Annotated in this window: 50 protein-coding genes and 1 pseudogene (1 of these 51 running past the window's edge); 25 read left to right on the forward strand and 26 right to left on the reverse strand. The window is 42.8% G+C overall.

Going from position 1 to position 57,671, the window contains the following annotated elements; genetic code table 11:
* Nucleotides 1–104: 104 nt before the first annotated feature.
* The 3 genes from WR49_RS11080 to WR49_RS11090 all read right to left on the reverse strand — a co-directional run bounded on the left by WR49_RS11080 (nt 105) and on the right by WR49_RS11090 (nt 3,191).
* Nucleotides 105–554: a tellurite resistance TerB family protein gene (locus tag WR49_RS11080; RefSeq protein WP_046224037.1), complete on the reverse strand. Its 450-nt coding sequence runs from the start codon at nt 552–554 to the stop codon at nt 105–107.
* A gap of 133 nt (nt 555–687) precedes the next feature.
* On the reverse strand, nt 688–2,694 hold the full coding sequence (locus WR49_RS11085; RefSeq protein WP_046224038.1) for a hypothetical protein: 2,007 nt from the start codon (nt 2,692–2,694) through the stop codon (nt 688–690).
* Between the two features lie 8 nt (nt 2,695–2,702).
* Nucleotides 2,703–3,191 carry a hypothetical protein gene (locus tag WR49_RS11090; RefSeq protein WP_046224039.1) on the reverse strand — a complete coding sequence of 163 codons (489 nt, stop codon included), beginning with the start codon at nt 3,189–3,191 and terminating at the stop codon, nt 2,703–2,705.
* A gap of 135 nt (nt 3,192–3,326) precedes the next feature.
* Here WR49_RS11090 and WR49_RS11095 point away from each other — a divergent pair, with 135 nt between their 5' ends.
* The 3 genes from WR49_RS11095 to WR49_RS11105 all read left to right on the forward strand — a co-directional run bounded on the left by WR49_RS11095 (nt 3,327) and on the right by WR49_RS11105 (nt 9,519).
* Nucleotides 3,327–4,643 carry a MipA/OmpV family protein gene (locus WR49_RS11095; protein WP_046224040.1) on the forward strand — a complete coding sequence of 439 codons (1,317 nt, stop codon included), beginning with the start codon at nt 3,327–3,329 and terminating at the stop codon, nt 4,641–4,643.
* 167 nt (nt 4,644–4,810) lie between these two features.
* Nucleotides 4,811–8,881 carry an ATP-dependent RNA helicase HrpA gene (hrpA, locus tag WR49_RS11100; protein WP_046224041.1) on the forward strand — a complete coding sequence of 1,357 codons (4,071 nt, stop codon included), beginning with the start codon at nt 4,811–4,813 and terminating at the stop codon, nt 8,879–8,881.
* A 143-nt stretch (nt 8,882–9,024) separates the two neighbouring features.
* On the forward strand, nt 9,025–9,519 hold the full coding sequence (locus WR49_RS11105) for an outer membrane beta-barrel protein (protein ID WP_017057506.1): 495 nt from the start codon (nt 9,025–9,027) through the stop codon (nt 9,517–9,519).
* A 193-nt stretch (nt 9,520–9,712) separates the two neighbouring features.
* On the opposite strand, the gene WR49_RS11110 is transcribed toward WR49_RS11105, so the two are convergent.
* Complete coding sequence (locus WR49_RS11110; protein WP_046224042.1) at nt 9,713–10,489, reverse strand: hypothetical protein; 777 nt, start codon at nt 10,487–10,489, stop codon at nt 9,713–9,715.
* Nucleotides 10,410–11,192, reverse strand: a complete 783-nt coding sequence (locus WR49_RS11115; RefSeq protein ID WP_046224043.1) for a hypothetical protein — start codon at nt 11,190–11,192, stop codon at nt 10,410–10,412. The genes WR49_RS11110 and WR49_RS11115 overlap by 80 nt, the downstream gene beginning before the upstream one ends.
* Before the next feature lie 544 nt (nt 11,193–11,736).
* On the opposite strand from WR49_RS11115, the gene WR49_RS11120 reads away from it, so the two are divergent.
* The 9 genes from WR49_RS11120 to WR49_RS11160 all read left to right on the forward strand — a co-directional run bounded on the left by WR49_RS11120 (nt 11,737) and on the right by WR49_RS11160 (nt 26,066).
* On the forward strand, nt 11,737–12,522 hold the full coding sequence (locus WR49_RS11120) for a TetR/AcrR family transcriptional regulator (RefSeq protein ID WP_017057503.1): 786 nt from the start codon (nt 11,737–11,739) through the stop codon (nt 12,520–12,522).
* Nucleotides 12,523–12,692: 170 nt separating this feature from the next.
* Nucleotides 12,693–15,176 carry an efflux RND transporter permease subunit gene (locus WR49_RS11125; RefSeq protein ID WP_082082762.1) on the forward strand — a complete coding sequence of 828 codons (2,484 nt, stop codon included), beginning with the start codon at nt 12,693–12,695 and terminating at the stop codon, nt 15,174–15,176.
* Between the two features lie 101 nt (nt 15,177–15,277).
* Nucleotides 15,278–16,027, forward strand: coding sequence for an outer membrane lipoprotein-sorting protein (locus tag WR49_RS11130; protein WP_443083161.1), 750 nt, complete (start codon nt 15,278–15,280; stop codon nt 16,025–16,027).
* 9 nt (nt 16,028–16,036) lie between these two features.
* Nucleotides 16,037–17,269 (forward strand): hypothetical protein, encoded by a 1,233-nt coding sequence (locus WR49_RS11135; protein WP_046224046.1) that lies wholly within the window; start codon nt 16,037–16,039, stop codon nt 17,267–17,269.
* 160 nt (nt 17,270–17,429) lie between these two features.
* Nucleotides 17,430–18,581 carry a GGDEF domain-containing protein gene (locus WR49_RS11140; RefSeq protein WP_443083158.1) on the forward strand — a complete coding sequence of 384 codons (1,152 nt, stop codon included), beginning with the start codon at nt 17,430–17,432 and terminating at the stop codon, nt 18,579–18,581.
* A gap of 218 nt (nt 18,582–18,799) precedes the next feature.
* The gene (gene pheS, locus WR49_RS11145) at nt 18,800–19,783 is read left to right on the forward strand and encodes a phenylalanine--tRNA ligase subunit alpha (protein ID WP_046224047.1); all 984 of its coding nucleotides are present in this window, start codon (nt 18,800–18,802) and stop codon (nt 19,781–19,783) included.
* A gap of 18 nt (nt 19,784–19,801) precedes the next feature.
* Nucleotides 19,802–22,225: a phenylalanine--tRNA ligase subunit beta gene (gene pheT / locus WR49_RS11150; RefSeq protein WP_046224048.1), complete on the forward strand. Its 2,424-nt coding sequence runs from the start codon at nt 19,802–19,804 to the stop codon at nt 22,223–22,225.
* Between the two features lie 291 nt (nt 22,226–22,516).
* A complete protein-coding gene (locus tag WR49_RS11155; RefSeq protein WP_046224049.1) occupies nt 22,517–24,754 on the forward strand; it encodes a retron Eco8 family effector endonuclease in 2,238 nt (745 codons plus the stop codon).
* Nucleotides 24,755–24,890: 136 nt separating this feature from the next.
* Entirely contained in the window at nt 24,891–26,066 is a 1,176-nt protein-coding gene (locus tag WR49_RS11160; RefSeq protein ID WP_046224050.1) for a reverse transcriptase family protein, read from the forward strand.
* Between the two features lie 590 nt (nt 26,067–26,656).
* On the opposite strand, the gene WR49_RS11165 is transcribed toward WR49_RS11160, so the two are convergent.
* Nucleotides 26,657–28,165: a DUF3360 domain-containing protein gene (locus WR49_RS11165; protein WP_046224051.1), complete on the reverse strand. Its 1,509-nt coding sequence runs from the start codon at nt 28,163–28,165 to the stop codon at nt 26,657–26,659.
* 316 nt (nt 28,166–28,481) lie between these two features.
* Here WR49_RS11165 and WR49_RS11170 point away from each other — a divergent pair, with 316 nt between their 5' ends.
* Nucleotides 28,482–28,820, forward strand: coding sequence for a hypothetical protein (locus WR49_RS11170; protein ID WP_046224052.1), 339 nt, complete (start codon nt 28,482–28,484; stop codon nt 28,818–28,820).
* A gap of 252 nt (nt 28,821–29,072) precedes the next feature.
* Here the strand turns inward: WR49_RS11170 and WR49_RS11175 are convergent, their stop codons facing one another.
* The 3 genes from WR49_RS11175 to WR49_RS11185 all read right to left on the reverse strand — a co-directional run bounded on the left by WR49_RS11175 (nt 29,073) and on the right by WR49_RS11185 (nt 31,134).
* Nucleotides 29,073–29,711, reverse strand: coding sequence for a LysE family translocator (locus tag WR49_RS11175; RefSeq protein ID WP_017057487.1), 639 nt, complete (start codon nt 29,709–29,711; stop codon nt 29,073–29,075).
* Nucleotides 29,712–29,759: 48 nt separating this feature from the next.
* On the reverse strand, nt 29,760–30,599 hold the full coding sequence (locus WR49_RS11180) for a helix-turn-helix domain-containing protein (protein ID WP_046224053.1): 840 nt from the start codon (nt 30,597–30,599) through the stop codon (nt 29,760–29,762).
* A gap of 79 nt (nt 30,600–30,678) precedes the next feature.
* Nucleotides 30,679–31,134 (reverse strand): Lrp/AsnC family transcriptional regulator, encoded by a 456-nt coding sequence (locus tag WR49_RS11185; RefSeq protein WP_012604166.1) that lies wholly within the window; start codon nt 31,132–31,134, stop codon nt 30,679–30,681.
* A gap of 142 nt (nt 31,135–31,276) precedes the next feature.
* Here WR49_RS11185 and WR49_RS11190 point away from each other — a divergent pair, with 142 nt between their 5' ends.
* Nucleotides 31,277–33,088, forward strand: a complete 1,812-nt coding sequence (locus tag WR49_RS11190) for a PLP-dependent transferase (RefSeq protein ID WP_046224054.1) — start codon at nt 31,277–31,279, stop codon at nt 33,086–33,088.
* 138 nt (nt 33,089–33,226) lie between these two features.
* Here WR49_RS11190 and WR49_RS11195 read toward each other — a convergent pair whose 3' ends face one another.
* Nucleotides 33,227–33,469 carry a hypothetical protein gene (locus WR49_RS11195; protein ID WP_046224055.1) on the reverse strand — a complete coding sequence of 81 codons (243 nt, stop codon included), beginning with the start codon at nt 33,467–33,469 and terminating at the stop codon, nt 33,227–33,229.
* 234 nt (nt 33,470–33,703) lie between these two features.
* Nucleotides 33,704–34,570 carry an acetyl-CoA carboxylase, carboxyltransferase subunit beta gene (gene accD / locus WR49_RS11200; RefSeq protein WP_046224056.1) on the reverse strand — a complete coding sequence of 289 codons (867 nt, stop codon included), beginning with the start codon at nt 34,568–34,570 and terminating at the stop codon, nt 33,704–33,706.
* Nucleotides 34,571–34,705: 135 nt separating this feature from the next.
* Between accD and WR49_RS11205 the strand changes: the two genes are divergently transcribed.
* On the forward strand, nt 34,706–35,614 hold the full coding sequence (locus WR49_RS11205) for a LysR family transcriptional regulator (RefSeq protein ID WP_137032811.1): 909 nt from the start codon (nt 34,706–34,708) through the stop codon (nt 35,612–35,614).
* A gap of 50 nt (nt 35,615–35,664) precedes the next feature.
* Here WR49_RS11205 and WR49_RS11210 read toward each other — a convergent pair whose 3' ends face one another.
* Complete coding sequence (locus tag WR49_RS11210) at nt 35,665–36,153, reverse strand: YcxB family protein (protein ID WP_046224057.1); 489 nt, start codon at nt 36,151–36,153, stop codon at nt 35,665–35,667.
* 272 nt (nt 36,154–36,425) lie between these two features.
* On the opposite strand from WR49_RS11210, the gene WR49_RS11215 reads away from it, so the two are divergent.
* Both WR49_RS11215 and nqrM read left to right on the forward strand, forming a co-directional pair.
* Nucleotides 36,426–36,872: a NifB/NifX family molybdenum-iron cluster-binding protein gene (locus tag WR49_RS11215; protein ID WP_046224058.1), complete on the forward strand. Its 447-nt coding sequence runs from the start codon at nt 36,426–36,428 to the stop codon at nt 36,870–36,872.
* Nucleotides 36,869–37,078, forward strand: a complete 210-nt coding sequence (nqrM, locus tag WR49_RS11220; RefSeq protein ID WP_046224059.1) for a (Na+)-NQR maturation NqrM — start codon at nt 36,869–36,871, stop codon at nt 37,076–37,078. The genes WR49_RS11215 and nqrM overlap by 4 nt, the downstream gene beginning before the upstream one ends.
* Nucleotides 37,079–37,130: 52 nt before the next feature.
* Here the strand turns inward: nqrM and WR49_RS11225 are convergent, their stop codons facing one another.
* A complete protein-coding gene (locus WR49_RS11225; RefSeq protein WP_046224060.1) occupies nt 37,131–37,409 on the reverse strand; it encodes a DUF134 domain-containing protein in 279 nt (92 codons plus the stop codon).
* Between the two features lie 44 nt (nt 37,410–37,453).
* Between WR49_RS11225 and WR49_RS11230 the strand changes: the two are divergent.
* A pseudogene (locus tag WR49_RS11230) lies at nt 37,454–37,929 on the forward strand (PaaI family thioesterase).
* Nucleotides 37,930–38,135: 206 nt separating this feature from the next.
* On the opposite strand, the gene WR49_RS11235 reads toward WR49_RS11230, so the two are convergent.
* Nucleotides 38,136–38,339 carry a hypothetical protein gene (locus WR49_RS11235; protein WP_017057474.1) on the reverse strand — a complete coding sequence of 68 codons (204 nt, stop codon included), beginning with the start codon at nt 38,337–38,339 and terminating at the stop codon, nt 38,136–38,138.
* Nucleotides 38,340–39,066: 727 nt separating this feature from the next.
* Between WR49_RS11235 and WR49_RS11240 the strand changes: the two genes are divergently transcribed.
* Nucleotides 39,067–40,617 (forward strand): methyl-accepting chemotaxis protein, encoded by a 1,551-nt coding sequence (locus tag WR49_RS11240; protein WP_017057473.1) that lies wholly within the window; start codon nt 39,067–39,069, stop codon nt 40,615–40,617.
* Nucleotides 40,618–40,703: 86 nt separating this feature from the next.
* Here WR49_RS11240 and WR49_RS21470 read toward each other — a convergent pair whose 3' ends face one another.
* The 6 genes from WR49_RS21470 to WR49_RS11265 all read right to left on the reverse strand — a co-directional run bounded on the left by WR49_RS21470 (nt 40,704) and on the right by WR49_RS11265 (nt 45,258).
* Nucleotides 40,704–40,850, reverse strand: a complete 147-nt coding sequence (locus tag WR49_RS21470) for a hypothetical protein (protein WP_017057472.1) — start codon at nt 40,848–40,850, stop codon at nt 40,704–40,706.
* Between the two features lie 27 nt (nt 40,851–40,877).
* Nucleotides 40,878–41,153, reverse strand: a complete 276-nt coding sequence (locus WR49_RS11245) for an HU family DNA-binding protein (RefSeq protein WP_017057471.1) — start codon at nt 41,151–41,153, stop codon at nt 40,878–40,880.
* A gap of 337 nt (nt 41,154–41,490) precedes the next feature.
* On the reverse strand, nt 41,491–42,186 hold the full coding sequence (locus WR49_RS11250; protein ID WP_017057470.1) for a VC0807 family protein: 696 nt from the start codon (nt 42,184–42,186) through the stop codon (nt 41,491–41,493).
* Between the two features lie 128 nt (nt 42,187–42,314).
* On the reverse strand, nt 42,315–43,019 hold the full coding sequence (locus WR49_RS11255) for a glutathione S-transferase N-terminal domain-containing protein (RefSeq protein ID WP_046224061.1): 705 nt from the start codon (nt 43,017–43,019) through the stop codon (nt 42,315–42,317).
* Between the two features lie 33 nt (nt 43,020–43,052).
* The gene (locus WR49_RS11260; RefSeq protein ID WP_046224062.1) at nt 43,053–44,243 is read right to left on the reverse strand and encodes a YbfB/YjiJ family MFS transporter; all 1,191 of its coding nucleotides are present in this window, start codon (nt 44,241–44,243) and stop codon (nt 43,053–43,055) included.
* Between the two features lie 283 nt (nt 44,244–44,526).
* The gene (locus tag WR49_RS11265; protein ID WP_017057467.1) at nt 44,527–45,258 is read right to left on the reverse strand and encodes a type 1 glutamine amidotransferase; all 732 of its coding nucleotides are present in this window, start codon (nt 45,256–45,258) and stop codon (nt 44,527–44,529) included.
* A gap of 99 nt (nt 45,259–45,357) precedes the next feature.
* Between WR49_RS11265 and WR49_RS11270 the strand changes: the two genes are divergently transcribed.
* Nucleotides 45,358–46,176 carry a helix-turn-helix transcriptional regulator gene (locus tag WR49_RS11270; RefSeq protein WP_046224063.1) on the forward strand — a complete coding sequence of 273 codons (819 nt, stop codon included), beginning with the start codon at nt 45,358–45,360 and terminating at the stop codon, nt 46,174–46,176.
* A gap of 55 nt (nt 46,177–46,231) precedes the next feature.
* Here WR49_RS11270 and WR49_RS11275 read toward each other — a convergent pair whose 3' ends face one another.
* Nucleotides 46,232–46,804: a YceI family protein gene (locus WR49_RS11275; RefSeq protein ID WP_046224064.1), complete on the reverse strand. Its 573-nt coding sequence runs from the start codon at nt 46,802–46,804 to the stop codon at nt 46,232–46,234.
* A 287-nt stretch (nt 46,805–47,091) separates the two neighbouring features.
* Between WR49_RS11275 and WR49_RS11280 the strand changes: the two genes are divergently transcribed.
* The gene (locus tag WR49_RS11280; protein ID WP_046224065.1) at nt 47,092–47,808 is read left to right on the forward strand and encodes a DUF1826 domain-containing protein; all 717 of its coding nucleotides are present in this window, start codon (nt 47,092–47,094) and stop codon (nt 47,806–47,808) included.
* Nucleotides 47,809–47,857: 49 nt separating this feature from the next.
* Here WR49_RS11280 and WR49_RS11285 read toward each other — a convergent pair whose 3' ends face one another.
* Together WR49_RS11285 and WR49_RS11290 are read right to left on the reverse strand one after the other, a co-directional pair.
* A complete protein-coding gene (locus tag WR49_RS11285) occupies nt 47,858–48,217 on the reverse strand; it encodes a VOC family protein (RefSeq protein ID WP_017057463.1) in 360 nt (119 codons plus the stop codon).
* A gap of 84 nt (nt 48,218–48,301) precedes the next feature.
* Nucleotides 48,302–49,003 carry a helix-turn-helix transcriptional regulator gene (locus WR49_RS11290; protein WP_046224066.1) on the reverse strand — a complete coding sequence of 234 codons (702 nt, stop codon included), beginning with the start codon at nt 49,001–49,003 and terminating at the stop codon, nt 48,302–48,304.
* Nucleotides 49,004–49,310: 307 nt separating this feature from the next.
* Between WR49_RS11290 and WR49_RS11295 the strand changes: the two genes are divergently transcribed.
* Nucleotides 49,311–50,180, forward strand: a complete 870-nt coding sequence (locus tag WR49_RS11295) for a DMT family transporter (RefSeq protein ID WP_046224067.1) — start codon at nt 49,311–49,313, stop codon at nt 50,178–50,180.
* Between the two features lie 349 nt (nt 50,181–50,529).
* A complete protein-coding gene (locus tag WR49_RS11300) occupies nt 50,530–52,416 on the forward strand; it encodes a methyl-accepting chemotaxis protein (RefSeq protein ID WP_046224068.1) in 1,887 nt (628 codons plus the stop codon).
* A 109-nt stretch (nt 52,417–52,525) separates the two neighbouring features.
* On the opposite strand, the gene WR49_RS11305 is transcribed toward WR49_RS11300, so the two are convergent.
* Nucleotides 52,526–52,921, reverse strand: a complete 396-nt coding sequence (locus tag WR49_RS11305) for an ACT domain-containing protein (RefSeq protein WP_046224069.1) — start codon at nt 52,919–52,921, stop codon at nt 52,526–52,528.
* A gap of 145 nt (nt 52,922–53,066) precedes the next feature.
* The gene (locus tag WR49_RS11310; RefSeq protein WP_046224070.1) at nt 53,067–53,960 is read right to left on the reverse strand and encodes a LysR family transcriptional regulator; all 894 of its coding nucleotides are present in this window, start codon (nt 53,958–53,960) and stop codon (nt 53,067–53,069) included.
* A gap of 163 nt (nt 53,961–54,123) precedes the next feature.
* Here WR49_RS11310 and WR49_RS11315 point away from each other — a divergent pair, with 163 nt between their 5' ends.
* Both WR49_RS11315 and WR49_RS11320 read left to right on the forward strand, forming a co-directional pair.
* A complete protein-coding gene (locus WR49_RS11315; RefSeq protein ID WP_046224071.1) occupies nt 54,124–55,008 on the forward strand; it encodes a Vmh family MBL fold metallo-hydrolase in 885 nt (294 codons plus the stop codon).
* 425 nt (nt 55,009–55,433) lie between these two features.
* Nucleotides 55,434–57,482, forward strand: coding sequence for a hybrid sensor histidine kinase/response regulator (locus tag WR49_RS11320; protein WP_046224072.1), 2,049 nt, complete (start codon nt 55,434–55,436; stop codon nt 57,480–57,482).
* Nucleotides 57,483–57,625: 143 nt separating this feature from the next.
* Here the strand turns inward: WR49_RS11320 and cqsA are convergent, their stop codons facing one another.
* Nucleotides 57,626–57,671, reverse strand: partial view of an alpha-hydroxyketone-type quorum-sensing autoinducer synthase gene (cqsA, locus tag WR49_RS11325; RefSeq protein WP_046224073.1) — the 3' portion only. The gene runs 1,136 nt beyond the window's last position; 46 of the gene's 1,182 nt are visible here — the last part of the coding sequence; the start codon falls outside the window, past its right edge — the gene reads right to left on this strand; it ends in the stop codon at nt 57,626–57,628.

Below are 57,671 nucleotides of genomic sequence, written 5' to 3' on the forward strand. Positions count from 1 at the left end.
ACCTTTCGCAAGTCCTTGCAGGGCAAGGGGCTTCGTAATCTTGCCCTAGTTTCTTAACCCGTCGCTTCTTATTTATTTCAGTTTCCAATTCATTATTTCAGGCACTAATTTTCGCCTAAAACACTTAACTTACTCTTGATAAAGTCACTGTGGTCAACGTAGAGCAGCTCTGCTGTTTTACGGATCACAGAGTCTTCAATTGGGTCTATTTCACCATCTGCATGCGCTACTTCCCACATCGCTTTTATTAAGTCGATTCTTACTTGCTGAGACAATTCTCTTAGTTGAGATGTGTAATCATACAGCGATACCGATTGCTCTACTTTTGGCTCGGCTTGTTCCAGTAACGCCTTTGCTTGCTTCTCATCTAAGTCTAGCAAGCGCTGAATAAGCTGAAGCTTAGCCACTCTTTCCGATTCATCGATCTGGTGGTCGGCACCCGCAACTTCACATAATAAACTCGCGATGGCGAGATTGGGTGATGCGACTTGGTTTTTGCTTAGGTCTTGGCCTTCTATTAATTGTTTGAAGATTGATGTAAGAGAATTAAACATAACGAGCTCCAGTGAATGTTTATATCGAGTTTGCAACGCTGATAGATATAACTATTGGGTTTACAGAGCGTGATCGCAAGCGTCTTTACTCAAAGCTGACATTACGGATAAGCGAGGGATAAGGAACACTTGTTTAATCCGGTTCAGGGAAGCGTGTGACTTTACCATCACTGCCTAATGTCGTGATTGACTGTGGTTTACCGTCACTGTCTAACTTTAACTCACCAATAGCACTGCGATTTGAAAGGCGATAAAAGGTCTGATTATCTGGACTTCGTTTCTCAATTTTTAAGCGTTTACGCTTGGTGAAATAGTTAAGAATCGAACGTGGGCTGTATAACAACCGGTCCCAAGCATCACAGAATTTAAGCAGTGAACCAGGAAAATGATTTTTGATCCCGCTGCACGTTATTTGGTAAATGTTCGGACTGTTTCTGCGATATCTTAGCTTTATATCGTAAGCAAAAGAGTAATGAACATCGCCAGAAAGAACGACAAAGTTGGTTGGCGTTTTAGTATGCGTAAAAATACTGATCAGCGTGTTGGCACTACCAGGGTGAGCCATCCAGTTTTCAGCATCAATTACCAGTGGCTTGCCTAGCGTGGTCATCATCTTTTGCAGCGTTTCAATGAACTTCACGCCAAACATCGGTGCCGCAGAAACGATCACCACTTTATCTTGATTCATTAACTGATGTTGAAACTCAATTAACGCCTCCCAGTCCATTAAACCGGAAGGTTTATTCATTCTAGATTCAGAGCGCCAACGACGCGTTCGAGTATCCAACACAATGACTTTGGGTGAGGTATCTATTGTATAATGCCACTCTTCAAAGCGACTCAGCATCTCAATAAAGGCTTGATGTTTTTCTGGCTCAATGTTGCTAACAGAGTGAGTAGTCACAGCATTGCCGGCTTCATTATGAGTTTGTTTAGTAATGAGCGGTTGATCGACAAAAAGCTGTTTTGCTTGCTCGATAAACGTTTCGTCGAAGCTTTCCGGTTTGTTACCCCAACCCTGACACATCCAGTAAGCCGCAAGGCCGTTACCAATGACTTGAGTCGCGAACTGGTTTTGGTCGACGGCATGTTCCCAACCCACGGTAAGGTTCCAATCATCAGTCACATCGTGATCGTCAAAGATCATGTACGTTGGAATATGCGCGAACAGACGCTGCACTTGCGGTAAGCCAGCAATGAAATCATCGATGATGACGCTTTCATCATGCCATTTTTGTTGCTCTGCAGGCGTTAATTTATTGCCGCCTTGTGTGAAATCGTTTTCTATTAATCGCTCACGGTTGATGTATTCCCATAGCGTGGGGGACCAAACCAGTAAGTACATAGCAATGAATTCAGACAAGGTGACCAAGTGGTTTTCACAATCAGTCGAACTGAAGATTGGAACTCCGCGACTTGGAAATATCTTATCGAGTAGAGAATTAGAACTTTTGTGGTGCGGTAAAAGGTGATGGCGTCGGTACAAGTGATATTCACTCATAAACAACATTTCGCTATTTTTTATATCGCTAGCTTGCGAATCGGTTGGCAAATTCTCACTAGCAAGTCCAAGTAATTGAATCACCTGTTGTATAGCATCAAGCGTTGGGCCTGCGACGTGATCGGCATAGATCTGATCTCCGCTCATCATCAATATATCTGGTCGCTCAAGCACCGTTTGTTGTGCGACTTTGTTATCAGCCGCAACGAGACTATCTTTACTTGGGTGATGAGGGTTTCGACAAGAGCCATGCAAGATGTAGTCAGCCGTTGTCGATATCTTAAATTCGATCCGAGAGCTGTCATTGTTGGTTCGCCTGTCTGTGTAAACCAAATGAGGTGCAAGGTCGGTTAACGAACCTTGCTCAGTCTTTATTTGGTATTCCAACGGAACGTTGGTTGGAAACTCACCTTGTAAATGAATCAAGGTTACCCAAGCATGTGTACCCACTTGAATCGATTCTTGTTCATCGAGTTGCGACGTATAAAAAGGCGCCTCTTGTCCTGCATTGAATAGTTCGGTTGTGCCAGTAAGCGGTGAGCTAGTCACTATCCAGAGTACGACTTCAGTTGCCGTAGTTTTTCTTAAAATCGGGCCAGCAAGTAAAAATGGAAGAGATGATGTCGTCGAGCGTTTCAAAACGGTTCCTAAATCGTTGGAGGTGTGTCGTTGAGTTTTTTTGTTTCAAGCGCAGAGGTGCCGAGTTCTGGTGTTTCAGGTTCGTTAGCTTCGAGAGTCGATATTTCTAATTCTGAAATTTCAGACTCTATTACCTCTTGCTCTGCTACCTCAGACTCTGCCATCTCAAGGACTTCGATAACTTCTGAGCTAGAAAGTTCATGGCCCATGAGAAATATCGCCAATAGGGCATCGGCTTTAGTCTGGGTATCGGAAGGGTCGTCTAAGACTTGCTCAAGCTTCTCTCGAATCATCGAAATTTCGTGCTCAACAAAACCACGGCCTTCGTCGTCCCCTTGGTTTTCTTCGGGGGCATTATCGAATTCCAGAAACAGCAATTCACCGTCTAACTTTGTGTTGACCAATCGCTCTGGTAACCACTCCTCACCCATAACGATATCTGGGTCGGAATCACTGGGTAAGTGGTTTATAATGTTTTGTAATTCTGAAACTTTCACAATACTTTCATTTGACCGAGAATATCCTTCATTGTAACGGTCATTGCTGTTCAAACCTAAAATTAGTTAGCCGGAATAATTAAGAAATGTCTATTCAGTAACACAATGTTTATTACAAAGAGTAATTACACAAGAATGAAGCACAAATTTTCACCGAAGCTCATCTCGTATGGGGCGGTTTTATTAAGTACCGCTTTTTTAGGTAACAGCGTGGCGTGGGCTGCGGAAGAGCAAGAATGGGGCATTGCTGCAATGTTCCGAACCGCGAGCATTCCTTACGACACTTCTGGTGGCGACCAGTCGGTTAACTCATTTGTCCCGATGTTATTCTTCAAGAACGATTACGTGTTTATTGACGGAACAGAAATGGGTGCATACCTGTACCAAACCGAAGATGAAAAGTGGTCATTTAACGCTATTTCTCGTATGCGTTTTATTGATATTCCAGCTTCAGAGCAAAACGCCATTGAGGGCGATACCGCTGATTTCGGTGCTCAATTCACTTACCAACTTGATGAGCAATGGGCTGTCGAGACGGAAATTATGAGTGACAGTGAGTACAACTTCCACGGTAATCTGCGTGTGAAAGCCAAGTATGAAACGGGCGATTGGGAATTCTCTCCAAGCGCGACGCTGCGTTATAAAAGTGCCGACTTCAATAGCGAATACTACTCAGCATCTAATGAAGCCATTGGTGCAGCTGTTGACCTCAATGTCGGCGTAGAAGCGCGTTATCATGTATTTTCAAACCTTTATCTATTGGGTTCGACCAGCGTGACTCGATTGGACGATAATGCTTACGATTCTTCGATTGTGAAAGACCGTTATCAAGGTGAACTCTACCTTGGCTTTGGTTTCTTCAATGATAAAGAGACGGCTCCAAAACCTAAGCTAAGTAATGCACCTTATCTGCGTGTTGCTCACGGCTGGGCAACGCCATCGAACATTGGTGAAATCATCACTTTCAACGGTGAGAAAGATGAATACAACAATCAGCTTACATCCTTCTTCTATGGTCACCCTTTAACTGACGAAGTGTTTGGTTTCCCGTTGGACATCTACCTAACGCCGGGTATTGCACACCACTGGAGTTCAGATGTGCAATCTAGGAGTACGGAATACATCATTGCGATCAAAGCCTACTACACGTTTGATTGGCCGACACAGTGGCGATTTGGTGTCGCAGAAGGTATGTCCTACATCGATTCGATTACCTACATTGAAGGCTCTGAAATGGACCGTAAAGGTTACACCGCAAGTCACTTGTTGAACTACCTAGACTTCTCATTCGATGTGAATGTGGGTGATTTAATTGGTAACAACGATTTGAACAACTTGTGGTTCGGTTATTCATTACACCATCGCTCGGCGATCTTTGAAAACGCCTCTCAGTTTGGTCGAATCAAAGGTGGCAGTAACTACAACACCGTTTATTTCCAATATGAGTTTTAACGATTGATTTAGGTGCTGATTGGACCTGAGATAAGAGCCTGACAGCCGCTGTGGAATCGCTGAGTTTTTAAACGTTAGCGCAGTTTTCACATAGCCCTCAGGCTTTTTTATTGAATACTTGTGGTACAATCGCGCGAGTTTATATAAGAGAAAGAATAGGACACGCTGTGACTTCGTCTCCGGAAAAAGCAGACAAAAACAACCATACTGCGAATCAGAGCCATGCCGCGAATTCAAACGCGACACCTGATTCCTCTGCAAATCAAGTTAAGCAAAACCCAAAACAAAACCAACAACCAAAGCAGCAAGCACCTAAAGCTAGCGCATCTCAAAATACCCCAGCCTCGCTTCGTAAGGCATTGAATGAGTGCATGATGCGCGATCGCTTCCGTTTAAGTAAGCGTATCTCTGGTGCAAGCCGTATTAAGAACGAACAATCTAAGCATGCTGTTTTCGATGAAATTGCATTAGATATTGCTAAGTCGATGATGACGGCAACCCAGCGTGCTGCACAAAAACCAACGATTGAATATCCAGAGATTCTCCCCGTCAGCCAAAAGCGCGAAGACATCGCGAAAGCCATTGCTGAAAACCAAGTGGTTATCGTGGCGGGTGAAACAGGCTCGGGCAAAACCACTCAGTTACCAAAAATCTGTTCTGAACTTGGCCGTGGCCGCTTTGGCCTAATTGGTCACACTCAGCCTCGTCGTCTTGCGGCGCGTTCGGTTGCCAACCGTATTGCTGAAGAGATGGAAACACAACTGGGTGAGTTTGTTGGTTATAAGGTTCGATTCAACGACCAGATTTCTGATAACACCCAAATCAAATTGATGACCGACGGTATTCTACTGGCGGAGATTCAACACGACCGTTTCTTAAATCAGTACGACACCATCATCATCGATGAAGCGCACGAACGTAGCCTGAACATCGATTTCATCATGGGTTACCTGAAAGAGTTGCTACCGAAGCGTCCCGATCTCAAAGTGATCATCACGTCGGCAACCATTGACCCTGAGCGTTTCTCTAAGCACTTCAACAATGCACCAATCATCGAAGTGTCTGGCCGTACTTACCCAGTAGACACGCGTTACCGCCCATTAGGTGGCGATGAAAGTGATTCAGACCGTGACCAAATCGAAGGCATCTTTGAAGCGGTTGATGAGCTGTGTGATGAAGGCCTTGGCGATATCTTAATCTTCATGAACGGTGAGCGAGAGATTCGTGATACCGCGGATGCACTAAGCAAACGTAACCTACGTGATACTGAGATCGTTCCGCTATACGCTCGTCTTTCGGCGGGTGAGCAAAACCGAATCTTCCAGTCTCATACTGGCCGACGCATCGTGCTAGCGACCAACGTAGCAGAAACCTCGTTAACCGTTCCGGGCATCAAGTATGTCATCGACCCGGGTACGGCACGTATCAGCCGTTACAGCTACCGCACCAAAGTACAACGCCTACCGATTGAGCCTGTGTCTCAAGCGAGTGCAAACCAGCGTAAAGGTCGTTGTGGTCGTGTTGCGGAAGGTATCTGTATTCGTCTGTACTCTGAGGAAGATTTCGAGTCACGCCCAGAGTTTACTGATCCAGAAATTCTTCGTACTAACCTAGCGTCTGTAATTCTTCAGATGACAGCGCTTGGCTTAGGCGATATTCAAGCCTTCCCATTTGTTGAAGCGCCAGATAAGCGCAACATTCAAGACGGTGTAAGGCTGCTTGAAGAGCTTGGTGCAATTGCGACAACTGAGCCTGCTGCGAACAAAAACAAGAATCAAGGCGACGATAAGAAGAAGCTAACGGCGATTGGTCGTAAGCTAGCGAAGCTACCTATCGATCCACGTTTAGCACGTATGGTGATTGAAGCGCCAAGCAACCGTTGCCTGCACGAAGTGATGGTTATTGCGTCTGCATTGTCGATTCAAGATCCGCGTGAGCGTCCATCAGACAAGCAGCAATCGTCTGACGATAAGCACAAGCGCTTCTTCGATAAAGAGTCGGACTTCATCACGTTTGTGAACCTATGGGATTACATTAAGCAGCAGCAAAAAGCGCTGTCGAGTAACCAGTTCCGCAAACAGTGTAAACAAGATTATCTGAACTATTTACGTATTCGTGAATGGCAAGATGTATATTTCCAAATTCACCAAGCAATGCGTGAATTGGATACCAAGTTGAACGACGAACCGGGCAGCTACGATGGTATTCACATGTCGCTACTATCAGGTTTGCTTTCGCACATTGGTATGAAAGACCAAGAGAAGAATGAATATCAAGGTGCTCGTAATGCGCGCTTCCATATCTTCCCTGCGTCTGGCCTATTTAAGAAACAACCTAAATGGATCATGTCTGCTGAGCTGGTGGAAACCTCAAAACTTTGGGGTCGTGTTATCGCCAAAATTCAACCGGAATGGATTGAACCTTTGGCGAAACATCTGATCAAGCGCAGCTACAGCGAACCACACTGGTCGAAGAAGCAAGTGGCAGTAATGGCTCACGAGAAAGTGATGCTCTACGGAATCCCAATCATTCCGAAACGTTTGGTGAACTACGGAGCGATTGACGCCACCGTCAGCCGTGAGTTGTTTGTGCGTAGTGCATTAGTAGAAGGTGAGTGGGAAACCAAACACGCCTTCTTCAAGCAGAACCGTAAGCTTCTACAAGAAGTCGAAGAGCTAGAGCATAAATCACGTCGTCGTGACATCTTGATCGACGATGATGAACTGTTCGATTTCTATGACCAGCGTGTAGGTGAAGAGGCGGTTTCAGGCCGTCACTTTGATACATGGTGGAAGAAGACTAGCCAGAAAACACCTGAGCTGCTTAACTTTGAAAAGTCGATGCTGTTCCGAGGCGATGCAAGCCACGTTACTGATTTGGATTACCCGAACTTCTGGCACCAAAACGGTATTAAGTTGAAACTGAGCTACCAATTTGAGCCGGGCGACGACAATGATGGTGTAACGGTACACATTCCGCTGCCTATCTTGAACCAAATTGACCCAAACGGTTTTGATTGGCAGATCCCAGGCTTACGCCAGGAATTGGTGATTAGTTTAATCAAGTCACTGCCTAAAACGCTACGCCGTAACTTTGTGCCTGCGCCAAACTACGCTGATGCGTTCTTAGCTCGTGTTACACCACTTGAAGCGCCACTGTTGGACTCTCTTGAGAAAGAACTGCGCCGCATGACAGGTGTTGAAGTAGTTCGTGAAGACTGGAAGTTAGACCAGATACCAGAGCACTTAAAGGTAACATTCCGTGCTTTGGATCATCGCAAGCGTAAGCTGAAAGAACAGAAAGACCTGCATGAGCTGAAAGAGAGCTTGAAAGACAAGGTTCAAGAAACGCTTTCTAAAGTGGCAGACGATGATATCGAACAACAGAACCTGCATACGTGGAGCTTTGGTGAGTTACCAAAAGTCTACCAACAGAAGCGTGGTGGCTACGATGTGAAAGCTTTCCCTGCGCTGGTGGATACTAAAGACAGCGTAGAGATTAAACTGTTCGAAACCGAGCAAGAGCAGATCTCAGCAATGAAGTCGGGTCAGCGTCGTTTAATCCTGTTGAACGTGCCATCACCGATCAAATACTTGCACTCGAACCTGCCGAACAAATCGAAACTTGGCCTGTACTTTAACCCATACGGACAGGTGCTCGATCTTATCGATGACTGTATCGCTTGTGGTATTGATAAGCTGATTGAAGAGAAGGGCGGTTTGGTTTGGGAACCAGAGCAGTTTGAAGCACTGAAAGAACACGTACGTGCAGAGCTGGGTGATACGGTTGTTGAGATTGCTCAACAGGTTGAAACCATCTTAACCACGGCATTCAGCATCAGTAAAAAGCTGAAAGGTCGTGTTGATCTTTCTATGGCATTCGCACTTTCTGACATAAAAGCTCAAGTAGAAGGTTTGATTTTTAAGGGGTTTGCCACAGAATGTGGATGGAAACGCTTGCCAGATATTCTACGCTATATGAAGGCGATAGAACGCCGCATGGAGAAGCTGCCGATTGACCCGAACAAAGATCGCTTACACATGATCAAAGTTGAGTCAGTAATGAACGATTACAAAGAGCTGTTGAATAAGATTCCAAAGGGGATCGCGGTTCCAGAAAACGTGAAAGAGGTGCGTTGGATGATAGAAGAGCTTCGTGTAAGCTTCTTCGCTCAGCAGCTTGGTACGCCTTACCCAGTGTCAGATAAGCGTGTTAAAAACGCGATTGATGCTTGCTAAAAGAATAAAGCTAGACGCAATGGCAAGGTTTGGGTATAAATCTTGCTTTATTGCATTACTAATTGAATAGTTAATACATACAGGGCGACTTGGTGGCAATTTATTACCACTTAAGGTCGGCCATTAGGACGAAAAGGTCGAATATGAAAAAAACGTTATTGGCACTAGCACTGCTAGGTGCATCTTCAACAGCAATGGCTGATTCATGGGTATATGGTGGTGTAATGGGTGGTCAAAACTCATTAGGCAATGAAGAAGAAACTGCGATGGGTATCCACGTGGGTACTGGTATTCTGCCATTAATCGGTGTTGAAGCGGGTTACTGGGATCTAGGTTCTTTCGATAGCGTAAAATATGGCAACACGGTTCGTAGTAACCTAGATGCAAGCACGGCATACCTAGCGATCAAACCAAGTATCGATTTCGGTCCTCTTCACGTATACGCGAAAGGTGGTCTTCATTCATACGAGCTGAAAGCTGACGGCTTCAAACAAGACGATGTAGATATCATGTACGGTGTAGGCGCTGAGTACTTTATTTTTGGCCCACTATCTGTAGGCGCTAGCTACCAAAACTTCAAAATGAAAGATGACGACTCAGGCGTTTTCTCTCTAAACGCAACTATCCACCTGCTGTAATTACTTGCAGTCAGTGACGGACTTACCGTTGGTCACGGATATTTGTTAAAGAGTTCGTAAGAATTCATAAAAAATGCCAGCTTGATAGTTGGCATTTTTGTATCTGTTAACCGTGTAATAGCTACTGCACTTTTTACGATAGACTGTATTTTCTTACAATCAACGGCACTCTAAATCGATAACGGAAGGGCGGTTACTTTTTACTGTTCAGAATCTTCTGAATTCTTGGGTTAATTGCTTTACCGTGTTTGCTTTCGTACTCTTCGCGTTTTAAATCGTTCAGGTTCTTTACGGAGTTAGCGGTAAGAAGGTAATCTGGTAACTCGGTGTCAAGCATACCTTTTTCATCTAAACGTTTCGCTTCTAAGTAGTATTTTTTGAACAGGCCATCGAGCTTGTTTTCAGCTGTACGTTTTAAATCGTACAGCTTGTTTTGGATTAACCACTTCTCAATCTTGTTCACACCACCGCGCGATAACACTCGAATACGGCTATCCAATAATTCCTCTTCAGTCAAAGAGTCTTTTAGGATCCAAAGCTCACCCATTTGCGGCGGCCAGCTGTTGCCAAGTTGAATACGTTCATGGCAGTGCATTAGCACACGGTTTAGGCCGTCTGAATCGACAGAGTTAGCAAATTCAATAAATTTACCGCTCGGCTCACTGCCGTATTGATATTCCCATTGTGTTTCGTATACGCTCAAAAAAGAGCCGAACACGTGGATACACCAATCTGTTAACTCCAACTCTGCAGGATCTTGATCAACAACAGGCACTTGCTGAGACGCACCTGAGTCTGCAGTTTGTCCCGCCGCTACTTTCACTTTGGTACTTTGATTTTCAATTACTTCAGGTACGACTGGAGCTTCACGTTGAACTTTCGGAGCTGGCTCAGAAGGTTGGCTTTTTGCCTTTTTGGATGAGCTGCTGCCTGAAGCGTTCAGATGGGCTAAGCTTTTGTCGATACCCATTTCCTTGAGCTTGTCCTGCATTTCCTGAATATTGAGAGGTTTTCTGGTTCTGTCTTTCATTTTGCTTCTCGTTAACTAGCCAGTACTGCAGCTTGGATTCAATCCGAGATAATGGCATTAATTCATTGGCTTTGGCTTTATACCAGAGGACAAATTTCTTCCATACTAAACTATGGTCACCGGACAAGCCGGAGAACTTAAATGCACGTTCTGCCCATGATGGTATCTCTTCTTCGTTGAGATCATGAGTCGAAACAGTATTGCTGTTCATTGAGCCTCGGCCTTGTGGGCGAGGGGCTTGCTGCATATTTTGCATTGGCGCCGGCGCAGGTTGAAACTTAGGTGCTGGTGCTGGTGCTGGTGCTGGTGCAGTAGAATACACTGGTATGCTATTGGGCGGTTGCGCTTCAACATCAACCTGAGCTTGTTCTTGTGCTTCCTCAATGAGCATTTTGAAAACGTGAATCTCTTTTTTGTCTCGATAATCTACTTTTATTTTATCGAGAAAGCCTTGGTCGACCAAGCATTTCAGGCAGTCGGCCAAACCAAAGGTAGAGAGAGCACAAAGCTGACCTGCTGATTGTAAGCACACATTGGTGTAGCCGCATTCATCAGCACCGTCTGCAAGCATCAATAAAACAAGCTTTTCTGCTGGGCTAGAAGTATTCACTTGCCAAGCTAAATAAGAATATTTGGCGCTCAAGATAGTGTTCTCAATAAAGGTAAATCGTTGCCACCATTGTAAGTCACCCCTAACTGAATTTATAGCAACTTAACAGAAAACGGCATTAGTAAGCCAAATATTAACCATAAGGAGAGGTCTGCCCCAAAAAGTAAGCCTACACTAATTCATTCTAGGTAAAAAGATGGCTAAAGATGAGGTTTTCGGCCGTATTTTTTGGGGCTGATTCTGCACCAAGGCTTAAAGTAACGTTGTCTATTAGCATTTTAGAATGCACTTCTAAATTTTGTATTATCCCCTCATGAACGTGCCTATCTTCCCTCTATACTGATTATTGATTGTTTTCTTCTCTATTTATCCATCTATTCATTAATTGTATCTAATTGACAAAATATCTTGATATGGTCGATATTTGCGCTATTATGACGATAAGTCAGTAATGACGAAGCGTCACAAAATGGTTGGCTACATGAATTTATCATTCGTGTTAATATATTGGATAGGAGCGTTTTAAATACTGGCGAAGCTTAGATAACGGCTAAGCTCATATATGGACTGAGAAATTATGTTTGGCTTTGGTTGTAAAGGCGATAAACAAGGTATCTTTGGTTGCAAAGGCGTGTTGTCTAAAAAGCAGCAGTCTATCGCAGACCGAGAAGTAGAATTGATGTTGTTAGCAAAAGATCTGGTTCGAGAACAAGGGTTCGGAAACCTCACGATGGATAAGCTAACGGCTGCGAGCTGTTATTCTAAAGGTACGATATACAATCACTTTTGCAGCAAAGAAGACGTGGTTTTAGCCTTGTGTATTCATTCTTTAAAGGCCGAGGCATTGATGTTTGCTCGCTCTGGAGAGTTTGAAGGCAACACACGCGAAAAGATCGTCGCATTACACGTTGCTTACCGAATCTATGCTCGCATGGAACCGGTACTATCAACTTGTGCGATCATGGCGAAAAGCCCGTGGGTACTAGAGAAAGCGTCTAGTGCACGCGTTACCGAGATGAACGAACTGGAAGAGCTGGTGATTGAACAAGCCGACTCTATGGTTAACCAAGCAGTAGAAGCGGGTGACCTAAAGTTCTCTTCTGGTGTGGGTTCAGATGCCATCGTGTTTGCAAACTGGTCAATCGCATTCGGTTCAAATGCCTTGTCACAGAACGCATCAAACAGTCGTTGTATCAAGCGGTTACAAGACCCGTATTCAGTATTACATAACGCAAATATGCTTCTAGATGGCCTAAACTGGCAACCCCTTTCTAGCGATTGGGATTACCGAAAAACCTGGCGTCGTGTAGAGCATGAATTGTTCAGTGAAGAAATTGCTTACTTAGAATCAGTAGGACGATAACCTTCCATTAAGCCCACTCATGTGGGTTTATTAATAACCATTTTTGACGATTCGTCATAACGTAAAATTGACCAAGTGTAGTTTTGGTTTTCTTGAACGTATGACTAAGAATTGTGTCTGTGTCAGCTTTGGCTGATTTTTTATGACACAAATATGACGAATCGTCACAAATGGAGACTGTGATGGAACATGACAGCCAGAAGCCCGCTTTAGAAACCCCTAATCTAAGCCGTAGCCGCTCAGATAGCAGTAACTTAGATAACGTGAATCTAAATAACTGTTGGTACTCAATACCGACCAAGCGTTCGTTTATCGTTCTGCTGGTGGTTCTTTCAATCATTGTGCTCTCTGCATTAGGGGCAAAGAACCTCTACTTCAGAGGAGACTACAACATCTTCTTCGAAGGCACCAACAAACAGTTGATGGCGTTCGAAGAAATCCAAACCACCTTTGCGAAAACCGACAACCTAGCGATTATTGTCGCGCCTGAAAATGGCAATGTATTCACCCCGGAAATCCTCACCTTAATTCAAAACCTTACGGTCGATGCGTGGCAGACTCCGTACTCAAGCCGTGTCGATTCACTTGCCAATTATCAGCACACCGAAGCCATTGAAGACGACCTCTTGGTGGAAGATCTGTTGTATGAAGGGTACGAGCATACACCAGAGCGAATCGCCAAAGTTAAACAGATTGCCCTAAACGAGCCACTACTCAAGAATGCGTTGGTATCAGCGTCTGGTGACGTGACTATTGTTAACGTGACCGTGCAATTACCTGAAGTGGATGAAACCGCGGAAGTGCAAGAAGTGATCGCGGCCATCAACACCATGATTGCCAAGTACCAAGCCGATTATCCGAATGTCGAGTTCCACAAGGCGGGCATCATTGCCATGAATGACGCCTTTATGATGTCGGCTCAGGAAGACAGCGCAACGCTCGTTCCATTAATGCTGTTGGTGGTGTTGGTGTTCCTGACCTTTATGCTGCGCTCATTCTTTAGTGTGGTTGCAACCTTACTTGTGATTATCTCGTCGATTGTGGCGACCATGGGGCTATCTGGCTGGGCAGGGATGTTCCTTAGCACGGCAACGGTCAACGTTCCAACGTTAGTATTAACCCTGGCCGTTGCCGACTGTGTTCACGTGATTGTGACCATGAGACAAGCCATGCAACGCGGGATGGAGAAAACACAAGCCATTCAATACAGCATCAAGCTGAATGCGATGCCTATTTTGATAACGTCTGTCACTACCGCGATTGGCTTCTTGATGATGAACATGTCGGATTCCCCGGTGTTGCGTGACTTCGGTAACTTATCGGCATTGGGTGTGATCATCGCATGTTTCCTATCTGTGACTATGCTACCTGCGCTGTTAAAACTATTGCCAGTTAAGGCTTTGCCTGCCAATGAAGCAGCGGAAAGCAAAGTCACCTTCATGGATAAGCTCGGTGATTTTGTGGTTGCTAACCGTAAAACGCTACTGCCTGTTTCAACTCTTGTGATTGTCGGCGCTGCGGCGTTAATTCCTTTGAACAAAGTGAATGATGAATCGGTGAAGTATTTCGATACCTCAAGTGAATTTAGACAAGCGGCCGACTTCATGGAGCAGACTGTAAGCGGCATGACGACCATCAGTATTGCAGTGAAAACCAACGAGTCTCAAGCGATAGCTGATCCTGTGTTTTTGCAAGCGATTGGTGACTTTACCGACTGGCTGCGTGTACAACCTGAAACCGACCATGTGGCAACGCTTTCCGATGTTTACATGCGTTTGAATAAGAACATGCATGGCGATGACGATAGCTACTACCAATTACCACTTAACCGGGAATTAGCTGCGCAATACCTGCTGCTTTATGAGATGTCTCTTCCTTATGGCTTGGACTTGAACAACCAGATCAACGTCGATAAGTCATCGATAAAAATGGTACTCACGGTCGATAACTTAGGCAGCGTAGAACTGGTTGAACTCGAAGAACGCATCTACTCATGGTTTGCAGCCAACGCGCCGCAATATGAAGTGGTCGCATCCAGTCCATCTCTGATGTTTGCTCACATCGGTGAAACCAATATGGCGAGCATGCTATCAACTTTGCCTATCACCTTAGTGCTTATCTCTGGTTTGATGATCTTTGCATTGCGCTCGGTTCGCTTAGGCATGATCAGTCTCGTGCCAAACATTGCCCCTGCAATTATTGGCTTTGGTATGTGGGCGCTTATCTCTGGTGAGATCAACCTTGGATTGTCGGTCGTAGTCACCCTTACTTTGGGTATCGTGGTTGATGATGCAGTGCACTTCTTAAGTAAATACCAACGCGCACGATTGGAAGGGAAATCCGCGGAGGAAGCGGTTCGTTATGCCTTCCACACTGTTGGCCGTGCATTGTGGATCACCACTGTTGTGCTCGTCGCTGGTTTCTCTGTACTGGCGATGTCGAGCTTCAGACTCAATTCCGACATGGGCTTACTCAGCGCGATTGTGATTTTTATTGCGCTGGTGGTCGACTTCATCTTGCTACCAAGCTTGCTGATGATCTTCGACAAACAAACTCACTATTCAGATAAACCTCAGCACGAATCAAAGCTATCTAAAGTCGATCAATCTAGCCCGTCTAAACCAGTTGGCGAACTGTCTACGTCGACCAAATAAGGAATCGTCAGCCTGCTGCGGTGGGCTGACTCAAGGAGAAATTTATGAAAAGCATTAAACACTTTATTACAAAGAAAACATTAATAACGTCATTGATAACAATGAGCGCGTTTGCAGCTTTCTCTGCGTTAGCAGACCCAGCGAAAGGCCTAGAAATTGCCGAGCAACGTAAAGCTGTCGATATGGGATGGGGGGATTCTGTCACGACTATGGAGATGCTACTTCGCAACAAACAGGGCGAAAGCAGTACGCGCATAATGCGATTGAAGTCGTTAGAGGTTGATGACGATGGCGACAAAGGGCTGACCATTTTTGATGAGCCACGTGACGTCAAAGGCACGGCTTTCTTGAACCATTCACACATCTCTAAATCGGATGACCAATGGCTATATTTGCCTGCGTTGAAGCGTGTAAAACGCATCTCTTCACGTAACAAATCGGGCCCGTTCATGGGCAGTGAGTTTGCTTATGAAGACTTAAGTTCGTTTGAGCTAGAAAAGTACACCTTCAACTACATTGAAGACGCCAAAATCGAAGGTGTCGATACCTTTGTTTTAGAGCAAGTGCCGACCGACAAAAATTCAGGCTACACCAAGCAGAAAGTATGGCTCGATCAACAATATTACCGCCCCGTTCAGGTTGAGTTTTACGACCGTAAAGGCGCACTGCTCAAAACCCTCTCGTTCCAAGACTACCAACAATATCTAAACCAATACTGGCGCGCTCACACCATGTCGATGCAAAACCACCAAACAGGTAAAAGTACGGTATTAACCACGACAGATTTAGCGTTCCAGACCGGTCTTAAGGACAAGGATTTTCAAAAAAACACACTTAAACGTGCAAAGTAAGGCAAGAATATGAAAAGGATTGTGTTAACAGGAACGCAGTTATCTTTAACCTTGGCAGCGACAGTCGGGCTTATGCAGGTGTCGTTGCCATGTGTGGCGGCTGGATTTAGCTCTGAGTTCGTAGAACAGATTAGCCCACAGTTTGCAGGGCAGGTTAACCTTGAACACAGGCAGTTCATTAGCGACGGCTTACAAGGGCAAGATAAAGGGCAAAGCTCACTGGTGTTACAACCAGAGTTTTATTGGGAGCAAGAAGAGGGTAATGGCAGCTTTACCTTCACGCCCTTTTACCGCCTAGACAGTGAAGACGACGAGCGAAACCATGGTGACATTCGTGAAGCCCTGTACCTAACGTATTGGGATGACTACGAACTGCGAGCGGGTGTCGGCAAGGTGTTTTGGGGCGTGACCGAATCGGCGCACTTAGTGGACGTAGTAAACCAAACCGATGCTATTGAATCGGTCGATGGTGAATCGAAATTGGGTCAGCCTATGGTGCACTTCACATCGATAAAAGAGTGGGGAACCATCGATGCTATGTTACTGCCGTATTTTCGTGAGCGTACCTTTGCAGGGGAAGACGGACGGTTAAGATCAACCGTACCTGTATCAAACGATGCGCTTTACGAATCTTCGAGAGAAGAAAAGCATGTTGATGTGGCATTGCGTTATAGCCAAATGTACGGCGACTGGGATGTCGGTTTAAGTTATTTAGGCGGCACAAATCGCGACCCTTATTACCGTGTGGAAGGCAGCAATCTCAAGCCATACTACGCACAAATGCAGAATTTCGGGCTTGATGTACAAGGCATTATTGGCGATTGGTTGTGGAAGCTAGAAAGCATTTATCGCGACAGCTACGACAACCACACTGGCGTGGCGACAGGCTTTGAATACACGTGGGTTGGGGCGCTAGAGTCGTATTGGGACATCGGCTTCATTGCTGAATACTTGTATGACAGTCGAGGCAATAACGCCCAAACCATCGGCCAAAACGATGTGTTTCTTGGTGCGCGTTTTGCCTTGAACGATGAAGACGGCACCGAAGTGCTTACAGGCATAACTCAAGACTTAGATAACAGCGATGTCTACAGCGCGAAGCTCGAAGCATCAAGCCGAATCAACAACAATCTCAAGTGGCGATTAAACGCTTGGTTGTTTGAGAACGAAACCCCAGAAGACTTGTTGTTCTTTGCTCGTAAGGATGATTTTGTTGAGGTAGCGTTGGAATATTATTTCTAGTGTTAGTTTGGTGGGGCGTTCTTGTTAAAGGGCGCGTCTCAGATTTAAGACGTGCTGTATTTATAATGTTAAACGTCTTCTTTTTATAAAATAGAGCAAATAATCGAATAGTCCTATAGGTAAGATGGTTATATTTTTTGAGTATCTATAACCTCCGAATATGCATGTGAATCGTGCTGGTGGTATCGGCCCTAAGGGATCTATGAGTTTATTTAATTGGGATCAAAACTTTGAAACAGGCATTGGTGTTGTCGATGAACAACATCAATACCTTGTTGGTTTTATCAACCACTACGGAAATCTTTTGTCAGAGAATACAATCTCTATAGACGACATTAACATCGCTTTACTCGATCTCACACGCTATGCCGAATTTCACTTTAAAGAAGAAGAATCTTTGATGAGAGATTGCGGTGTGTATGAGCGACACATTGAAGAGCATATCAAAGTGCATCGTGTATTTATGCAAGATATCTACAGTATGCAAGCTTTCATCATGGAAGAAGATCAGCCGTCAGCACGGCAGCTATTAGACTTCCTCATCCACTGGCTTGCTTACCACATCCTCGGTATCGACCAAAACATGGCGCGACAAATGACCGCCATAGAAGAGGGCGCAACACCTCTACAAGCCTTTGAAGCAGAAGAAAAGCAGCAAGATTCTGCGACTGTCCCGCTGTTGGCTGCGCTTAACGGCCTGTTTGAACAAGTATCTGAACGAAACAAACAGTTGTTACGCTTCAATCAGTTACTCGAAGACAAAGTCGAGGAACGGACGGCAGAATTGAAACGAGCGAGTAAGAAACTTGAAGAACTGTCGTTAACAGACTCACTCACTCATTTGCCTAACCGCCGCAGTGCCTTTAAGCAGTTAGCGCTACATTGGCAAGACTCCAAAGAACTGGGTATGCCTTTAGTGTGCATTATGATTGATGCCGACAACTTCAAGCGCATTAATGACACCAGTGGCCATGATGCAGGTGACTTGGTGCTACAAACCCTCGCGAACGAACTGAAAAACAGGTTTCGCAACGATGATATTGTGTGTCGATTAGGGGGCGATGAGTTCTTGGTGATTTGCCCGGATACTGACCTTAATGGGGGCATGCACATCGCAGAAACGACTCGACAGAAAGTGTCTGAATTAGAGATCGAAACTGGCAACCAAGCTTGGATTGGCAGCATTAGTGTCGGTGTGGCTGAAATGAGCCAAGAGTTTGAAACAATGAATGAATTGATTAAAGCGGCTGATGAGTCTGTTTATTTAGCGAAAAACGCGGGGAAGAACAGCGTTTGTTCGATTCAGATCTAGCCTTCAGGTCATTTCCAAATTAAGAAGTGGAACCAGTAATTGTTCCACTTCTTCCTACTCCTCATTAATGTCCTGTTAAATTTGCCGTGTTTTTAGTCAATAACTTGTTCTTTTAGCGATTCAATTTGGCATTAGTTGCGTGTTTGATTACTATGTGTAGCTATCTAAAAAACTAATCATCCGATACGGACACTACCCAACTGGTAGATGAGGAAATGATGCAACATCTAGAAGAGATCATTGCTAATGCAACGACTGCTATTGATACAGCAGATTCGTTAGTCGCACTTGATGAAGTGCGAGTTCAGTATTTAGGTAAGAAGGGTGAACTCACTCTTCAACTACAAAGCCTAGGTAAACTTCCACCTGAAGAGCGTCGCACTGCTGGTCAAGAGATCAACAAAGCGAAAGGTGCTGTTCAACAAGCGATCGCAGCTCGCAAAGACGCACTTCAACGTGCAGAGCTTGAAGCGAAACTAGCTGAAGAAACTATCGATGTGAGCCTACCAGGTCGTCGCATTGAGAACGGTGGTCTTCACCCAGTTACTCGCACAGTTGAGCGTATCGAACAGTTCTTTGGTGAGCTTGGCTTTAGCACTGAGTCTGGCCCTGAGATCGAAGATGCATTCCACAACTTTGATGCACTAAACATCGCAGACGATCACCCAGCTCGTACTGATCACGATACTTTCTTCTTCAACCCTGATCTAATGCTACGTACGCACACTTCTGGTGTTCAAATCCGTACGATGGAAAACGGCCAACCGCCATTCCGCTTCATTGCTCCGGGTCGTGTTTACCGTAACGACTACGATCAAACTCACACGCCAATGTTCCACCAAGTGGAAGGTATGTTAGTTGATGAGAACGTAAACTTCGCACAACTTAAAGGCATTCTTAACGATTTCCTTTGTAACTTCTTTGAAGAAGAAGTTGAAGTGCGTTTCCGTCCTTCATTCTTCCCGTTCACAGAGCCTTCAGCTGAAGTTGACGTGAAACGTAAAGATGGCAAATGGCTAGAAGTTCTAGGCTGTGGCATGGTTCACCCTAACGTACTTCGCTCTGTTGGCATCGACCCTGAGAAATACTCTGGTTTTGCATTCGGTATGGGTGTAGAGCGTCTAACGATGCTTCGTTACGGCGTAAATGACCTTCGTGCGTTCTTCGAGAACGACCTTCGTTTCCTTAAACAATTCAAGTAATCCGGGGCAGTCAAAACTATGAAATTCAGTGAATCTTGGCTACGCGAGTGGGTTAAACCTGCAATTAACAGCGAAGAGCTAGCTCACCAAATCACTATGGCTGGTTTGGAAGTTGACGATGTAGAACCTGTTGCTGGTGAATTCACCGGCGTTAAAGTAGGTAAAGTGGTTGAGTGCGGTCAGCACCCAGACGCAGACAAACTACAAGTAACTAAAATTGATATCGGCGAAGCCGATCTTGATGGAAATAAACAGCTTTTAGACATCGTATGTGGTGCATCTAACTGTCGTCTTGGCCTAACTGTAGCAGTAGCAACAGTTGGCGCAGTACTTCCTGGTGACTTCAAAATCAAGAAAGCAAAACTACGTGGCGTTCCATCGCACGGCATGCTTTGTTCTTTCTCTGAGCTAGGTATCGACGTAGAATCTGATGGCATCCTTGAGCTGCCTGAAGGCACAACGCTAGGTATGGACGTACGTGAGCTTCTTGAGCTTAACGACGTAACTATCGACGTAGACCTAACAGCAAACCGCGCAGACTGCTTCAGCATCCGTGGCCTTGCTCGTGAAGTTGGCGTACTAAACCGCGCAGACGTTACAGAGCCAACAGTTGAAACTGTTGCAACAAGCATTGAAGACACAGTATCTGTTGAAATCAAAGCAGCTGATGCTTGTCCACGTTACCTTGGCCGTGTGGTTAAGAACGTAAACGTGAAAGCGGACACTCCAATCTGGATGCAAGAAAAACTGCGCCGTTGTGGTATCCGTTCAATCGACCCAGTTGTAGACATCACAAACTACGTGATGCTAGAGCAAGGCCAACCAATGCACGCATTTGATCTAGCTAAGATCGAAGGCGGTATCGTGGTTCGTCTAGCAGAGCAGGGCGAAAAGCTAACACTTCTCGATGGCAACGAAGCTGAACTAAACAGCAATACGCTTGTTATCGCTGACCACAACAAAGCACTAGCAATCGCTGGTATCTTTGGCGGTCAAGATTCAGGTGTTACAACTGAAACAACAGACGTACTTCTTGAAGCGGCATTCTTCGCACCGGATCACATCCGTGGTCGCGCACGTGCTTACGGCCTTCACACAGATTCTTCTCTACGTTTCGAACGTGGTGTTGATTCAACACTTCAAGCAGCAGCAATGGAGCGTGCAACAGAGCTTCTAGTTGAGATCTGTGGTGGTGAAGTTGCGCCAGTAAACGGCAGCGAATCTGAAGCTGACCTTCCTAAAGCAAACGTAGTTGCTCTACGTCGCGCTAAGCTAGACAGCCTACTAGGTCACGAAATCCCATCTACAGACGTAGTGGAAATTCTTACTCGCCTAGGTTGTGAAGTTGAAAGCACTGATGCAGGTTGGACGGCAACGTCTCCATCTTGGCGTTTTGATATCGCAATCGAGCAAGACCTAATTGAAGAAGTAGGTCGTATCTACGGTTACGATAACATTCCAAACCAAGCGCCTAAAGCGGCACTTAAAATGAATGACCACAAAGAAGCTAACCAGCCGCTTAAGCGCGTTCGTGACCTTCTTGTAGACCGTGGCTACCACGAAGCAATCACATACAGCTTCGTAGAACCAGAACAGCAAAAGCTTGTTGTACCTGGTGTTGAGCCGCTAATTCTGCCATTCCCAATCTCTGCGGACATGTCAGCAATGCGTCTTGGCCTAATCCAAGGTCTTCTAAACACAGTGGTTCACAACCAGAAGCGTCAACAGTCTCGTGTTCGTCTATTCGAATCAGGCCTACGTTTCATCCCTGAAGCAACGGCTGAAAACGGCATGCGCCAAGAAATGATGCTTGCGGGCGTTATCTCTGGTACTCGTGGCGAAGAGCACTGGGACATTGCAACTAACACTGTAGATTTCTTCGATCTTAAAGGTGACCTAGAAGCCGTTCTTGAGCTTTCTGCAAACGAAATCGCATACAGCTTCAAAGCCCTTTCTTCTGAAGCAAAAGAGCGCAACCCAGCACTTCACCCAGGCCAGTCAGCAGTGATTATGGCTGATGGCAAAGAAGTCGGCATCATTGGTACTGTTCACCCAGAACTAGAGCGTAAGTTTGGTCTTAACGGCCGCACTATCGTATTCGAAATCGAATGGGCAGCTATCAACACTCGCGTGCTTCCAGAAGCAGTAGCGGTATCTAAGTTCCCTGCAAACCGTCGTGATATCGCCGTAGTTGTTGACGAAGCAGTTGCTTCTGGCGACATCGTAGAAGCGTGTATCGCTGCTGGTGGTGAATTCCTAACAGGCGCTAAACTGTTCGACGTATACGTTGGTCAAGGCGTTGAAGAAGGTAAGAAGAGCCTAGCAATCGCACTTAGCCTACAGTCTGTAGAGCGCACACTAGAAGATGCGGACATCGCTGGTTCAGTAGATGCTATCGTAGCTTCAATCTCAGAGAAATTCGGCGCAGCACTTCGCGACTAATCTCTTCTGATAGATAGAAAACCAAAGGCCTCGCATTGCGAGGCCTTTTTTTTGTCTCTAGAAACATTGTTAATTTGGTCGTCTATCAAATATTTCATATATGGGTAACTTTGATAGATTAGAGATGTGCCAATTAACTTACCAAAATGTTAGATTGTGCTGGTTTTTAATCGATTCAATACCTGATAATGGTAGTGGTTCTATGTATATGACAATAAAATAAAGATAACACTCTAACGGTGACTTGTTTACTGTAAAATAAACTATTGAAAAAATTGAGATCAAGTAGAGATGGCGCTTAAGTCTGTAAGAATCAAAAACATATTATCCTTTGAAGATTGTACTATAACTAATTTTAGCGACTTCAATTGTATTATCGGTAAAAATAATGTTGGTAAGTCAAACTTTTTAAAAGTTTTAGAGTACTTTTACTCAAATTTAAAAAATGAATCAGTTATACCGTTACCACTTCAATCTAATTATTCTAGTGTAGGTAAAATAACAATAACATACGACACCACTAGACTGGAAGAAGTAATTAAAAGTAGAAAAAGCAAAAGTGATTATCAAAAACATATATATAGCTCTCTATTTAAAGATGATAACTTTAATTTGGTTGTAAATAGGAAGATTAGAAAAGAGTTTAAGCTAACATTAATAATTAATAGCAATGGTTCTATTAGTTGGTCTGATAAAGACAAAAATGTGAGAAAGATAATAAACAGAATATATCCATTGTTTTCAATAGATGTTAGAAAAATGGATTTGTATGATTGGGACAAGCTTTGGAAAACAGTTAGTCAGCTTAAGTTTCTAAATACTAAGTCTCTGAATACAAGTCAAATAGTCGACTTCTTCGATGAGAGAGTTTCAAAAAAAAGTAACGCTTATAAAGATTATGTAAAAATCGTTGGGGAATTGACTCAAGCATCGCCATATAATTATCAAGACATGGTTCTTAACTATATAAAAGTTGGATTGAGCGGGCATAAATTCAATATAGACGGTTTTGAATTAAGTACACAGTCTGACGGGACAAATTCACATAGATTTATTGAACTTTTCCTATCGTTAATTATTACTCTTACAAGAAGAGAGTATATTACTCCTATTGTATATATTGATGAGCCAGAATTAGGTTTACATCCCAAGTTAAATGAAAGATTAATATATAATTTACATAATCTATATAACGAACTCAAAAAAAATACGGATAGCAAAAAACTAGGAAAATATGCAACACCTTATCCTACAGTGTTAATGACTACACATTCACCTAATATTCTTAAATCCGTAATAAAACAGTTCAAGAATGATGGTGAACATAGTGTTTTCCATTTTGGATTGCAATCAAGAAAAACAATTGTTTCACTACTAAATACAAAGTTCAAGGATAAGAGGTTTCTCAATGTATTTAGTGATAACGAAGCTAGATTATATTTTAGTGATTTTATTCTATTCGTTGAAGGTGAAACAGAGTTAGAGTTATTTGGTAACATGAGCTTAGTGGAAAAGTATGGTTTCCTAAACAAGGTGGATATTTACAAAACAAATGAAGTGATGCTCCGTTCCATTAACCCTAGAGAATCTAAAGCTCCTATCCCATACTTAAATGTTTATGATGCCGATAAGATGTTGACTTACAACTTTGATAACAAGGAATTTATTTTAAAGAAAAAAGAAGTTAATCTGCATGAGCTAAAAGATAGATACAAATATGCTACATTTATTTCCCCTAACTATCCTATAAAAAGGGCACTAAAGTCCATTTTGACAATCGATGGTGTCTCTATATCTGTTAATAAGAAAGGGACGGAGTTTTCTAAGCTATCTTATCTTTCATTTATAAATAAGTGTAATAACATATTATTAAAAACTGATCGAGTACATGTAGCGCCATCTACGATTGAAGAAACTTTGATCTGTAAAGAGTCTAGGAAAATGGCAATTCGCTGGTTAATAAACCAAACAGAAGAGCTCGTCGAAGGAACTCTAATGATTGGTGGTGGAGGTGATATAAACAAAAAACTGGATAGTTTTAGGCGTAGATTTAAAAAAGATAATATTGACTACTTCTATAAAAATGTGTTCACACCCCACGAATATAATGGGGATTTATCAGAGGAAAATAAGGATTTTGTAAAACAAATTCTTGTACTTAATTTGAAAAAATTGCTGAAGCAATTCTATATTAAAAATGATGACTTAAATAGAAACGATCAAGTCACAACGTTACGTCTTGCGTTAGATGGTAAAACTCACACATTATGTAGTCAGAAATCAAAAAATTATGAGAGTGCTATTAGCCCTGAGCTTAGGAATGCTGTCGATAACATCAAAGAACAATGCTTAAAGAAGCTTCCTATGCAGTTAGGAAAAACGGGTGGCTGGGTAACATCGTTTTTAAATTTTGCAATTGCAGACATTGAGAATGAATCCTATACCGATAGTGAATTTCGTGAGAAATTTTCTAGGATTTTCCCACACTTGGATGATATACTTAAGAAGATTTCAGTATCGATAGTTTAGAGAGTTTTTGCTCGCAAATTCGATATTTTTATATCCTAGTCTCAACATTGTCTGACTCTGTGCATCCCTGTGTAGGTGTACTTTTAATGCACGACAAGTTCGTGAAAAGATGAATTAGTATCCATGTGGAATCATAATGAAAAATTATACTGTTAATAGTTCTGTTTTATCCGTTCTTAAAGAGTGTACATTTTTCGATGAAGGGAGTGGCTTAAAGTCACTCCCTTCAACTCACTTTAAAGAAACTAAAGTTGGGAAAAAGTTCGTATATGTACCTTCTGGTTCAGAAAGAAACCATATTAATGCTATACATGAATCTTTAAATAAAAGTTTATTTAGTCGAATCCCAATTAATCAAGCAGCTACTGCTTATTCGAAAAATAAGTCGTACTTAAATTTTCTTGAACCACATAGGAATAGCTATTACTTTTTAAGGTTAGATCTCAAGAACTTTTTTCATTTCATTAATAGAACTGTAGTAAGAAACTCCATTTCAGAGCATGTGTCTTCATCTGAGGTTATTGAAGGATGTAGTCAATCTAATTTGGATTTTATAGTCAATATTTTAACGATTACGCTCCCTGATACATCAAAAAATGAAGAGTTTTCAGGTAAGACAATTTTGCCTATAGGTTTTAAATCATCTCCTGTCGTATCTAATATAGTATTTAGAAAGTTAGATATTCTAATAGAAAGGTTTTGCGCCAAGAATAATGTGACTTATACTCGTTATGCGGATGACATGCTTTTTTCAAGCTCGACCGTGAGAGATGATAAATATCGAGAGAAATCTGTTTTTGATGACTTGTTCAAGAAGAAAGAGAAAGTCCCATTTTTGCATTCAGATAAGTTTATAGAAGAAATTTCTTTCATAGTTAATATTGATGGGTTTAAATTAAATAGAAAAAAGACGGTAAAGTCAAAGAAGCACTTATCACTTAATGGATATTTAATATCGGGTTCAGATTATCCTTATTTGAGCGGTAGTATAAGGATATCTAATAAGAAAACAAAGATAATATCAAAAATGATTCATGAATGTAATAAAGATCAGGATGACATATCGCTATATAAATCTGTATTTGGCGTTAATCCGTCAAAAATAAATTTCAGATATAAGCCAAATGAGGCTTTTTTGATTAAATATTGTCGTTCTCAGGTTCTAAATAAGTTGGTGGGTTATCGTTCATATTTAATATCAATACTGAAGTTTAATGAAAATTACTCATGTATAGACGGTAAATTTATAAATAAATGTGAAAGTCTGACTAGATGCCTAGAAACTATAATTGAATCTCGAATGGATAAGTAACTTAGGCGTACAAAGATAATTTAAATAGTAGTTATATGTTAGTAGAGTTTTTATTGATAAAACTTTTTACGTCCAAAGACTAATTGCATTTTATTTATTGACTTATAAATCAATAATCATATCCCTGTAAACAGATCAAGGTGTCTTTTTCCTACTCTTATACCTGTCAAAGTAGAAAGGACATAGTTAATTGGGAGCTTCTCTTTCATTACAGTTAACTCATTATGTAGCTGAAACGAGTTGGTTAAGCTGCCATCAAAGAAGCCCTCTTTATTTAAACCCCTTGACCCGTCTACAACTTCACACTTTATAGTGACTATATTGATTGAAGGGTTCGCTTTGTGTTTGCCCTCCAAAGTAAGTAGAGAGACACTATGAAACGTTTAATTCTAAACATCACACTCTTGCTATTCATGGCTCTTGGTAGCATGAATGCCGTAGCTCACGGTTCAACTGTTAAAGCGATGAACTAGGTCCGTTGTAACCGTTAGATTGATAAAACTAGGGCCTCGCGCGTGCGAGGCCTTTTGTATTCCGACCAAAACTTAATAACAGCAAGGGCCAAATATTCAATAACTCTCGTCTAGAGGTTAACGAAAACTTGGGATAATCGCTGGTACTCCTGGTAGAAGACCAACCAACGCCATCACACCACTTAGTACAATAAACATAATGCCCGGCAACACCCAACGGCTCATTTTACTCAGTTTACCGCTACGTTCTTTACAACCTATCAGGCCTAAGTTATCCAACAGCATGGTGAGAGACCAGCCAAATGCGGGGTTAACGAGCGCTGAAGAAAATACAACAATCGCTGCCGATTGCGTGGTTTTCCCTTCACGCGTCATTTCCATTCCAGCTTCTAGCAATGGCACAAATACCCCAACAATGAGCGCAACACAAAGTACGGGTTGCCATATCGCTAAATCCATCGGGTAGCCCCAAACTGCGGCGATGATACAGAACAGAGCCGTCAGCAAAGCGCCAGCAGGAATAGGGCGTTTAGCAATCGCCGCCGGTACGATATAAGTACCCCATGAAGACGTAAAGTTAGTACCACCAAGCAAGGAACCGAACGTTTGACGAATGGAAGCGGTGGTCATGGTATCGTCAATGTTCATGTGTACTTTTTCAGTACGCTCTGGGTAGCTGATTTTTTGAAATACTTGGTGCCCTAAGAAATCTGGCGACCACATAGCGACGGCTAAAATCGCGAACGGCAATACCACCATGAAGTGTTCAATCGTCGGTAGGCCTAGCATCCAACCTGTATCTTCTCCCCACCAATACATAGGGTTCATGTTAGGTAAGCCTGGCTCAGTGTGGAAAGCAAATGGCGCACCCATGGCAAACGCAATCGTACCACCCAGTAAGCAACTAAGAGGGACGGCTAACCAACGTTTGCGGAAATGTTCTAATAAAGCGTACAAAATGATGGTGCAAAAGATCACGACAAACGCGATATGGCTCATACCGATTCCCTCAGCCCAAGCGAACAGCTTTTTCACTTGAGAGGCGGTTCCAACAAAACCAAGGTAGAGCAATAAGCCGCCACATACGCCTTTACTGGTGAGGTTGGCCAACATGCTGCCACCTTTACTGATGGCTAAGATTAGGCCAAAAGCGCCAATCAGTAACCCAAAGGCCATAGGGTGTCCGCCAGCTGCAACGACAATCGGAATTAAAGGGATGAGTGGGCCGTGTGTACCGGCGAGGTTAGCGGTCGGCAATAAAAAGCCAGAGAATAGAATGATAAAAACAGAGGCGATGAGTAGCTCATAACGAACGTTTTCTAAAATAAAGCCTTCATCTAGCCCTAGCGCCCCGGCAAAGGTGGCTGCTATCGCTCCCACCATAACAACTTTACCAATGGTAGCGGCCATAGCTGGGATGGTGTCTTCTATCTCAAATCGATAATCTTTAAACGGCAAATTGGGACGCCAGCGTTTAGGCGCCATGATTTGTAACTCATGCTCTAAATATTGTTCGCGGGAATCAAATTCCGATCTTGGTTTATGTTGTTGTTCATAGGTGAGTTCATCCTCATTGGCTTGAGGCTTATCTGGTCGTATATGTGCGGACTCTAAAGTAGTGCTCATTTTGATTCCTTTCATTCACACTCTGAGGTGTGCTATTCCAACAAACGTTATTGACCCACGGCAGAAGTGTAAATAATGTGTCAACTTATAATTAAAAACTCATTAACATTTAGTTGCTAGTACCTTATACCAAACCAAAAAAAACAAACAGTCTCAGACAGTTAGACATTAGTCGTAGAGTAAGTCGACAAGTATTAGGCTTTGTAGATAGTGTGTATCTGACTATTTGTAGATCCTTAATTTCTCCCACGTTCTGTACTTGATAATGATAGAATCCCCGCATCTGAATTATCGAGAAACTAGGTATTTATAAACAATGTTTATCCATCACGTTAACGGCATCGACTGGCTGGTGATTACAGCTTTTGAAGAACTAAAACCGATGTTTATCGAAGATGCTGGTCCAATTCCATCTTACTTTTCTACCGCCAGTGAATTGAGCCTGATTGATCAAGCCAAGCGCAGCTATGGATTTTTACCGACACTCCGCGGTGTGATCACCGATACCGGTACGTATCAAAGTAAAGATCTTGAAGAAGATTTGAACCCACAGCTGGCGTGTATCGTTGAAGGGCGTGGTCGGGTGTTTATCTACCACGGCGACTATGTGGCTTTTGTCGATGAAGAGCAAACCTTCATTACCCGAATGAACTGAAAATTATTCGAAGGTTTAGGTTGGTTAATTGGCACCTCTAAAAAGGAATGGGGCTGGTCTGAACTCGTTATTTCTGCTTGCGCGAAGATGGACATTTCTGAGTTATGAGGATTGGACTGTTGTTACGCACCAGATAACTGTTAACATCCCTAACATCGAATACCACCGCTGTTAGCGGTGGTCGATTTGCGTTGAAATGGGTATTTCATTGTCAACAATTCACGCTGATATGTTTACGAAAAATGCTGTGTTTTAAGCAGGCAGATAGTCTACGAATAGTACTACGCCGAAAAAGATAAGAACAACACCCGCACCTCTTTCCACTAGGTGTATGCTGCGCTTCAGATATTGTTGTATACGAGGTTGTCCAATTGCCACAGCAATCAATAAATTCCAAAGAAGAACAGCAAGAAACATCCATACACCAGAAGACATTTGCTGAACTAGTGTAACTTCACTTCCTAGAATGACCGTCATGAGACTCATATAGAATAAAGCGTTCTTAGGGTTAAGTAGTGCTGAATTTAGGCCGAGTAATAGTTGTTTTATTGCAGAAGGGACTTTTTCTTGCTCTGCTTCAAGGAGAGTCTCATTTCTTTTACTTTTAAGTAGCCTTGTACCAATCCACAGTAGGTAAATAGCACCTAAAACTTCAACCACCGAAAAGATCACTGGATTATCACGAATACTCGTCCATCCAAGTATTGCTATCATGATATAGACTGCATTTCCCATCGCAACTCCAAGACAAATAAACTGGCTTCCTTGCAGTTTATGTCGGATTGAATGAGCTACGATCAGGAAAAAATCTTGACCAGGGCTTAATAGTGCGACGAAATGGGCTATTGCCAAAGCAGGAAATGCCACAGGGAAAAGGGTAGTAAACAACATTAATAATTACCTATAGTTAAATTATTATCGAACTATAGATTTTTGCGTCTAGGAATTATTGTCGAAAATTGACGTTACCCGCTGGTATTGCCGTGGTGTAGAAGCAGTATAGTTAACAAAAGCACGATGTAATTGACTTTGATCTGAGTAACCAACTTCTGTGGCGACATCAACTATATTCATGCCGCATTTCAATAAGAGCTTGGCTTTTTCAACGCGGGTATTATTTAAAAATGATTTGGGAGTTATACCAAAGCGACGTTTGAAACTTCTGATTAATGACTCTTTAGGTCGTTTAAGCTGTTGAGAAATAACATTTAGTGATGGTGGGTTAGCTATATTCTCTAACAGTAAATTTCTTACCTTATAGGCAAACTCGTCATCATTTTCTCGAACGGTCAATGGTGAGCAAAAAAAACTCAGTAGATTTAACACTTCACGATTGACTTCCAAAACAAGTTCTTGAGATTCCTGCTCTAGCAGTTCGCAAATTAAGTCTGTCAGACTCTTCTCTGTTCCACTGTATGTAAACAGGTTTTGGTCACAAATAAATTGAGTGACCTCATATCCATATAAAGTTGAAAGCATTTCACAACACCATGCTTTATCGACATAAAGCATGTGGTAACTACGAGGCTTGCCGTCAACTGGATTGCAAGCGTGAACCTTACTCGGTTCAATCAGAATGATATCATCTTCATTGAGAATGACATGTTCCCCATTCATAGATAAACAAGTCGATCCTGACTTAATGATCCCAACTGATAACTCCGAGTGGCTATGGGCTTTGTAACCTTGAGTACTGTTATATGTGGTTCGAATTGTCAGGTGTGGAACACGTTTGCTACTCCAAAATTGCTGATTGATGTCACGAACAGTATTAGCCACGATATGAAATTCCAAGATACGCTACATATCTATCGTATTTCATAAAATAGCTTTACACAATGCTCAGCCCTAGTGGAATTTACCTCACTGGCAACTTGGTCTTTGTTTTTACCTGACCAAAGGCGAAGCTGGATTCAATAGACGCAATATTAGGCAGGCGAGTTAATTGCTTACGGATAAACTGCTCGTAGCTTTTGAGCGACTCACTGACCACATGTAATAGGTAGTCGTGATTGCCTGTCATCAAAAAGCACTCCAACACTTCATCAATCACCTCAATGTGTTGCTCAAAGTCTCGCATGTTCTCTTCAGTCGGCTTTTCGAGCTTTACCAACACAAACACATTCACAGGCAGACCACACGCTTCTTGATCAACGCTGGCGTGATAGCCGCGAATAATCCCTTGTTTCTCCAGTGCTCGAACTCGGCGTAAACAAGGAGAGGGTGATAGCGCCACTCGATCGGCCAACTCTTGATTAGTCAGCCGTGCGTTGCTTTGCAGTTCAGCCAGTATTTTCTTGTCGATCTCGTCCATTAGCATAATCCATCAATATTGAATTTAGTTTGGCAATATTATTGCTCAAAGTGTATGCCTTACTTAGCAAATAGCAATTTTTAACATCTGCCCAAAACTAAAATTAAAGGAGGAATAACAAGCATGGAATGACTTAGGAACTATGAATACTTCAACTCAACTTAGCCCGCTGCGAAAAACCACCAAACACGAACAAGCAGAAGCACTTGCCATTGAGCAAGCCAAGCATTTTGGTATCGACCCAAACAGTGATTACGGCATCACGCTGATTGAACTGGCTACAACGCTGTACCAAGCCAATACCAAGACACACGACCTTTGGGCGCTGACTGTTGATGGACTTTCAGAGCTCGACAAAAGTGACCGAATCGCTTGGTTTAACGCTAAACGTTTCTTGTCATTCCAGATCGCGAAGATCCTCGATAACCTGCAAAACCCAATGCGTGCCACTTACCAGTCTATTGCCACCAATAATGGTAATTTTGCCTCTAAAGGTGCGTATCCTATCTTCGATAATGTTGCTGCTATCTTTTCTGCAAGCCCTGTTATTACGCGCACCGCGACCTATTTGTTTGCGTGTACAGAATGGATTGAAGACGCCTTCAACGGTAAAGAGCCGCTGCACGATATCTATTCTCGACTGCTTAACCCGACATCGATCTCACTGGCTAATCATATGGTTGATATTGAGGCTGGTTCTAGAGCGAACGAGTATCTAGCTTGGAACTTCAACTCAGGGATGGCGGCCATTGATGGGTTGTTGAGCCACTTGCTCGGGCATGAAGACATTGTCCTGGCTTCACGTAATATCTACGGCGGTTCTTACCAGTTGTTGGAAGATTGGTTTGGCAAGCCTTCTAATTTGAATGTCGCGGTAGAGTGGGTCGATGGTTACTCTGGTGATGAGTTTGCGACGCGACTTGATGAGGTTGCCGAAAAATACGCTGATCGCCTCGCCGCAGGTAAGAAAATCTACGTATACCTAGAGTCACCGTGTAACCCACATGGCTACGTGTTAGACGTTGCTAGCATCAGTAAAGCTGGTCACTCTCGTGGTTGGGATGTGATTGTTGACTCGACAGTGGGCACGCCTTTATTACATCCAGTACTGAAACGTGATGATGTGATGGAAAGGCCAGATTATGTGATTCATTCCTACACAAAAGAACTGGCGGGTTCTGGCATCACAACTGCTGGGGTTGTGATTGGTCGCAATGAGACTATGTTTGTGCCAAAAGGAGAGGAGGTGATTTTCACCAAACCTAACGGTGATGAGGCCAAAATTCCATGGAACGAAACGCTGTTTTGGAATGTGTATTACATCAAAGGCGCATTCTTAGACGCAGACAAAGCGTTTGAAGTGCTCAATGGCATGAAGACTTATGAGATGCGTGTGGTGCAGAAAACCATCAATACTTTGACTCTCGCGAAGATCTTTGATGCACACCCTGATATCAATGTCTCATGTCCTGCTTTGCCAGACAGCGATAACTATGAACACTGCCAGAACAACATGTACTTGGGGCTACCAGCTGCGCTGTTTACTATCGATATGGAAGGTAACGGCGATCGTGCGCCAATCAATCGAGATGGGTTCAAACAGTTCTTCGACATGCTTGAGCCCGCAATCGGCATGCAAGTGAGTTTGGGGCAAACCAATACCGTGGCGCTGTGTCCGGCACTGACTACGCACTCAGAACTCAGCGATGAGGCACTCAATGAAGCTGGCATCAAACCGACCACAATGCGTATCTCTATCGGTTTGGAAGACCCTCGAATGTTCATTGCTCATATTGTCGAGGCCGCTAAATTGTCGATTGACCGTAAGCACGCCGACTTCTCATCGAGCTTCCCTAGTGGTGACAGTATCGATGAAATCTATATGCAAACCTATATGGATGTGCACCAAAGGTTTGTGAAGAGCTTGCCGAAGTTCAGTCAGCTTACTCAGTAACTTAGGTCAGTAAAGAAAGTTTGCAAGATCAGTTAGTTAAAAGGCCGTAAATAAAAAAGCACCCTGCTGACTCAATAGTCGGTAGGGTGCTTTCTCGATATAGAACCTAGGGACCATATTGGTTTACCAAGTCGCTTACTATTTAGGCTGGTGGCCTGTCTTTTTCGCAAGCTCTTGCATAGCCTCGGCAAACGTTGTTGTTCCGCCTTTCGCTTTAACCTGAACAACTTTGTACCCGAGGCTTTCCAGCGCTTGGCGCTCTTCTAAAACGGCTTTGTCATCTGGTTGACTGCCTTGCACTGGCTGATGAATGTAACACCCTTCTAATTGACCATCTTCGACCAGTTGGTGGTGTTTCAGTGTATTGATATCAAAATTCATAGTAAGTCTTTTCGCTTTAAATGGAGAGTCTCTGTGGCAAAGGCCGCGAGTCTTTATAATTTTATGGTTTGTACAATAGGCATTTTAACCATAAGAAGCTAGTGCAAATTAAGCAATCCAATGGAATGTAACTGGGTACGGGTCTGTTCAGTGATAAAGAATGTTCTCCCCCTCGGTCGTTAATCTAAAGAGATTGTTGTTCGTCATTTGAGGGGGAGCTAGAGGGGAAGGTTTTTAATGATCAACTTGAATCTGAGTGTTGGTCATCATCGCGATGAGTCTGGCGGCACGTTTACGCATATCACGTCTATCAACAATCATATCCAAAGCGCCATGCTCTAGTAAGAATTCACTTTGTTGAAAATCATCAGGTAATTTTTCTCGTACCGTTTGTTCAATCACTCTTCGTCCTGCAAACCCAATTCGCGCTTTGGGTTCACCAATATTGATGTCACCAAGCATTGCTAAACTGGCCGAGACACCGCCAAAGGTTTGATCGGTTAATACTGAAATATAAGGCAATCTGGCTTCGGATAGTCGCTTTAAAGCCGCGCTTGTTTTTGCCATTTGCATTAACGCCATGAGCGACTCTTGCATGCGGGCACCACCACACGCGGAAAAGCAAACCAGTGCACAGTTTGATGCAATTGCTTGATTAACAGCGTCCACAAATCGAGCACCGACAACCGATCCCATAGATCCAGCCATAAAAGAAAACTCGAAAGCGCACGCCACAACAGGCATTCCGAGCAGCTCTCCTTGCATTGCGACTAATGCATCTTTTTCGCCTGTGCTTTTTTGGGTTAGGGCAAGGCGCTCTGTGTAGCGTTTATTGTCTTTAAAATTGAGTAAATCTTTCGGCTCATGTTGTTTGCCTAACTCAGTTCTTTCGCCTTTATCTAAAAATGTATCCAAACGAAGACGTGCTGTCATTCGCATGTGGTGTTCACATTTAGGGCACACCTCCAGGTTCTCCTTAAGGGCAATGCGGTAAAGGACCTGATCACAGGATGGGCATTTGGTCCATACCCCTTCGGGAATCGATGCCTTACGTGTACTTATTAACTTCTTTTTATCTAATAGCTTTTCTAACCAGCTCATGGCGAGACCTTATTCTAATCGCTCTAGTGATTAGCATTGTATAAGCCTGTTATTGGTAATAAAGTGTCAAATATTGACTTTATAATCCCATTTAATGGGATGTGTGGGGCTGGTGAGATAGGAGGAGTTGATGTAATGCTTGAAAAAATTGACCAACAGTGGCTTAAAAGCTTTCACTGTGTTTATGAGAACAATAGTTTTAAAAAAGCGGCGGAGTTTTTATGTTTGCCGACCTCAAACGTCAGTCGCCACATCGCTTTGTTAGAAGAGCAACTAAACGTTCGATTATTCGATAGAACGACTCGCCGAATTGCGTCGACAGAAGCAGGGGAACACCTCTATCTGCGAACTCAGCCTCTGTTGGATAAACTCAATGATGCGCTTGAGGAGGTCACACAACATTCTCGTGAGGTGATGGGGCAGCTCAACGTACTCATGCCAGATTCACCGGAATTAGCCCAAGCCGTCGTTTCTTTTTGTACCCAGCACTCTTCCATTTCATTGTGTTGTGATACGAACATCAGCCCTAAAGAAGACTTTGTGGACGGCTTTGACGTTATTCTGAGTTTTCACCGAGGAAAGCTCGAAGACAATAATTGGATAGCCAAGGAGATCAAACGCTGGCCAAGTGCTGTTGTAGTGGCCCCTAAACTTCTGAAAACATCCCTTAGACCTTTCAAGATTACCGACTTGAAACACGTACCTTGCATTAACAGTTTTACCGCATTGAACGGGACTCCTTGGGTTTTCAAATCCTTAACAGGTGAACTTATCACGCAAAGGGTGCAATCTGCGTTTAAGGTCAACAGTGGGCAGCTTGCTAAAGCTGGCGCATTGGCTGGATTGGGGTTTGCGATACTCCCTGCCGAATTCTGTCGCGAGGAAATAGATGCTGGCTATCTGGAAGTTACGGAACTTGAATACAAACCTGAAGACTTGGTGTTGTATGCCTTTTATGCTTCTAGAAAACACATAGCGAAAAAGGTGCCAATATTCATTGAACACCTACAGCGTCAAGCAAATCTTGATTTACACACATATTGATAAACCTAAATCAGAGAGCGTTAGAAGGGGGCTAAGCAAAAAAGACTGGCTTACTTTGATGCTTCGTGCTGCTCAATCATGAACGCGATTGCTTCTTCGCTTAAACAAGACTTGCTGACATATTGACGCTGTTTACCGATATGAAGGATGAACCCTAAATCAGTTTGTTGAAGTTCGTCGATTTTATTCCACGCGATAGTATTCGTGGTTTTATGGTTTTTGTAACTCACTCCGTTAGCATCACCTTGAAACATGACTTTGCTGCCAGCACCAGAGCTTATTCTTTGTCGCCATAACCACCAGGTTCTCTTGCAATACACACTGAACGCTTCAATCACACTCAAAACAATAAAAAACCAGCCAACGTAACCGTTCGGTAGTAGCTCAAACTCTAATAGAACCACACCAAAAACAAGAAACGATATTCCCTTTAAATAGGCTTTTGGAAATTGAGTTGGAAGGCTAGTTTGATCATAACACTCTGCGAAAAACGTCTTGTCGAGGGTGTATTCTGTGGTGAAACCGGATTCTTTAGACATGTGTGGCTACTTTAGTGCTCTTTGTGAATGGGCTTTCTGTGAATGGGAATTCTACGCCGTGCTCTCGCAACTCGAGCATTGTATCGTTTCTCGGTGCTTTTCTTTAGCGGTTTTGATTCTATTTTGTAAATCAATAATACCGTCGTGGATTACTCGTTGAGCTAAACACACGACGCTAGGTATGCAATCTAATTTTTCACACAATAGTTATTGGCATATGCCAATAAAGGGGCGTATGCTGAACTCTTAATCATCAATAACAGGGAGTTACCATGTTATACGCAGTACCTTGTCGCGATCTCCATGTCGGCAACCATTTTGCCCGTTCCCCACAGATAGCGATTGTCGATGAACAACGACAGATAAAACAGATTGTTCCTTTGATTGACTCCGACACCTCTTGCAATAAAAAGAAGCAATGGATTTCGGTTCTCCGTTCTTACGATGTGAAATCTGTGGTGGTTCGTTATATTGGTAAGAAGATGCTGGCGCACTTGTTCAATAACGATATTCGAGTCTTGGCATCGAGAGGTAAGGCAGAAATCGGGGCTTTGGATTTCGACAATCTACGGGAAGTGACTGATCTCGATTATGGTCGCGAGTCGAGAAATAGCGGGTGTAGTAATAAAACGTGTGGCGAGAAAAGACACAAAAAACAAGCTTCGATTCTAATGGCACACCCTAATCAGTTAGGCGCTATTCGAGGGTTCCGAAAATGACTTTTTTGTTGACGCTATTGGGATTTGTAGGAGTCGTTACATTGATGGCGATAGGTGTCATTTTTTCGCGCAAGCCAATCAAAGGCAGTTGTGGAGGATTGGTGCAGTTAGATATTGAGCGTGAATGCAATTGCAAGGATGTGTGTGAAGGGCAAAGTAGAAAGCTGTATCAGATTATTGAGCCATCAAGCTTAGTATCGAACTAAGCATCAAGAGTTCTCGCTCGCTGAGTTAAATAACTTCTGGCTAACACGTGAATTAACTGCTTTGAATCACCAACGCGTGACCATTGACGATGCACTTGGCGACTTTAGCTCGTGCACGCTTGATAATGTTGCCGAACGTTTGGCGAGACACTTGCATTTGCTCGGCGGCTTCAAGTTGGCTCAGACCTTCTTGATCCGCTAAGCGCAAGGCTTCCAATTCTTCTAACAGCAGTTCTTCCTTATGAAGCTTATCCATAGGAACACCATTGGGCTTGAAACAAGAGTAAGCCGCACGGGTACATAACTGGCGATGTTTTTTTGGTCGAGCCATATCAATCTCTAGGAATCTAAGGGTAAAAAGGAATAAGAGTAAGTATGAAGGTTTTCATTCCTCACAATCATCGGCGTTGCCAAGTATGCAGCCAAAATTTTTTTCAGACAGCCCAATTTGCTTCGAAGCAATTAGCGAGCACGAGGCGAATGAACCTTTAACTATGAAAGAACTTTTAGTTAAATATGAAACTTTAATTAAGTATCAAGCTATCGCCAAGATTGTACCAACAGATAAAGCTGAGGGCTACGATGGCATTATGCAGGGCGGCATAGTCTCTACGTTACACGATTGCGCGATGCTGCATTGCCTGTTCCAAAACAGTATCAATGCGATGACGGTGAGTTTAGCGTCTCGCTTTCATCACCCAATAGCGATTGGACAGGAGCTAGAAGTTCGCGCACATTGGGTCAAAAGCAGACGCAACATTCACTTCTTAGAGAGTAAAATCACTCAGAATGGGAGGTTGTGTTCGTCAGCACAGAGCCAGTTTATGTCAGTTTCTAGCTATCAAACTTAAGCTTGGTATAGCGGTGTTGCTTTATCAGCTATAAAAGTCCAACTACGGTTTCATCATCACAGAAAATAACCCGTATGAAGAAGAGATAACCCGCGCACTGCTGCAAATTCGGGAGTCTTGGAAGTGACGTGAAATCTTAGTCGAATACTTTGCGGACAAGTAATCGACATCTGCTACATACGCCAAGGATTTTTGGTGGTGTTTCGTTACTGCTGGTCTGAACCAGAGGCTTTGTTTTTCTTGAAGTATTTGAACGCTGTCCAAACAACATAAGCGGCAACACCCACAATCAATGCTGAGCGAAGGAGAATCGGCGCATCATGCTCAAGTTGGCTAACGTGAGGCACGATACTAGCAAACAATCGACTGGTGAAAAGCAGCCCCATCACTAACATAATAACTTTATTCATGTGACCTGCCATTTTATTAGATGCGTTACACAGAACCAGTTATCGGCGGGTTAAGTTATTAATGCCACCAAGAACGGCCCTGCTCGAAAATAAAAGCATGCGCTTCTCAAACGTAACCGTCAACGCGATATCAGTTGAAAACCAGTAAGCTAAAGTTTCGTTTTTGGAAGTGGGTTGTACTGCAAGGTGGAGTTAGCTTAAAAAATAAATAAGAGTGCCAAAAGAGCCAAAATTTTTACGCCAGTATATTTGCTTATTACTAACGAGATAAAAACAGTGCCTTTATTCTCGGTAAAGTGGTTACCTTTGGGATCTGTTAAGCCATTTTAAGATGATATTTTTATTTCAAGTTTATATTAGACTTTAATTGTACAATATTGTTAGTTTTTAGTGATAAAAATTGAATATAACGAAATATTTGGGGTGATACGCTATGACCTTGCGGAATGTGATGTTGAGCAATCCCGTTTTATTTTTCATAAGCTAACCTTATCTCATATTGATATGAAATAGATTGAATTGATATGAGTGAGTATGCCGTTTGGATTTGTTGAGTAACCTTTGGGCTGATCTGATATCTACTTTACTCAATGAAAAATCATATCAAATCAATGGCTAGTGGTTTTTGATAGGGCGAGGTGGTGAATCACGCTCTATTTTAGCACAGTGTGACATGGACGGGTCGCACAATAAATTGGCTGTTATCTCGTTTAAATAGGGAATATTTATGGCAGAGCAAGAGTATGATTACCCCGATTCGTATAATTTAATTTCAGTGACGGACCCTTCTAGCAAAATCAAGTATGCAAGCCCCCATTTTAATGAAGTTGCAGGCTATAAGGAAGGAGAGCTAATAGGTGAGTATCACAATGTAGTTCGCCACAGTGATATGCCTAAAGCCGCATTTAAGGACTTGTGGGGGCACATTCAGTCAGGAAATAACTGGATGGGTATGGTAAAAAACCAACGAAAAGGTGGCGGTTATTATTGGGTTGATGCTTTTGCTTCTCCTTTAAAAGAAGACAATGAGATTGTTGAGTATCAGTCTGTTCGGTTTAAACCAAAAAGAGAATATGTTGCACGAGCAGCTAAAGCATATAGTACTTTGAATAAGGGAAAAACACCGCTTAAGCTTATATTACCTAAAACAAGGCTTTGGCAGCGTCAAACTTTCATTTCGATATGGTTAATGGGAGGTGCTTATGCGCTTCACCTTAATCAAGTCATAACGGTACTGCAAAGTTTCTTCATGTTATTTTTGGCGGGGGCAATCTCAATTTATATTTTGACGCGCCGTTTAGAAAGTATTTGTAAAATAGCAAAAGAGGAATTTAACAACCCTCTGATGGAGCATATTTATTTCGGTAAGGTGGATGATTTATCTGAAATTGCTTTGGGAATGAAAGCGCGGAAGCAATATACAAAAGCATTACTGGGTAGAATACGGATTTCGGTGAGTGACTCATGCGAAATGACCCTCAAGCAGGCGAATAAAACGGCAGAATCGAACGCTACTGTGTCTGACAATCTGGAAAACCAAAAGACAGAAATTGATATGGCAGCTACTGCTATCAACGAAATGCAGGCGGCTTCAAGTGAAATCTCTCAAAATGCGCAAGGTACGTTGGACTCCACTTTTAGTACGCAGCAAGAGCTTTTATCTTGTCAGAAAGAGTTAAACCAAGTCGAAGAAAATTTTGTCGACCTCACTAATGAATTGGATAACATATCGACAATATCACTTTCTGTAGAAAGGGAGACGCAGCAAATTAGTTCCGTCATAGAGATGATTAACGCGATTGCAAACCAAACCAATCTGTTAGCACTTAATGCCGCGATAGAAGCCGCACGTGCGGGCGATTCAGGAAGAGGGTTCTCGGTAGTGGCGGATGAGGTAAGAGTACTTGCTCAAAAAACGCAAGAAGCAACAACAGAGATCCAAGCTGTTATTGAAAAGTTATGTGCGGGAAGTGGCCAGTCAGTCATTGCCGTGAACAATGGTACTGAAAAAGCGAAGCGCACTCAAAGTACGATTCAATCAACCCTAGAAAGTCTCACTTCATTGAGTGAAAAAGTACAGGGAGTGGTTGATAGGAATAATCAGATAGCCGTAGCTATTGAAGAGCAAGTCAATGTATCAGAAGAGATTAACCAGAATATTCTTTCTATTCACAGTAAAGCAGAAGCTTCGCACACTCTAATGGAAGACAGTAAAAAGCAATATGAGCAAAGTGTGTTCAGTTTGAATGAGTTAAGAAAAGGGGTAGCCCGATTTTAATAAGCATCATTTAGCCAGTTAATAAGCATTGTTTCCTAACGAATAATGCCACTGCAAGACTGCAGTGGCATTAAAAGTAGAATAAACTATAACGCTAACAGTTTGGCTAATTCACGCTCTTCAAGAAGCACTTCAATGCGTTGACGGACTTTAGGCGTTTCAGCGGGTGCTTTGGTTGACTTGCCTGCTTTCTTACTGCGACTGGTTTTCGCTTTTTCCTTTGGCGTAGTCATCGTAAATTTCCTTGTTTTTTTGCTTCGTTAAAGGTTACACGCCTCTTTTAGTGCTTTTCCTGCTTTAAAGGCTGGCGCTTTTGAGGCGGATATTTGAATTTCTTCTCCTGTGCGTGGGTTGCGGCCAGTACGGGCGGCACGGGTGTTAACTTTAAAGCTACCAAATCCTAGTATCGCTACGTCATCACCTTTAGCTAGTGTACCAGAGATACCTTCAACGAGAGCACTTAACGCTGAACCCGCTTGCTCTTTTGAGATATCAGCAGAAGTAGCGATGTGTTCAACTAATTGAGATTTGTTCATATTCTATATTCCTTATTGAGTACGGCAGGTGCTTATTCTTACACCGAGCTTGTTCTATCTTAGCAATAGGGACTGAAATGGTGTTAACGCTTGAGTAGGGTTTTGTAAAGTAATCAACAAGATTGATGATAAAACCCTTTTCAGTTCGATTAATTGCAACCCTTTAATTAGTAGTCGCTTAAAGTTTGGTTATCTAAGTTTATTCGAGAAATGTGACCTCAAACTTATCGTTTGGTTCATAAGTCCAATCGTAAGCCGCAGCCTAACGAGGCGACAGAGACTGAAAGCCCAGCGATAAGCTGGGCTTTGGGTCATACAGTGAGAAATAGTGTCTAGACTATTTAGTAACAAAAATTTGTTCTGTTTCTAGCGACGTCATGGAGCGAACTTGGCGCCAGATGTAATAGAAAATACCAAGCATCATTAAAAGGCTTGGTATGGCAATCGCTGGGTAACTGTAAAGTGTCAACTTACCAAGCTCTTCATTAAAGGCTGGTGTTCCTGTTGGGCTTGTTACAATCCAAGTTGCTAGAAAATAGTTCATCGCAGAAGAGAATGCGAAAGTGCTGGCGAACAGGTAATTTGATGTCATCAGACAACGGTAAAACTGCGCTTGGTTGCCGAACTGCCTTAAGCGCTCTTCAATCAGAGGAGTGTTTAGTAACGCAGGCGTGAAGATGACTTTTTGGATAAATGGGTATCGAGTAAACGTCGATCCAAGAACCGCTAAACCTATTAGCCCTGGGATCAGGGCTTCTTTTAACGCTAACCAACGAGTGTCCAGCTCGAAGAAACCGATGCCGCCCGTTAATAGTACGCTAACAAAGCCAAGGGCCGCGATGAAGTTAAATTTTTTGTTACGTATGAGCTCCATACCACCATAAGCGATAGGGAAGGCTAGCGCGACAAGTAATGCTAAACCCGTTCCAAGGTGTTCATCTCCACTGAACTTCATTAGGATGAAAGAAGGGAGAAATACGTTAAAAAGAATCTCGAATAGAGGGCTCGATTGTTTGTTTTCTGTGTTACTCATAATTCTAAATACATTATGTTATGGATTTATTCTCTGGGATTGTTCTTTACCCAGTCCTAGATGTAAAGCACTAAGGCTTCATGCTATGTAACGACATGTGACACTAATGGAAATATATTAATGTCAGCCTAAGTATAACCCATTCTAACTGTGCTTTTCTCTACGTTAGTAATACCTGTTATTTTATGGCTACAGGCCACAAGTAATCGTTCATAGGTGGGCTTTTGAGCTAAAGCGTCGATATTGATTTGAGACAATATGCTCCCAAAGGGAGACTGTCGCATGAAATCGATTATGTTGCGGCTATCAACTTCACCAAACAATGTAGCATGACGGAATTTCACATAATCTAGAGCAACATGGAGGTACAGAGTAGAGAGGTTATTTGTAAGGTGAGCGTCTAGTCCGTGTTGTTCTATCATTTGGTCAAGTTGCTTTAATGAACCAAGAATGCCTTCTTTTCCTCTTTGTATAAGTGGATTATCGTTGTCTGAACAGCGAGTGATCGCTGCGGTTCGAAACGCTATCTCCATTAATGTCTTGGCTGTTCCCAACTGTTGCATTTCATTGGTATCACTTAACGTCACTTGGCGTAGTGTTTGAGGTTGATAGATTTCAATGAGGTACTGGCAAATACACAAACTTTCGGTGAGCGATGTGCCGTCTTCAAGTTCTAACGCAGGGATTAGACAAAACGGGTTGACTCTTTTTAGGTTCTCTGGCGAATTCCATGGGTCAACCCAAACAAATGATAGTGGTGAGCTGCGTGATAGCAGTGCCGTTGCTACTACGACGCGTGAAAAAGGCGACGTTTCGTTGAGGTAAAGTTGCATGATAGTCCCTTATTTAATGAGTTACTTGACCGATTAAAACCTTGATTTAGAAGTAGGGCGAGTTGATGTCGACAAAATACAAACCACAGACAACGCTAAAGCGCTCGCACTAATCGCAAACAGCAAATTGTATGACGCTGCGTGGTTCAAATAGTACGCCATTAACAGGCCAATCACTCCTTGTGATATAGCAAAAGATAGGGTCATCCCAGCCCATGCTTTTGTGTGCAGTTCATAACCCACGGTTTCCAATGTGTAAGTCGATATCAGTGTTACGGTTCCTGGAGTGAAAATACCAACCAATAATGAAGAAATAGCAAGGGTAACCGGGTGGGAGCTTAATAGCGGTAGTGCTACGCCTAGTGCTTTTAAACTAAATGCTATGCAGAGCGAGTTTTTAACGCCGAGCTTATCTCCTAGGATACCGGTAATCAGCGGGCCAATGGCTGCGCCTATCCCGAAGGTTGCCCAGAACAAGCCGCCACTAGTAAACGACATGTTTAGTTCTCGTACAATGTAATCGACCCAAAACAGGGTGTGAGGAAGGTACCCAACGGCGTCGAAGGTATACGCGATTAGAATAAGCAATACGCTCACTAATTTAGGTCTCGAAAGTTGCGAGAAAGATGCGTCGATATAGTGCGCTTTTGAAGAGTTAAGCTGGGTTTTCCATGCATTCCAAGTGAGCATAGTCGTTACTAGTGCTATGACTCCCATTCCTATCCAAGCAGATATTAGGCTGAAATAAATCAGTATTGGGATTAATGTACCCGATAACATCGCGCCGATACCGATGCCCGAAAATATGACGCCGCTGACTCTAGTTTTTACATCGGAGCTGAATTTACGAACAATAACCGGTGGGGCGACAACCATTAACATAGCACCGGCTACACCAGCTAAAGTGCGCCAAGCATAAAACCATGATAAAGGTGCATCCTGTATTGCACAGCTAAGATAACTAAAACTGCTTACTAACATGGCTGCACGAATCAGCTGGCCTGCGCTAAAGTAACGCAATAACATGTTGGCAGCAGGAGCCCCTAATATGTATCCCAAAAGCGTTGCCACACCAAGATAAGACGCATCACTTTCGCTAAACCAGCCGCTTTGGATCAAAGCTGGCATTAAGGCTATGTATGCGAACCTACCGATTCCATTGCCTATCAGGGTCGCACCCATTCCGGCTAAACTGTCTTGATTCACAATGTTTTTATTCAGCATAGAAAAGAAGTTCTCTTTGGCAACGTTAGGTGTTTTAGCAACGGGTTAAGGTTTTTGGTATGCCTTTGATTTCCAGTTTAGGCTTTGTATTACGCTTAATACTGACATGATTTCCTATCAATATCATTACGCTGTTAGTCATACCAATCTGAATCTAAAGCGTCCATTAGCCAGGCATAATAGCTCATGTGTTTGAATGCTTAGGTTCAGATACGGCCCACCAGTAGGGGAGGTATTCAGCAACTGTTTTAATTAGGCATGCCAAGAGTCATGGTTCATTAGACTAAAGTTGAACGCTCGGTGGGTTTAGCTGATAGTAATCTGTTAGCTTATCTAGAAAGGTCATCAGTTTTTGGTTCATCTCATCATAGTCATGGTTTAATAGAACTTCTGCATCTTCTACAAAACGGTGCTCTTTGGAGTTGCTCAGGTCATCATTGTCGATGAGATCTGTAACTAGAGCTTTGGTTAACTCCATATGGCATTGAAAACCAAACACTAAATCACTGTAGGCGACGATCTGTCTTGGGCAGCCCTGACTGTAAGCGATAACTTTAGCGACAGGCGTGAGCCCTGGCATATCGTTGTGCCAATGACCAACCTTGAGTTCCTTATCAAAGTGAGCGAATAAAGGATGAGTTAGTCCTTCTTGTGTCAACGTGATGGGAAACTTACCAATTTCACGTTCAGGACTTTGTTGATATGTGGCTCCTAACGACTCACCTATCAATTGAGAGCCTAAGCAAACCCCTAATACTGATTTTCGGGCATTAATCGCTTTTGATATCAGAGCTTGTTCTGCGTCAGCATCGAAATAATGACACTGCTTTAGGCTGGTTTGTGGGTTCTGTGGTCCTCCCATCACAATTAACAAGTCAATGTCCTCAATACTAGTTGGAAGGGAGTCACCGAGGTATACACGAGAATAACTAATCGCGTAACCATGTGTTTGGGCCCAAGTCTCATATGCCCCCGGAGCCTCAAAATGTTCATGGATAATGAAGTGTATATGCATCTTTGTTTCTCTAGTTTAATGAAAGAAATATAATGCTATATCAAAAAAATCTGACGCGTCTTATACTATATGGCATTAAATGTCGATAAGTCGCCAACAATGCAAGCCAATGAACTGATACAACAATTTCCGGCCAAACAATTCATAGCCAAAAAAACTCAGATGCCTTCCGGTTATATCGATGATCTCCATTTACATGCTTGGCATCAAATCGTTTTTCCAATGAAGGGGTTATTGCAATCCAATATTGGTGAAAAGTGCGCAGTAGTGCCTCATAATGCAATGTTGTACATACCGGCCAACACAATTCATAAATCTGTAGCGGTAACAGATACGCATTTTTTGGCAATCTATCTTAATCCGGATAAGTTTGTACAGTTTGGAATAGAGCCTAAATCATGCCTCGTAAGCTCATTCATAAAAGAATTAATACTGTTGTTGTTCGACACAAAAAAACAATCACAACCAGAATCTAATATTACGCACCTTTTGATGGTGTTAAGGGATCAAGTTTCTGTAGCAGATAGCTACGAAATACCATTGTTGATCCCTACTGATAAAAGGCTTCTCTCTATTTTTACTCAGTTAACAGAACAACCTGACCTGTCATTTACACTAAAAGAGTGGGCTAAAAAGGTAGGGGCATCAGAGCGAACATTATCTAGACTGTGCTCAAAAGAGTTCTCGATGTCGTTCTCATTGTGGCGTCAGAATATTAGGCTAGTGTTATCGTTGAAATTGTTAAGCACAAACAAAACTATTCAGGATATTGCTATGGAATTGGGCTACGCCTCTGATTCCACTTATATCTATGCTTTTAAAAAAGTATTCAATAAAACTCCAAGCAAATACCGAAGTGAATGTTTAGAGTTCGGACTAACACCTGCAACACCAAAGCCCCCTTCTGAGACCAACTGAATGAGATCGTTGGATGCTATTCGCTGGTGAATTAAAAGGGGGAGGTGCGATTCCATTATCTATCGAAGAGTAGGCTGAAGTTTAGCGGAACCTTGTCAGAAATCGCTAGCCCGCCGACAGTTGCCGAAAGCTTGTTTAGGTTCTCAGCCGATATCCCAAAATCAGCGCCATTGACGATGATGGTTGATGTTGAATTGACCATAACAAAACCTTCAGACGGAACAACCATAACCGGGAAGTCGATGGTTTTGGTTACGCCGTGTAAGGTGACTTCAGTTTCGATGGTCGTATTTTTCGGGTTTCCAGATAGCATAGAAGGGTCAACCTTTCCTGAAATCTCCACTTCAGGGAAAGTCATCGATTCAAAGTAGATCTCATTCAGTCGCTGGTCGCGAATCGAGACTCCGGTGCTGACGGTCTTCAAATCTAATAAAATGGAAAACTGACCATCTTTTGTAAGCCCGCCCGATAGAGGTTTTATGGATGCGGGCTCGACAACAAACTGCTTCTTAATGGTCGCGAATGTAACGTTCGATAACTTCGGATCTAACGTGTAGCCCGTTTCTGCAAAAGATGGCGCAGAAATGAGAATGCAAAAAAGACCGAGCGTAGGTATTCGTTTTTTCATAAGTTGTCACCATGTTGATTAATTTATAGATTTAACGTTATCGAGCTGTTCGCTTAAAGAACTTCTTTGACACATCTTTTGGAAAAGAAAGATCGATAAAAGCTTAGTTTAGCATCCACCAAATTACCTGAGGAAAGTAGAGTATTGCCATATTATTGGAACCATGATCGGCTAAGTTACTTGTGTATTTTAAGTTATGTTATAACATAACTTAAACCAATCTTGCTGTAACTAACGATCGTATTGGTAAGAGGAAGACGATAAGCATGTATCAAGGAGGTGACGTAATGAATGCCGTGTTAACGAAGCCTTTGGCGACCAATAATAATCAGCCACTTAACATTAGTTCCGCCGTGAGTATCAAGGACCAGGAGAGTCACAAGCCATGCTTTAGTGTTTCTGAGCAGCCAACGGTACTGGCAGATATCTATCAAAACGATATTAATATTACGATTTGGCAGCGTACACTTGATGCTGACTTAACAGGTGCCATCGGTGAGTTTATCGCGTCTAACCCAAACTTTAGTAAGTCTATTAGCCTTTCACCCAACAACGCTTATGAGAAATTGGAATTCGCGACCGACGGAACGGCTTCTAAAGCGCTGTTAGAAAACATGTCGGAGTTGGTGGATATGTTCTGTTGTTTGTTCGATCTTGAAGAAGTAGGGCTGCGTCTAGCGGTTCTGAATAAAGCGATGTGTCCCCGTTTCCATGTTGACCAAGTACCTTGCCGCTTAGTGACTACCTATCATGGTGTCGCGACTCAATGGTTGCCAAATTACGTGGTCGATCGTTCGAAGCTTGGTCGCGGAAGCTGCGGACAGCCAGATTCGGCTTCAGGCCTATACGCTCATGAACCTGATATTCAGCAAATGGCGAGTGGTGATGTGGCGTTATTGAAAGGAGAGAGTTGGAGTGGCAATGAAAATGGGGGCCTTGTGCATCGTTCTCCCGTTACTTCATCTGACGAGACTCGATTATTGCTGACGTTAGATTTCGGCTAGTAAGCTTTTTTGATGAGATGAGATGAGATGAGATGATGCTCCTATTAATTTAAGTGAAGACGCGGATACGGTGTCCGTCTGGGTCAACCGCAAGGAAGTTGATGCCGTAAACGGACTCTTCTGGCACTTGCTCAAACTGGATCCCTTTTTCTGCCCATGTTTCATAGAGGTTTCCCAATGTCTCTTTGTCAGCGAGAGGCATAGAGATCTCAGTGCCGCCGCCCTTAACGGTACTTGCTGGTGTTAGAAAGTCAGCCTGTTTGAGTGTGATTTTAACGTTGTCTGCAAAGTCTAGGGCAGCAAAGGTCGGTGATAGAAGCTTTGGCTCGCAATCAAATGCTTTGGCGTAAAAGTCCATGCTGCGATGAATGTCTGCGACATAAAGAACGAATGAATCAATGGTAAACATAATAGCTCCTAGGCTGGTCAATTCGATTTGCATCGAGTTCGATTGGGTTGAGAGTAATATAGCGTGTACCAGTGACAGTTTTTGTCAGTAGCGAATCACTTTATCTGCAATGCCTTCTATTTTCTGCCAATCTTCGATCAAGTCATGACGCGGACGCTGATATTTTTCTTCAAGCATTTTCCATTCAGCCATTCTATCTAGCCTGAAATTACGATACGCATTTCGCGCTTCACACCAAGCGACCAAAACATAGTGCTGTTCGAATAAACCAATCAACATTGGCCAAACGATTCTTAAACTCACATTAGCTTTTGCGTCTGTGTAATGAATCTCAGCTTTGTTCTGCTGCTTAATTGCTAACTTGATATCTGAAAGTTCGATGGCTAACTCTGCAACCTCAATGATTGAAGCAACACGCACAATGTCATCACTGCGTTTGGCCTGGTGGTCAGCAGGTAGCACGGCAGAAATCTTGGCGATGGCATTTCTAGCCGAGTTACTGAATTCCCCATTGGCTTGCTTGGCTACCCATTCAGAGCCAAGCCGCAGCGCTTCCAACTCTTCCATTGAGAACATCATAGGTGGGAGAGTGAAGGTGGGTTTCAATTGATAACCAACTCTGGCTTCACCATCAACTTCAGCGCCCTGCGCTTGTAGTGTCACGATATCGCGATAAATGGTGCGAGTACTCACGTTGAGCTCTTTAGCGAGGTGATCGGCAGATACTGGGTATTTATGACAACGCAATAATTGGAGCAGGTCGAAGAGACGTTGACTTCGGGACATAGGAAAACTCTGAGTACTTAACAGCTTATGAGATTAATGCATTGGTAAGGTGAACGCTACGTTGCTTCATGAATTAGCGTGTTAGGAATAGGGGGTGACTTTATCATTAGCAGCTGATTTATAAGTACTTATTTGCTTGATTGTGATTTTTAAAATACCTATTGACTTAAAGTTTGCTTGAAGTTTTACACTCTAACGTTCAAAAACATAACTCAATAGGTCAACAGAATGTCATGTAAAACATTGAATTTTCATTATATTAAACCTTGTACTTTCAATGAGATTTAATCTTCTAGGCAATATAAACATGCTAAAAAATTACTTAACGTTAATCGCAATAGGGCTTATTTGGGGCTCACAGTTTGTTTTTCAGGAAATTTCTCTTGAGGGTTTTTCTCCTGTTTGGGTAGGGACGCTTCGAGCAATACTGGGGGCGCTGACCCTTATTGTTATATGCAAAATAATGGGGATTAAAAGTGCGAGTAAGCAATGGGGCCTTTTTGCTCTGATTGGGTTGCTAGAAGCCGCTATTCCTTTTGTTCTGGTTCCTTGGGCTCAACAAAACCTAACGAGTTCAATCGCGGCTATATTGATGGGCACACTGCCTTTTTACGCTTTACTACTTTCACCTGTGTTTATTAAAGGTGAGACGATAAGTAAAGGGAACACCGTTAGTGTCATAGTTGGGTTTAGTGGGTTATTGATCTTGTTTTCCCCAGAGCTGTCATCGAATACTGGCGCTATTAATTTAGTGAGTTCTGCTGCAATTATCGTTGCAGCCGTATGTTTCGCTATTGCGCTTCTCTTGCTTAATCGTGTACGAGATGTGCATCCACTGGTTGTTGCTCGAAATGTACTTTGTATGGCGAGTATTCAACTACTGTTCATCGCATTTTTAACAGCCCCAATCACAACAGTTAGGCCGTCAGCATCATCAATGTTTTCATTGATTTACCTAGGAGTTCTGTGTGCAGGTGTTGTTTATTATCTTTATATGATGAGTATAAAAAACGCTGGCGCGGTATTCACTTCGATGACTAACTACCTTGTACCTGCAGTGGGTGTTTTGATTGGTGTACTACTTGCGGATGAGTCTGTTCAAACAACAACGTGGTTAGCGTTGGTGGTCATTTTGTCCGCATTGTTTATCAATCAAACTTTAGCTAAAAGTCGATAGCTGTTTTTAAGTGATACCTCAACTCATATCGTTAATGTGAATCATTCTTCAGGGAGGGGGATGTTAATCAGAGGCCTCGTAACTTTAAAGCCTTTTTTGTTGAGTAGATTATTATCAATGAAGCAAAAGGCTTGGCATTTAATCATCTGAACATTGTCATCTATTCTTAACGTATGTCGTTCTAGTCTGTGAGTTGATCTAGATCTAATTTCTAGCTCACAGATCTTGGTAATACAGCTGGTTGGTTAGTTTTTTTAATTTATTTTAAAGCGTAAAATATATTCAGCTTGCAACCGTCTTGGCACGAATTTGTTCGCCTCGGTTTTTATTTACAAATTATAGGTTTCCTATGTTAAAGAAACTCTCGCTTAAAAATAAATTGGCTATATCTGCCAGCATGGCCATTATCCTGGGGGGGATTTTGGTCGAAGCTCTTTCTTTCCGGGCTTCATTGCAACGATTAGATACTGAGGTTGAGCAACGTTTAGAAGGGACATCGGCTTCTTATAACCAGTACGTATCGGATTGGATTTTATCTAAAGAGCGTGCGTTGACGTCTCTGTCGAAAGAGTCCAAACAAGAAAGTTTGGTTACTCACCTTAAACAAGTTCGTGACTCAGCCTCCTTTGATAATGTCTTCTTAGCGTTTCCTGATGGTTCGCAAAAGAACGCGAACGGAGTTGTACTTCCTGCAGGTAATGATGACCCTCGCCAATGGGGTTGGTACACCAATGCGGTAGCGAATCCAAGCAAAGTGTTTATGGATAACCCAACGGTTGCAGCTGCCACTGGTGCAAACGTTGTATCGTTAGGTAAAGCGATGCAATTGCATGGCGATCAGGTTGTCCTAGGGGCAGATGTTGAAATTACCGATATTTTAAATAGTTTAGAGAAAGTGATCCTTCCTGGGGAAGGCTACATGTTTATCGCGACTGATAAGGGCACGGTTTACACACACGCTGATACTAAGCTATTGAATAAGAATATCAGTTCACTTGGATTGGATTTTTCTGATGTCCAGAAAGCGCTAGCTAGCGGAAAAAACACAACGATAGAGTTGAACGGAAGCGATTATGTTCTTTACGCGCGTTCTATTGACGGGACGAGCCTGATTACCGTCAGCGTTGTTAATCATGACTCTTTGGTTGCACCGTTATTTGATGCTGTGATTGGCCAAATTTTAGTGACGTTATTTGTAGTGATTGTATGTACGGTGCTGTTTAACCTGTTATGTACCATTCTATTCCGTCCACTTAATCATGTTTCTAACGCTTTGGCACAAATTGCGAATGGTAGTGGTGACTTAACTCAACGTATTCATGTAGAGAACCAAGATGAAGTCGGCGAGTTAGCACAGAATTTCAATACGTTTGTTGGCAGCTTACAGCAGTTAATTGGGCATATTCGTGGTCAATCAGAACAACTGAATAGCCAATCAGAACAAAGCGCACAGCGAGCTAACCTTTCGGTGAGCGAGCTTAATCATCAGCAACAAGAAATCACTATGGTGGCGACGGCTGTAACCGAAATGGCCAGCGCAACACGAGAAATTGCATCGCATGCAGAGCAAACCGCAAAAGCGGCACAAGATTCAGCAACAAGCACCAATAATGGCCACGCGTTAGTGGTTGATACTAAAGGTTCAATCAATAATCTAGCAAATGAAGTTAACGAAGCGGGTAATGTGATTAGTGCGCTAAACAAGCACGCTCAAGAGATTTCAACCGTATTAGCGACAATCCAAGGCATTGCAGAGCAAACGAATTTACTTGCTTTGAACGCTGCGATTGAAGCGGCTCGTGCTGGTGAGCAGGGGCGTGGTTTCGCGGTGGTTGCCGATGAAGTACGTGTTCTATCACAGCGCACACACTCTTCAACAGAAGAAATCAAATCAACGATTGATATTCTACAGCGTACAACGGGTCAAGCTGTTGAGCTTATGGAGAGCAGCTCTAAGCTGGCATTACATTCTGTGGAAGATGCCGACAGAGCTTCTCATGCGTTAGAAGAAATCAACACTGCCGTCGCTTTAATTAGTGACATGGCGACGCAAATCGCGACTGCAGCTGAAGAGCAAACTCATGTGACGGGTGAAATCACTCAAAACATTACGTCTATTAAAGATGTGACCGATCAGTTGGTCGTAGGCTCACAAGATAGCTTAACTGAGTCGAATGAACTTAAGAATCAAGCCGCTAGCTTAAGTGACAAAGTAGCGACATTTAAACTTGCTTAACTGGCTAGCTAGCTGATGCCTGATCAATTAGAGAGCGGTGAGCAATAACCCAAAGCGACGTAGATTACGTCGCTTTTTTTGTACTTAGCCCCTAACGGTTTCGTTATTTTTAATCTGAGAATTCTTGTAGCGCTTTCATCGCGGTTTCAGCTTTATCTTTTTGCACAAAAATATGGTCGTGATAGTAGCCTGCAATAACGTTGGCGCTAATGCCATATGATCCAAGCTTAGTAGCAAAAGCGGCGGTTAATCCGACAGCTTCGAGGCTAGAGTGTACGGATAGTGTGATGAGGCTAAATACACCATCGAAATCTAGCTGGAATTTGGTGGCTACGGATTCTTCGAGAACTAAAGTTAAGCCCTCTTTTTCTCGAAAAGTCGCTATCGGGTTAAGTTGAAAGTAATCCGATTGCACCCCTTTTACAGTACAAAATATGTAGTTCCCTTCAATCAATTCTGGTGACATGGATTTCAACAGAACCTCTAAATCAGTAATGGCAGTCATGTTTTATTGTCCTATTTGAGTCAACATTATTTCGATTATCATCTTTGCTTAGTTTGAATGGTGTGAACTACGATAGGAATTAATGTGTCATAAGTAAAATGAATAATACTTATTCCATATCAGTATTATTAATGAAGGCAGTTACCTACCAGCTTGTCGACTGTTCCATCTCGTTAGATAGGTGGTCGATAAAGGCTCTTAGCAGTGGTGTGACTTGTTTACGCGTCCCATAAACCGCGTGTACACCGAGCGTTTTAGGTTTCCATTCAGAGAGCAGCGGAACCAACAAACCATTTTTTATCAAGTGTTCTACAGAAGGAAAGGGCAGCAAGCAGATACCGTTGCCTTTTCGTGTCGCAGAAAGCAGAACCTCAGATGTATTCGCACTAATATTCCCTTTAATCGGCACCGATTCGAGTCCATTGGGGCCATTAAACGTCCATGCGGTCTTACCAAAGTAACTGAATGACAAACAGTTGTGGTGCGCTAAATCTTGCGCACTTTTTGGGGTGCCGTTCTCTTTTAGATATTGAGGCGACGCGCAAATCACCGAGCGACATTCACCTAGATGTTTAGCAACAATATTAGGGGTAAGTTCGTTAGTGATACGAATCGCCAAATCGATACGCGATTCAACAAGATTGACTGTTTTATCGGTAGAGACAATATCAATTGTTACCTCTGGCCAATTCGCTATGAAGCGGCTGATTACGTCCATCAAGAAGCTATCGACAATGGAATAACTTGCGGTAAGACGCAGTTGGCCTTTTAAGTGCTGGCGGTTTTGATTTCTGATACCTGCTAACGATGCCTCAAGGGCAAGTAACTCCCTTGCGACTTCAAGCGTCTCTTTTCCTGCGCTGGTTAGGCTCAAGCTGCGAGTGGTTCTGTGAAGCAAGCGTGTGTCCATCCAACCTTCTAGCTCTCCTAGATAGCGTGTCACTTTGGTTCGAGATAGTTCAAGATGCTCTGCGGCCGCGCTTAAGCTGCCACGCTCCACTATTGTGACGAAGACATTCATGGCCTCAAGTCTATCCATTGTTTTTACCACCTAAAGAAAGCGAGTGAATCACAGTATATGTCCGAAAATCGCAACAGTGAAAGTTAATTTGATATCTATTTAATCTAAATTCAATCAAATAAGATGCGTTACATATTCAACGAGCCTATATAGTTTCAGCTCTTAACTACGGAATAAAGTAATGAACAAGTCATCAAACGTTTTTTCAACAACTGCACTATTTTTAGCAACAACGGCAGTATCGAGTTTTGCTTCTGCTGCTGATTTAAACATCACTCACTATAATCCGGGTGAAAATGCGATATTCCCAGCAAGCTCAGTACTTGTCTCTGGTGAAAAGGAAGTGGTTCTGTTCGATGCTCAATTTAGCGTCGCAGATGGACAGAAGTTGGTGGAGCAGATCGAAGCAACGGGTAAAGAATTGTCGATGATTTACATCAGCAGTGGTGACCCAGACTTTTACTTTGGTTTAGAGCCTCTGATGGATGCATTCCCAGGTGTTGATGTCGTTGCCAGTGAGGCGGTAGTTGCGCATATCAAACGAACTAAAGATGCGAAACTAGAATATTGGGGCCCAATCTTAGGTGAAAACTCACCCTCTAAAGTGATTGTTCCGACAGTATTAAACGACACAACGATTAGTATTGAAGGCGAAACCATCGAAGTGAAAGAAATAAACACGCATCAAGCTTACCTATGGGTGCCGTCGGAAAAAACGGTGTTTGGTGGGGTTTCGGTATATAGCGGAGTGCATGTATGGATGGCAGACACGCAGTCGAAAGAGATTCGTCATCAATGGTCACAATCTTTAGAACGAATGAAGGTACTTGAACCAGAGGTTGTGATTCCAGGTCATTACCTTGGTAAGATGCCATCAGGCGTTAACGGTGTTCAATTTACGATTGATTACGTGGCTGACATTGAAAAGGCTCTGGAAAGTAAAAACAACCCAACATCCGGTGATATCAGTCGTTATATGAAGAAGGCTTACCCGCAGTTTTCGACAACTGAAGGTGATCTTGAGCTTGGTGCTCAGGTTCTTAGCGGCGAGATGCAGTGGCATTAAAATAAATTTTATTGATACAGTAAGTAACATAAGTGCTCCTATTTAGGGGCATTTTTTGTTTCCTGAGCGTGCGGTTTTGTATTTGATCATGTAGTCAAAACTGGAGCGACGACGGTTGAGTTGATAGATGATAGTGCCAATCATGAAATAGTCGTTGCATAAGAGTTGGCATGACGGGTAGCGTGTATGTGTTTGGGCTATATATGTGTCAATTGACGATATTAAGTTCTTTGTCAGTGAGTGTTCCTAACGGGTAAATCATGTATATTTGCGAGCCAAATATGCTTAATCGAGTACAAAGTCTTATTACTTATATGATTGAAACCTCACTGATCATGAATGATGTATAATATACTCAATAAGGACCATATAAAAACAACCATATAATTAGTCAATGTCAGGGCTTAGAGTGCAAATAATTTCGTATGAACGCTATTCGTAAAGTTTATCAGTATGCAGAACCAAACCTTTCCCTCGTTGGTTGGATGGGTTTCGTCGGCTTCCCAATCTATTATATTGTTTGGGAGTTTCTGTTCCCCCAACCTTATGAAAACTTAACGTTGCGCTTGTTATGCTCTGTATTGTTCTTCGGGATCATTTATCGTAATCACATCCCGAGTGAGTGGAGGAAATATCTTCCAGTCTATTATCAAGTGGCAATCACACTCTGTCTACCGTGCTTCTTTTTCTTCATGTTGTTAATGAACAATTGGTCCAATGTTTGGGTTATGTCGTTCATGTCCGCTATATTTCTTCATATTTTACTAGTGCATGTAACGAGGGTTATGTTCGCGCAGACCTTTGCTGGAATCAGCATTGCTACAATAGGTGCATGGGCGGCGCAGGGCTTTTATCTTGAACTCACAATGAACTGGACGCACGTGCCTATCTTTTTGTTCATTTACTTGTTTGGTAATTTATTCTATTTCCGTAATCAGTTAGAGCATGAAGCGAAGGTGTCTTTGGCTAAGTCGTTTGGTGCAGGTATTGCGCACGAGATGCGAAATCCTCTTAGTGGCCTATTGACCTCAATTGATGTCATGCAGTCTATATTGCCGAATCCAAAAGCTGGTCATCACAAGGGGCAATATGTTCTGAGCGATGAAGAAGTGAGACAGCTACGAGAAGTGAGTGATGAGGCGATGAATATCATTCATTCAGGCAACGAAACCATTGATCTGTTGTTGACCTCAATTGATGAAAACCGTGTATCCCGTTCTACCTTTAAAAAGCATTCGGCGAAAACGGTGGTCGGTGATGCGATAGATAGTTTTAATTATAAACGTGCGTCAGATAGACAAGCAATATCTCTGGACATACAGGGGGAGTTCAGTTTCTTAGGCAGTGATACTTTATTGAAGTATGTGATGTACAATTTGTTAAAAAATGCGTTCCATCACCGTAGCCCAGAAGACTTCCATATTCATGTTTCTGTACAAAGTGATGATATCGCCAATCAAATAGTGGTTTCCGATAACGGTTCTGGTATTTCAAGTGATGTTATTCGACGCATATTCCAAGACTTCTATACGACGGGTAAATCGGGAAGCTATGGCTTGGGCTTGCCATTTTGCCAAAAGGTAATGAAGTCATTTGGTGGCGAAATAAAATGCCAGTCTGAAATAAATGAGTGGACACAGTTTACAATGACTTTCCCGCAGCTTACTTCGAACGCAGTAAAAGAGATTAAGAGTGAGCTGACAAAATTAAAGAATGTGTTGATGGTGAGCGAACAAAACATACTCACTGCTAAAGTTAGGGAATTAGCTCGCACTATGGGGTTTGAATTAACGGTTCTAGACGTTGCCTCAACACTCAACAGAAAAGAGTATCAATTTGAGTTCGATTTGATTTTTGTTGATATAGAGAGCTTAGATTTAAAAGCGAATTGCCTGGAGAGAATGGAATCTTTACTGTCATTCACGGAATCTCGAATTGTCTATTTGTATGAGTATTCCCCGCTAAAACGTGTCCACAATGTATCTTTTGAACCTATTTGGGTTGAAACTCAAGTGTGGCTTTTGAATACCCAAACGACAGTTGATCGCCTACTGTTTGAGTCTAGTTATGCGATATCTTCCACGTCTGTAAAACCGTTAAACACGACTAACAAGCGTACAATTATGGTCGTCGATGACAATGAATCCTTACGTCGTTTTACCGCTATGCTGTTGGAAAAACAAGGCTTTGATGTTATTCAGAAAGAAAATGGTCAGCAGGCACTAGATGCTTTGGATACTGATCATATCGATTTAATTCTGATGGACATCGAGATGCCAATTATGGATGGTGTTGAAGCCTCTCGTCGTATCCGAAGTGCAAACAAAGCGTTCTCCTCTGTGCCTATCATTGCGCATACGGGGGATAGCTCTCCTGTCACTCTGGAGAAGATGGATCTTTCAGGCATGTCTGATTTTATTGTTAAGCCGGCGGACAAGAACCGATTATTTGATAAAATTGCACATTGGATTTAGTTTATCGTTACAAGGGTGTTTGCTGTTTTTCATACATAACAAGCGACAAGAAAGAGCTCAGTTAAATGCTGGGCTCTTTTATATTGCGACATGGTAGAGTGCGTTTCGTTCAATCGTCTTTATTGATTACATGAACGGTATTATTAAATGAACTCTAACTCAGGGTGATGAAATGCTTCATCGCATACC

Origin of the sequence: Vibrio sp. ECSMB14106, from assembly GCF_000972265.1 — a bacterium.
In the GTDB taxonomy this organism is placed as follows: Bacteria; Pseudomonadota; Gammaproteobacteria; order Enterobacterales; family Vibrionaceae; genus Vibrio; species Vibrio kanaloae.

Coding starts and splice junctions, on each gene's coding strand:
- WR49_RS11140 (WP_443083158.1), top strand. CDS start 17,430: ATGCATGTGAATCGTGCTGGTGGTATCGGCCCTAAGGGATCTATGAGT.
- WR49_RS11275 (WP_046224064.1), bottom strand. CDS start 46,804: ATGAAAAAACGAATACCTACGCTCGGTCTTTTTTGCATTCTCATTTCT.
- WR49_RS11250 (WP_017057470.1), bottom strand. CDS start 42,186: ATGAGTAACACAGAAAACAAACAATCGAGCCCTCTATTCGAGATTCTT.
- WR49_RS11300 (WP_046224068.1), top strand. CDS start 50,530: ATGTTAAAGAAACTCTCGCTTAAAAATAAATTGGCTATATCTGCCAGC.
- WR49_RS11170 (WP_046224052.1), top strand. CDS start 28,482: ATGTTTATCCATCACGTTAACGGCATCGACTGGCTGGTGATTACAGCT.
- WR49_RS11120 (WP_017057503.1), top strand. CDS start 11,737: ATGTTTGGCTTTGGTTGTAAAGGCGATAAACAAGGTATCTTTGGTTGC.
- WR49_RS11105 (WP_017057506.1), top strand. CDS start 9,025: ATGAAAAAAACGTTATTGGCACTAGCACTGCTAGGTGCATCTTCAACA.
- WR49_RS11165 (WP_046224051.1), bottom strand. CDS start 28,165: ATGAGCACTACTTTAGAGTCCGCACATATACGACCAGATAAGCCTCAA.
- WR49_RS11260 (WP_046224062.1), bottom strand. CDS start 44,243: ATGCTGAATAAAAACATTGTGAATCAAGACAGTTTAGCCGGAATGGGT.
- WR49_RS11235 (WP_017057474.1), bottom strand. CDS start 38,339: ATGAATAAAGTTATTATGTTAGTGATGGGGCTGCTTTTCACCAGTCGA.
- WR49_RS11080 (WP_046224037.1), bottom strand. CDS start 554: ATGTTTAATTCTCTTACATCAATCTTCAAACAATTAATAGAAGGCCAA.
- WR49_RS11310 (WP_046224070.1), bottom strand. CDS start 53,960: ATGGATAGACTTGAGGCCATGAATGTCTTCGTCACAATAGTGGAGCGT.
- WR49_RS11210 (WP_046224057.1), bottom strand. CDS start 36,153: ATGTCTAAAGAATCCGGTTTCACCACAGAATACACCCTCGACAAGACG.
- WR49_RS11225 (WP_046224060.1), bottom strand. CDS start 37,409: ATGGCTCGACCAAAAAAACATCGCCAGTTATGTACCCGTGCGGCTTAC.
- WR49_RS11095 (WP_046224040.1), top strand. CDS start 3,327: ATGAAGCACAAATTTTCACCGAAGCTCATCTCGTATGGGGCGGTTTTA.
- WR49_RS11320 (WP_046224072.1), top strand. CDS start 55,434: ATGAACGCTATTCGTAAAGTTTATCAGTATGCAGAACCAAACCTTTCC.
- WR49_RS11195 (WP_046224055.1), bottom strand. CDS start 33,469: ATGAATTTTGATATCAATACACTGAAACACCACCAACTGGTCGAAGAT.
- WR49_RS11305 (WP_046224069.1), bottom strand. CDS start 52,921: ATGACTGCCATTACTGATTTAGAGGTTCTGTTGAAATCCATGTCACCA.
- WR49_RS11240 (WP_017057473.1), top strand. CDS start 39,067: ATGGCAGAGCAAGAGTATGATTACCCCGATTCGTATAATTTAATTTCA.
- WR49_RS11175 (WP_017057487.1), bottom strand. CDS start 29,711: ATGTTGTTTACTACCCTTTTCCCTGTGGCATTTCCTGCTTTGGCAATA.
- accD (WP_046224056.1), bottom strand. CDS start 34,570: ATGAGCTGGTTAGAAAAGCTATTAGATAAAAAGAAGTTAATAAGTACA.
- WR49_RS11265 (WP_017057467.1), bottom strand. CDS start 45,258: ATGCATATACACTTCATTATCCATGAACATTTTGAGGCTCCGGGGGCA.
- pheS (WP_046224047.1), top strand. CDS start 18,800: ATGCAACATCTAGAAGAGATCATTGCTAATGCAACGACTGCTATTGAT.
- WR49_RS11280 (WP_046224065.1), top strand. CDS start 47,092: ATGAATGCCGTGTTAACGAAGCCTTTGGCGACCAATAATAATCAGCCA.
- WR49_RS11205 (WP_137032811.1), top strand. CDS start 34,706: ATGCTTGAAAAAATTGACCAACAGTGGCTTAAAAGCTTTCACTGTGTT.
- WR49_RS11160 (WP_046224050.1), top strand. CDS start 24,891: ATGAAAAATTATACTGTTAATAGTTCTGTTTTATCCGTTCTTAAAGAG.
- WR49_RS11135 (WP_046224046.1), top strand. CDS start 16,037: ATGAAAAGGATTGTGTTAACAGGAACGCAGTTATCTTTAACCTTGGCA.
- WR49_RS11295 (WP_046224067.1), top strand. CDS start 49,311: ATGCTAAAAAATTACTTAACGTTAATCGCAATAGGGCTTATTTGGGGC.
- WR49_RS11315 (WP_046224071.1), top strand. CDS start 54,124: ATGAACAAGTCATCAAACGTTTTTTCAACAACTGCACTATTTTTAGCA.
- WR49_RS11155 (WP_046224049.1), top strand. CDS start 22,517: ATGGCGCTTAAGTCTGTAAGAATCAAAAACATATTATCCTTTGAAGAT.
- WR49_RS11255 (WP_046224061.1), bottom strand. CDS start 43,019: ATGCAACTTTACCTCAACGAAACGTCGCCTTTTTCACGCGTCGTAGTA.
- WR49_RS11245 (WP_017057471.1), bottom strand. CDS start 41,153: ATGAACAAATCTCAATTAGTTGAACACATCGCTACTTCTGCTGATATC.
- WR49_RS11125 (WP_082082762.1), top strand. CDS start 12,693: ATGGAGACTGTGATGGAACATGACAGCCAGAAGCCCGCTTTAGAAACC.
- nqrM (WP_046224059.1), top strand. CDS start 36,869: ATGACTTTTTTGTTGACGCTATTGGGATTTGTAGGAGTCGTTACATTG.
- WR49_RS21470 (WP_017057472.1), bottom strand. CDS start 40,850: ATGACTACGCCAAAGGAAAAAGCGAAAACCAGTCGCAGTAAGAAAGCA.
- WR49_RS11110 (WP_046224042.1), bottom strand. CDS start 10,489: ATGGGTATCGACAAAAGCTTAGCCCATCTGAACGCTTCAGGCAGCAGC.
- WR49_RS11190 (WP_046224054.1), top strand. CDS start 31,277: ATGAATACTTCAACTCAACTTAGCCCGCTGCGAAAAACCACCAAACAC.
- WR49_RS11270 (WP_046224063.1), top strand. CDS start 45,358: ATGCAAGCCAATGAACTGATACAACAATTTCCGGCCAAACAATTCATA.
- WR49_RS11215 (WP_046224058.1), top strand. CDS start 36,426: ATGTTATACGCAGTACCTTGTCGCGATCTCCATGTCGGCAACCATTTT.
- WR49_RS11290 (WP_046224066.1), bottom strand. CDS start 49,003: ATGTCCCGAAGTCAACGTCTCTTCGACCTGCTCCAATTATTGCGTTGT.
- WR49_RS11285 (WP_017057463.1), bottom strand. CDS start 48,217: ATGTTTACCATTGATTCATTCGTTCTTTATGTCGCAGACATTCATCGC.
- WR49_RS11185 (WP_012604166.1), bottom strand. CDS start 31,134: ATGGACGAGATCGACAAGAAAATACTGGCTGAACTGCAAAGCAACGCA.
- pheT (WP_046224048.1), top strand. CDS start 19,802: ATGAAATTCAGTGAATCTTGGCTACGCGAGTGGGTTAAACCTGCAATT.
- WR49_RS11130 (WP_443083161.1), top strand. CDS start 15,278: ATGAGCGCGTTTGCAGCTTTCTCTGCGTTAGCAGACCCAGCGAAAGGC.